General features: G+C 72.7%; 54 protein-coding genes and 3 tRNA genes. 20 read left to right on the top strand and 37 right to left on the bottom strand.

All coding sequences use genetic code 11. The features are described 5' to 3' along the window. Positions 1-571 precede the first annotated feature (571 nt). On the top strand, positions 572-1147 hold the full coding sequence (locus tag ACIQLL_RS15390) for a type IV toxin-antitoxin system AbiEi family antitoxin domain-containing protein (RefSeq protein WP_402468961.1): 576 nt from the start codon (positions 572-574) through the stop codon (positions 1145-1147). Further along, entirely contained in the window at positions 1144-2049 is a 906-nt protein-coding gene (locus ACIQLL_RS15385; RefSeq protein WP_402468958.1) for a nucleotidyl transferase AbiEii/AbiGii toxin family protein, read from the top strand. Before ACIQLL_RS15390 ends, ACIQLL_RS15385 begins: the two co-directional genes overlap by 4 nt. Before the next feature lie 125 nt (positions 2050-2174). Here ACIQLL_RS15385 and lpdA read toward each other — a convergent pair whose 3' ends face one another. Together lpdA and rnhA are read right to left on the bottom strand one after the other, a co-directional pair. Further along, the gene (lpdA, locus tag ACIQLL_RS15380) at positions 2175-3578 is read right to left on the bottom strand and encodes a dihydrolipoyl dehydrogenase (protein ID WP_402468955.1); all 1404 of its coding nucleotides are present in this window, start codon (positions 3576-3578) and stop codon (positions 2175-2177) included. 79 nt (positions 3579-3657) lie between these two features. Continuing rightward, on the bottom strand, positions 3658-4101 hold the full coding sequence (rnhA, locus tag ACIQLL_RS15375; protein WP_402468952.1) for a ribonuclease HI: 444 nt from the start codon (positions 4099-4101) through the stop codon (positions 3658-3660). Positions 4102-4134: 33 nt separating this feature from the next. Between rnhA and ACIQLL_RS15370 the strand changes: the two genes are divergently transcribed. After that, positions 4135-5070, top strand: a complete 936-nt coding sequence (locus ACIQLL_RS15370; RefSeq protein ID WP_402468949.1) for an LLM class flavin-dependent oxidoreductase — start codon at positions 4135-4137, stop codon at positions 5068-5070. Positions 5071-5115: 45 nt separating this feature from the next. Here ACIQLL_RS15370 and leuD read toward each other — a convergent pair whose 3' ends face one another. Both leuD and leuC read right to left on the bottom strand, forming a co-directional pair. Continuing rightward, on the bottom strand, positions 5116-5754 hold the full coding sequence (gene leuD / locus ACIQLL_RS15365; RefSeq protein ID WP_402468946.1) for a 3-isopropylmalate dehydratase small subunit: 639 nt from the start codon (positions 5752-5754) through the stop codon (positions 5116-5118). Positions 5755-5779: 25 nt separating this feature from the next. After that, entirely contained in the window at positions 5780-7255 is a 1476-nt protein-coding gene (leuC, locus tag ACIQLL_RS15360; RefSeq protein ID WP_402468943.1) for a 3-isopropylmalate dehydratase large subunit, read from the bottom strand. Between the two features lie 130 nt (positions 7256-7385). Between leuC and ACIQLL_RS15355 the strand changes: the two genes are divergently transcribed. From ACIQLL_RS15355 to ACIQLL_RS15345, 3 genes are all read left to right on the top strand, one after another. Beyond that, a complete protein-coding gene (locus ACIQLL_RS15355) occupies positions 7386-8105 on the top strand; it encodes an IclR family transcriptional regulator (RefSeq protein WP_402468940.1) in 720 nt (239 codons plus the stop codon). 100 nt (positions 8106-8205) lie between these two features. Further along, on the top strand, positions 8206-8373 hold the full coding sequence (locus tag ACIQLL_RS15350; protein ID WP_402468937.1) for a hypothetical protein: 168 nt from the start codon (positions 8206-8208) through the stop codon (positions 8371-8373). A gap of 2 nt (positions 8374-8375) precedes the next feature. Then, the gene (locus tag ACIQLL_RS15345; protein ID WP_402468934.1) at positions 8376-9266 is read left to right on the top strand and encodes a PH domain-containing protein; all 891 of its coding nucleotides are present in this window, start codon (positions 8376-8378) and stop codon (positions 9264-9266) included. Between the two features lie 112 nt (positions 9267-9378). Here ACIQLL_RS15345 and ACIQLL_RS15340 read toward each other — a convergent pair. From ACIQLL_RS15340 to ACIQLL_RS15330, 3 genes are all read right to left on the bottom strand, one after another. Further along, positions 9379-9451, bottom strand: a tRNA-Glu gene (locus tag ACIQLL_RS15340). Between the two features lie 54 nt (positions 9452-9505). Continuing rightward, positions 9506-9578: transfer RNA gene (locus ACIQLL_RS15335), tRNA-Glu, on the bottom strand. Between the two features lie 98 nt (positions 9579-9676). Further along, positions 9677-9748 (bottom strand) — tRNA-Gln (locus tag ACIQLL_RS15330). Between the two features lie 172 nt (positions 9749-9920). Between ACIQLL_RS15330 and ACIQLL_RS15325 the strand changes: the two genes are divergently transcribed. Next, a complete protein-coding gene (locus tag ACIQLL_RS15325) occupies positions 9921-10688 on the top strand; it encodes a class I SAM-dependent methyltransferase (RefSeq protein WP_402468932.1) in 768 nt (255 codons plus the stop codon). Here ACIQLL_RS15325 and ACIQLL_RS15320 read toward each other — a convergent pair. Next, complete coding sequence (locus tag ACIQLL_RS15320) at positions 10657-11556, bottom strand: LysR family transcriptional regulator (RefSeq protein WP_402468929.1); 900 nt, start codon at positions 11554-11556, stop codon at positions 10657-10659. The genes ACIQLL_RS15325 and ACIQLL_RS15320 overlap by 32 nt on opposite strands. Before the next feature lie 69 nt (positions 11557-11625). Between ACIQLL_RS15320 and ACIQLL_RS15315 the strand changes: the two genes are divergently transcribed. From ACIQLL_RS15315 to ACIQLL_RS15305, 3 genes are all read left to right on the top strand, one after another. Then, positions 11626-12840 (top strand): YeiH family protein, encoded by a 1215-nt coding sequence (locus ACIQLL_RS15315; RefSeq protein WP_402468926.1) that lies wholly within the window; start codon positions 11626-11628, stop codon positions 12838-12840. Positions 12841-12915: 75 nt separating this feature from the next. After that, the gene (locus ACIQLL_RS15310; RefSeq protein WP_402468924.1) at positions 12916-13350 is read left to right on the top strand and encodes a hypothetical protein; all 435 of its coding nucleotides are present in this window, start codon (positions 12916-12918) and stop codon (positions 13348-13350) included. Next, the gene (locus tag ACIQLL_RS15305) at positions 13347-13760 is read left to right on the top strand and encodes a MerR family transcriptional regulator (protein WP_402468921.1); all 414 of its coding nucleotides are present in this window, start codon (positions 13347-13349) and stop codon (positions 13758-13760) included. Before ACIQLL_RS15310 ends, ACIQLL_RS15305 begins: the two co-directional genes overlap by 4 nt. A gap of 6 nt (positions 13761-13766) precedes the next feature. Here ACIQLL_RS15305 and ACIQLL_RS15300 read toward each other — a convergent pair whose 3' ends face one another. The 6 genes from ACIQLL_RS15300 to ACIQLL_RS15275 form a co-directional block, all read right to left on the bottom strand. Next, positions 13767-14516 carry an HAD family hydrolase gene (locus ACIQLL_RS15300; protein WP_402468918.1) on the bottom strand — a complete coding sequence of 250 codons (750 nt, stop codon included), beginning with the start codon at positions 14514-14516 and terminating at the stop codon, positions 13767-13769. Beyond that, the gene (gene gltX, locus ACIQLL_RS15295; RefSeq protein WP_402468915.1) at positions 14513-15964 is read right to left on the bottom strand and encodes a glutamate--tRNA ligase; all 1452 of its coding nucleotides are present in this window, start codon (positions 15962-15964) and stop codon (positions 14513-14515) included. Before gltX ends, ACIQLL_RS15300 begins: the two co-directional genes overlap by 4 nt. A gap of 68 nt (positions 15965-16032) precedes the next feature. After that, on the bottom strand, positions 16033-16671 hold the full coding sequence (locus ACIQLL_RS15290; protein WP_402468913.1) for a class I SAM-dependent methyltransferase: 639 nt from the start codon (positions 16669-16671) through the stop codon (positions 16033-16035). Then, positions 16668-17168: a hypothetical protein gene (locus ACIQLL_RS15285; protein ID WP_402468911.1), complete on the bottom strand. Its 501-nt coding sequence runs from the start codon at positions 17166-17168 to the stop codon at positions 16668-16670. Before ACIQLL_RS15285 ends, ACIQLL_RS15290 begins: the two co-directional genes overlap by 4 nt. Before the next feature lie 5 nt (positions 17169-17173). Continuing rightward, positions 17174-17959 (bottom strand): fumarylacetoacetate hydrolase family protein, encoded by a 786-nt coding sequence (locus ACIQLL_RS15280; RefSeq protein ID WP_402468909.1) that lies wholly within the window; start codon positions 17957-17959, stop codon positions 17174-17176. An 87-nt stretch (positions 17960-18046) separates the two neighbouring features. Continuing rightward, on the bottom strand, positions 18047-18865 hold the full coding sequence (locus ACIQLL_RS15275) for a class I SAM-dependent methyltransferase (protein WP_402469475.1): 819 nt from the start codon (positions 18863-18865) through the stop codon (positions 18047-18049). A gap of 225 nt (positions 18866-19090) precedes the next feature. Here ACIQLL_RS15275 and ACIQLL_RS15270 point away from each other — a divergent pair, with 225 nt between their 5' ends. Then, complete coding sequence (locus tag ACIQLL_RS15270; RefSeq protein WP_402468906.1) at positions 19091-20224, top strand: heparan-alpha-glucosaminide N-acetyltransferase domain-containing protein; 1134 nt, start codon at positions 19091-19093, stop codon at positions 20222-20224. Between the two features lie 41 nt (positions 20225-20265). Here ACIQLL_RS15270 and ACIQLL_RS15265 read toward each other — a convergent pair whose 3' ends face one another. Then, positions 20266-21105: a PhzF family phenazine biosynthesis protein gene (locus tag ACIQLL_RS15265; RefSeq protein ID WP_402468904.1), complete on the bottom strand. Its 840-nt coding sequence runs from the start codon at positions 21103-21105 to the stop codon at positions 20266-20268. Positions 21106-21181: 76 nt separating this feature from the next. Here ACIQLL_RS15265 and ACIQLL_RS15260 point away from each other — a divergent pair, with 76 nt between their 5' ends. Further along, a complete protein-coding gene (locus tag ACIQLL_RS15260; RefSeq protein WP_402469473.1) occupies positions 21182-22087 on the top strand; it encodes a 3-methyladenine DNA glycosylase in 906 nt (301 codons plus the stop codon). A gap of 6 nt (positions 22088-22093) precedes the next feature. On the opposite strand, the gene ACIQLL_RS15255 is transcribed toward ACIQLL_RS15260, so the two are convergent. After that, entirely contained in the window at positions 22094-22633 is a 540-nt protein-coding gene (locus ACIQLL_RS15255) for a CGNR zinc finger domain-containing protein (RefSeq protein ID WP_402468902.1), read from the bottom strand. A gap of 39 nt (positions 22634-22672) precedes the next feature. Here ACIQLL_RS15255 and ACIQLL_RS15250 point away from each other — a divergent pair, with 39 nt between their 5' ends. From ACIQLL_RS15250 to ACIQLL_RS15235, 4 genes are all read left to right on the top strand, one after another. Further along, entirely contained in the window at positions 22673-23653 is a 981-nt protein-coding gene (locus tag ACIQLL_RS15250; RefSeq protein WP_402468900.1) for an EamA family transporter, read from the top strand. Between the two features lie 19 nt (positions 23654-23672). After that, entirely contained in the window at positions 23673-24437 is a 765-nt protein-coding gene (locus tag ACIQLL_RS15245; RefSeq protein WP_402468897.1) for a phosphotransferase, read from the top strand. A 136-nt stretch (positions 24438-24573) separates the two neighbouring features. After that, on the top strand, positions 24574-25299 hold the full coding sequence (locus ACIQLL_RS15240; RefSeq protein WP_402468894.1) for a lytic polysaccharide monooxygenase: 726 nt from the start codon (positions 24574-24576) through the stop codon (positions 25297-25299). A gap of 109 nt (positions 25300-25408) precedes the next feature. After that, positions 25409-28156: a DEAD/DEAH box helicase gene (locus ACIQLL_RS15235; RefSeq protein WP_402468891.1), complete on the top strand. Its 2748-nt coding sequence runs from the start codon at positions 25409-25411 to the stop codon at positions 28154-28156. A 24-nt stretch (positions 28157-28180) separates the two neighbouring features. Here the strand turns inward: ACIQLL_RS15235 and ACIQLL_RS15230 are convergent, their stop codons facing one another. Then, the gene (locus tag ACIQLL_RS15230) at positions 28181-28936 is read right to left on the bottom strand and encodes a TSUP family transporter (protein WP_402468889.1); all 756 of its coding nucleotides are present in this window, start codon (positions 28934-28936) and stop codon (positions 28181-28183) included. Between the two features lie 67 nt (positions 28937-29003). Between ACIQLL_RS15230 and ybaK the strand changes: the two genes are divergently transcribed. Next, positions 29004-29507: a Cys-tRNA(Pro) deacylase gene (gene ybaK, locus ACIQLL_RS15225; protein WP_402468887.1), complete on the top strand. Its 504-nt coding sequence runs from the start codon at positions 29004-29006 to the stop codon at positions 29505-29507. A 9-nt stretch (positions 29508-29516) separates the two neighbouring features. Here the strand turns inward: ybaK and ACIQLL_RS15220 are convergent, their stop codons facing one another. After that, the gene (locus tag ACIQLL_RS15220) at positions 29517-29933 is read right to left on the bottom strand and encodes a YccF domain-containing protein (protein ID WP_402468883.1); all 417 of its coding nucleotides are present in this window, start codon (positions 29931-29933) and stop codon (positions 29517-29519) included. Between the two features lie 80 nt (positions 29934-30013). On the opposite strand from ACIQLL_RS15220, the gene ACIQLL_RS15215 reads away from it, so the two are divergent. Further along, on the top strand, positions 30014-30760 hold the full coding sequence (locus ACIQLL_RS15215; RefSeq protein WP_402468881.1) for a YggS family pyridoxal phosphate-dependent enzyme: 747 nt from the start codon (positions 30014-30016) through the stop codon (positions 30758-30760). A 25-nt stretch (positions 30761-30785) separates the two neighbouring features. Here ACIQLL_RS15215 and ACIQLL_RS15210 read toward each other — a convergent pair whose 3' ends face one another. Next, positions 30786-31862, bottom strand: a complete 1077-nt coding sequence (locus tag ACIQLL_RS15210) for a lipoate--protein ligase family protein (protein WP_402468880.1) — start codon at positions 31860-31862, stop codon at positions 30786-30788. A gap of 20 nt (positions 31863-31882) precedes the next feature. After that, positions 31883-33541, bottom strand: a complete 1659-nt coding sequence (gene cimA, locus ACIQLL_RS15205) for a citramalate synthase (RefSeq protein ID WP_402468877.1) — start codon at positions 33539-33541, stop codon at positions 31883-31885. A gap of 285 nt (positions 33542-33826) precedes the next feature. Here cimA and ACIQLL_RS15200 point away from each other — a divergent pair, with 285 nt between their 5' ends. Beyond that, positions 33827-34405 carry a hypothetical protein gene (locus tag ACIQLL_RS15200; protein ID WP_402468875.1) on the top strand — a complete coding sequence of 193 codons (579 nt, stop codon included), beginning with the start codon at positions 33827-33829 and terminating at the stop codon, positions 34403-34405. Between the two features lie 70 nt (positions 34406-34475). Here the strand turns inward: ACIQLL_RS15200 and ACIQLL_RS15195 are convergent, their stop codons facing one another. The 13 genes from ACIQLL_RS15195 to ACIQLL_RS15135 form a co-directional block, all read right to left on the bottom strand. Then, positions 34476-35606 carry a branched-chain amino acid aminotransferase gene (locus ACIQLL_RS15195; RefSeq protein ID WP_402468873.1) on the bottom strand — a complete coding sequence of 377 codons (1131 nt, stop codon included), beginning with the start codon at positions 35604-35606 and terminating at the stop codon, positions 34476-34478. Between the two features lie 156 nt (positions 35607-35762). Continuing rightward, positions 35763-36800, bottom strand: coding sequence for a 3-isopropylmalate dehydrogenase (locus ACIQLL_RS15190; protein WP_402468872.1), 1038 nt, complete (start codon positions 36798-36800; stop codon positions 35763-35765). 63 nt (positions 36801-36863) lie between these two features. Further along, on the bottom strand, positions 36864-37262 hold the full coding sequence (locus ACIQLL_RS15185; protein WP_402468869.1) for a VOC family protein: 399 nt from the start codon (positions 37260-37262) through the stop codon (positions 36864-36866). A gap of 29 nt (positions 37263-37291) precedes the next feature. Next, positions 37292-37879 (bottom strand): ASCH domain-containing protein, encoded by a 588-nt coding sequence (locus ACIQLL_RS15180; RefSeq protein WP_402468867.1) that lies wholly within the window; start codon positions 37877-37879, stop codon positions 37292-37294. A gap of 297 nt (positions 37880-38176) precedes the next feature. Continuing rightward, positions 38177-39205, bottom strand: a complete 1029-nt coding sequence (gene ilvC / locus ACIQLL_RS15175; protein ID WP_402468865.1) for a ketol-acid reductoisomerase — start codon at positions 39203-39205, stop codon at positions 38177-38179. 78 nt (positions 39206-39283) lie between these two features. Beyond that, complete coding sequence (gene ilvN, locus ACIQLL_RS15170; protein ID WP_402468862.1) at positions 39284-39805, bottom strand: acetolactate synthase small subunit; 522 nt, start codon at positions 39803-39805, stop codon at positions 39284-39286. A gap of 48 nt (positions 39806-39853) precedes the next feature. Next, positions 39854-41677: an acetolactate synthase large subunit gene (locus ACIQLL_RS15165; RefSeq protein WP_402468860.1), complete on the bottom strand. Its 1824-nt coding sequence runs from the start codon at positions 41675-41677 to the stop codon at positions 39854-39856. Between the two features lie 241 nt (positions 41678-41918). Next, a complete protein-coding gene (locus ACIQLL_RS15160) occupies positions 41919-43001 on the bottom strand; it encodes an ABC transporter permease subunit (protein ID WP_402468858.1) in 1083 nt (360 codons plus the stop codon). After that, on the bottom strand, positions 42998-44035 hold the full coding sequence (locus ACIQLL_RS15155; RefSeq protein ID WP_402468855.1) for an ABC transporter ATP-binding protein: 1038 nt from the start codon (positions 44033-44035) through the stop codon (positions 42998-43000). The genes ACIQLL_RS15160 and ACIQLL_RS15155 overlap by 4 nt, the downstream gene beginning before the upstream one ends. Positions 44036-44178: 143 nt before the next feature. Further along, entirely contained in the window at positions 44179-44493 is a 315-nt protein-coding gene (locus tag ACIQLL_RS15150; protein ID WP_402468852.1) for a 4a-hydroxytetrahydrobiopterin dehydratase, read from the bottom strand. An 82-nt stretch (positions 44494-44575) separates the two neighbouring features. Beyond that, positions 44576-46291, bottom strand: coding sequence for a dihydroxy-acid dehydratase (ilvD, locus tag ACIQLL_RS15145; RefSeq protein ID WP_402468850.1), 1716 nt, complete (start codon positions 46289-46291; stop codon positions 44576-44578). Positions 46292-46330: 39 nt separating this feature from the next. Beyond that, entirely contained in the window at positions 46331-48193 is a 1863-nt protein-coding gene (ilvD, locus tag ACIQLL_RS15140; RefSeq protein ID WP_402468848.1) for a dihydroxy-acid dehydratase, read from the bottom strand. A 150-nt stretch (positions 48194-48343) separates the two neighbouring features. Next, complete coding sequence (locus ACIQLL_RS15135) at positions 48344-49864, bottom strand: peptide MFS transporter (protein WP_402468846.1); 1521 nt, start codon at positions 49862-49864, stop codon at positions 48344-48346. A gap of 113 nt (positions 49865-49977) precedes the next feature. Between ACIQLL_RS15135 and ACIQLL_RS15130 the strand changes: the two genes are divergently transcribed. Beyond that, positions 49978-51354, top strand: coding sequence for a cryptochrome/photolyase family protein (locus tag ACIQLL_RS15130; protein WP_402468843.1), 1377 nt, complete (start codon positions 49978-49980; stop codon positions 51352-51354). A 57-nt stretch (positions 51355-51411) separates the two neighbouring features. Here ACIQLL_RS15130 and ACIQLL_RS15125 read toward each other — a convergent pair whose 3' ends face one another. Genes ACIQLL_RS15125 through gatC form a run of 4 tightly spaced genes read right to left on the bottom strand, consistent with a single transcriptional unit; the run spans position 51412 to position 55327 of the window. Continuing rightward, the gene (locus tag ACIQLL_RS15125; RefSeq protein ID WP_402468841.1) at positions 51412-51993 is read right to left on the bottom strand and encodes a GNAT family N-acetyltransferase; all 582 of its coding nucleotides are present in this window, start codon (positions 51991-51993) and stop codon (positions 51412-51414) included. Beyond that, the gene (gene gatB / locus ACIQLL_RS15120; protein WP_402468839.1) at positions 51990-53492 is read right to left on the bottom strand and encodes an Asp-tRNA(Asn)/Glu-tRNA(Gln) amidotransferase subunit GatB; all 1503 of its coding nucleotides are present in this window, start codon (positions 53490-53492) and stop codon (positions 51990-51992) included. The genes ACIQLL_RS15125 and gatB overlap by 4 nt, the downstream gene beginning before the upstream one ends. Positions 53493-53508: 16 nt before the next feature. After that, the gene (gene gatA / locus ACIQLL_RS15115) at positions 53509-55029 is read right to left on the bottom strand and encodes an Asp-tRNA(Asn)/Glu-tRNA(Gln) amidotransferase subunit GatA (RefSeq protein ID WP_402468836.1); all 1521 of its coding nucleotides are present in this window, start codon (positions 55027-55029) and stop codon (positions 53509-53511) included. 1 nt (position 55030) lies between these two features. Continuing rightward, entirely contained in the window at positions 55031-55327 is a 297-nt protein-coding gene (gene gatC, locus ACIQLL_RS15110) for an Asp-tRNA(Asn)/Glu-tRNA(Gln) amidotransferase subunit GatC (protein WP_402468834.1), read from the bottom strand. Positions 55328-55572 lie beyond the last annotated feature (245 nt).

Raw genomic sequence — 55572 nt, 5'->3', positions numbered from 1 at the left:
GATCGCCCGGCGCGGCGCCGCACACACCGCCGGAAGCGGCGACCAGGGATCCCCCCCCCCGCCGCCGGCGTGCTGCTGCACCTCGCCGACCACCCCGGCACGACGATCGGCGAGGACACGGCCGCGCTGCAGGCCTCCACGCAGGCGCCAGCGGCCTGCTCGCCCGCATGGAGCGCGCCGACCTTATGCACCGTCGCATCGACCCCGACGACCGACGCGCCAGGGTGTCGAGCCGCCCGCCGACGACGAAGAGCGCATAGAAGATGTCGTTCCACACGACAGAAGCCGCTACGTCTCTGTTTCGCCCCGTGGAAAGCAGGCCTTGTCGAAGGCATCGAGCGTGCTGGGGACGACGGCGCGGGCCGCGCGCCGATGGACGTAGGGAAACCTTGACAGCAGCTCGAGTGCTGTCAAGGTTTCCCTACGCGGCGGCTGACCCGACCGAACGAGCGCGCCCATCAACGCGCGAGGGCGCGGGGAACTTGCCCAACCGACCAGACCTCGACTCGCCGCAGGAAAACCTTTACAGTCAATGTGTTGGTGTAGAGGTTCTCCTACGGAGGTGGTTGTCGTGTCCGCAGACCTGCTCACCGCCCTACCGTCGACGTTCCGCTACTCCCGCGCCCGGGAGCTCTTCAACGAACGGCAGTTCCGAAAGCTTGTCGACGAGGGAGAGATCGTCGCGATCGCCCGCGGTCTGTACCGCAAGCGCGGCCTCGCGGGCGACGACGATCTCATCGAGATCACGTCCCGCACCCCCGATGCGACCCTCTGCTTGCGTTCGGCCCTGGCCCGCCACAACCTCATCGACGACATCCCCGCCCAGATCGACATCGCGATCCCTCGCGGTGCATGGACCCCGAGCACCGAGACACCGGTTCGCTGGCGACACTTCGATACCAAGACATTCCCCATCGGCAGGAGCCTGCTGGACATCGGGGACATGGCGACCATCGGGCTGTACTCGGCCGAGCGCAGCATCATCGACGCTTTTCGGATGCGGTCCCTCGAGGGCCCCGAGCTCGCCAACGAGTCTCTGAAGCGGTGGCTGCGGAGCGGCGGCCAACCGTCGGAGCTGCTCCGCATGGCTCGCGACTTTCCACGCGCCTTGACCCCTCTGCGACAAACCATGGAGATCCTGCTGTGACCCGACCGACGCACGGCACGCCCGCGGGAGATGCCTACCTGGATCTGCAGAACCAAGCGCGCCGCTCCAAGCGGCCCACACAGGAACTGCACCAGATGTACGTGCTCGAGGGTTTCCTGGCCCGACTCGCGGCGAGTTCCGAGCGCGACCACTTCGTCCTCAAGGGTGGCGTGCTGCTGGCTGCCTTCGGGTCGCGCCGCCCCACCAAGGACATCGACCTCGCAGCGCTCGAGACCGCCAACGATGTCGACGCCGTCAGCGCGCTCGTGACCGAAGTCGCCGCGACCGTGCTACCGGACGACGACGGCATCGAGTTCCTACCGGAAACCGCGCGAGCGAAGACAATCCGCGAGGACGACGAGTACCAAGGCGTGCGCGTGCACGTTGACGCACGCTTGGCCACGGCCCGCCTTCCGATCCACGTGGACGTCAACGTCGGCGACCCGATCTGGCCCGCGCCGTCTGACGTCGCCGTCCCACGCCTTCGCGGCGGCGAGGCGATCACCCTGAGGGGCTACCCGATCCACATGGTCTACGCCGAGAAGATCGTCACCGCCGTCCAGCGCGGCCTGGCCAACACTCGATGGCGCGATTTCGGTGATGTGTGGAGCCTGTCCAGGAACCACGCTGTCAACGCCGACGACGTCATTCGCGCCGTCGGGGAAGTTGCGCGTCACCGCAGGGCGACGCTGCGCCCGCTGGCCGACGTGCTCGATGGATTCGCTCCGCTCGTCCAGACGCGTTGGTCCCGTTGGCTGCGCGGCTCGGGATCACCTCACATGCCCGCCGATATCGTGACCGTGCTCGACGACGTCGTAGCGTTCGCCGACCCCGTGCTGACCGGCCGGGCCGCCGGTCTCACGTGGGACCCGGCCGAGTCCATCTGGCATGGGCCTCGGTAGTTCCTCGGCCGACCCCCGTCGTCCACCAGGATCAGACACAGAGAAAGGCCCGGACCTGCGACGACTCGCAGGTCCGGGCCTCTGTGCGCGACGGCAGCACCACCGTCGGGCGGCGGCGCCGGTGATCAGAGGTTGATCATGTGCCCCGCGAGCCCGTGGATGGCCTCCTGGACGGACTCGGACAGCGTCGGGTGCGTGTGCACGTTGCGCGCGACCTCGTCGGCGGTGAGGTCCCACTTCTGCGCGAGCGTGAGCTCGGGCAGCAGCTCGGAGACGTCGGGGCCGATCATGTGCGCGCCGAGCAGCTCGTTGTACGTGGCGTCGGCCACCAGCTTGACGAAGCCGGTGGGGTCGCCGAGCCCGTGGGCCTTGCCGTTGGCCATGAACGGGAAGTTCGAGACCTTGACGTCGTAGCCCTCGGCCTTGGCCTGCTCCTCGGTGAGGCCGAACGAGGCGACCTGCGGCTGGCAGAACGTGGCTCGCGGCATCATGCGGTAGTCGCCGAGCGTCATCGTCTCGGCATCGCCGATCGTCTCGGCGGCGACGACGCCCTGCGCCTCGGCGACGTGGGCGAGCATGAGCTTGGCCGTGACGTCACCGATGGCGAACAGGTGCGGCACGTTGGTCCGCATGTGGTCGTCGATGGCGATGGCGCCGCGCTCGTCGAGCTGCACGCCGGTGTTCTCCAGGCCGAAGCCCTCGACGGCCGGGGCGAAGCCGACGGCCATGAGGACCTTGTCGACCTCGAGCGAGCCGGGCTTGTCGTCCTTGACGCCCTTGTACTCGACCTTCACGGACGAGCCGTTGTCCTGGACGGACTGCACGGCGGTGGAGGTCAGGATCTTCACGCCGAGCTTCTTGTACTGCTTGGCGATCTCCTTGGAGACGGCCGCGTCCTCGTTCGGCAGCGCACGGTCGAGGAACTCGACGATGGTGACGTCCACGCCGTAGTTCTTCAGGACGTAGGCGAACTCCATGCCGATGGCGCCGGCGCCGACGATGGCGATCGACTTCGGCAGGTCGCGCGTCATGATCTGCTTCTCGTAGGTCACGACGTTCTCGGAGAGCTCGACGCCCGGCAGCAGCTTGACGCGCGAGCCGGTCGCGATGATCGCGTTGTCGAAGGTCACCGTCTCGGTGCCGCCGGCGTTCAGCGCCACCTCGATCGTGTTCGCGTCGCGGAACGTTCCGCGTCCGTCGTACTCGGTGATCTTGTTCTTCTTCATGAGGAAGTGGACGCCCTTGGTCCGCCCGTCCGCCACCTCGCGGGACCGGTCGAACGCCTTGCCGAAGTCGAACGTCACGTCGCCCGACATGCCGAAGAAGTCGGCCTGGTGGGTGAACAGGTGCGCGAGCTCCGCGTTGCGCAGGAGGGCCTTGGAGGGGATGCAGCCCACGTTGAGGCACACACCACCCCAGTACTTCTCCTCGATGATGGCGACGGACTTGCCGAGCTGTGCCGCACGGATCGCGGCGACGTAGCCGCCGGGGCCAGCTCCGAGGAGGACGACGTCGTAGTGGGAAGCCATGAGGCCACCCTATGAGGTGTCGTGGCATGGTGCGGCGTGACGTGCGTCGCACCGGCACGAGGGCGGGGCTGCGCGGGTCTCAGCGCACGGAGTCGACGCCGTCGTTGGCGAGCTGGTCGGCACGCTCGTTGCCCGGGTCGCCGGCGTGCCCCTTGACCCAGATCCAGCGCACCTCGTGCCGGGCGACCTCGGCGTCCAGGGCCTGCCACAGGTCGACGTTCTTGACGGGCTTCTTGGCCGACGTCTGCCAGCCGTTGCGCTTCCAACCCGCGATCCACGTCTTCATGCCGTTCATCACGTAGGACGAGTCGGTGTGCACGGTGACGGCGCTGGGTCCCTTGAGCGCGCGCAGCGCCTCGACGACGGCGGTGAGCTCCATGCGGTTGTTGGTGGTGACCTTCTCGCCGCCGAACAGCTCCTTGGCGTGCCCGCCGGACTTCAGCAGCGCACCCCATCCCCCGAGCCCGGGGTTGCCCTTGCAGGCACCGTCGGTCCAGATCTCCACTGCCGGCTTGTCGTCCACGCGGGCCACCCTATGCGGCGAGACGAGTTGTCGGTGGACCGGCGTAGCCTCGGACTCACCGCGCGCAAGGAGGGGACGACGGCGGCACGCATCCCGGGAGGCATCGTGAGGTTCGGGTTCATCGGCAGCTTCGGCACACCCCTGGAGCAGGTGCGGCTCGCCCGGGAGTGCGAGGAGCACGGCTGGGACGGGTTCTTCACCTGGGACGGCGTGGACATCGGCGCCGAGGGGTTCGACGCGCACCCCACCTGGGACCCGTTCGGCATCCTGGCCGCGGTCGCGACGGCCACGGAGCGGCTCACGCTCGGCGCGGTCGTGCTCGCGCTCCCCCGCCGTCGGCCGTGGGAGCTCGCCCAGCAGGTGCTCACGGTGGACCATCTCTCCGGCGGGCGCCTCGTGCTGCCCGTCGGACTCGGCGTGCCCGTGGACCACGCGTTCTCGTCCGTGGCGGGCCAGCCCACGGCGCTGCGCGACCGCGCTCGCGCTCTCGACGAGGTGCTCGACTGGCTGGAGCGCTCGTGGTCCGGCGAGTCGTTCGAGCACGACGGTGCCTGGACGGCCACGGGGCCGTTCCGCTTCCCGCAGCCACCGGTCCGCGGCCGGGTCCCGGTGTGGCCCGTCGGGGTCTGGGACGCCCGGCGGCCGCCCCGCCGCAGCCTGGACCGTGCGCTGCGGTGGGACGGCATCGTGCCCCAGGTGCGCGGCGACTCCCCCGAGGACGCCGAGGCGGGACCGGAGCAGGTCAGGGAGCTGGTCAACTGGCTCGCCGAGCACCGTGCCGTCGACGCCGGGCCGTTCGACGTGGTCGTCCAGGGCCGCCTCGACGCCGACCCGGGGACGGCCGCTCGGCAGGCGCGCGCGATGGCGGACGCCGGGGCGACCTGGTGGATGGAGTCCTGGTGGGACCCGACCACCACGACGCACGAGTTCCTGCTGGACCGAGCCCGCCAGGGCCCGCCCGTCCTGTGACGGCTCCGGGGCCGCGCGACCCCGGAGCACGCGACACGAGCCGCGTCAGGACACGGGCCGCGCCGGCTCGATCTCGACCTTCGGCAGGTGCTTGGCCGGCAGCGTCCTCGGGCGCCAGGCGGCCCGCTGCTCCTCGAACGCGGTGATGTCGGCCTCGTTCTGCAGGGTCAGGCCGATGTCGTCCAGGCCCTCCATGAGGCGCCAGCGCGTGTAGTCGTCGATCTGGAACGGCACGGTGACGTCGTCGGCGTGCGCGGTGCGCGTCTCCAGGTCGACGGTGACCTCGGTGCCGGGCTTGGCCTCGAGGATCTTCCAGAGCAGCTCGATGTCCTCCTGGGCGACGATGCCGGCCACGAGACCCTGCTTGCCGGAGTTGCCGCGGAAGATGTCGGCGAACCGGGAGGCCAGCACGACGCGGAACCCGTAGTCCTTGAGCGCCCAGACGGCGTGCTCGCGCGACGAGCCGGTGCCGAAGTCGGGTCCGGCCACGAGCACCGAGCCGGAGGAGTACGCCTCCTGGTTGAGCACGAACTCCGGGTCGCCGCGCCAGGCGGCGAACAGCGCGTCCTCGAAACCGGTACGCGTGACCCGCTTGAGGTAGACGGCCGGGATGATCTGGTCGGTGTCGACGTTGCTGCGGCGCAGCGGCACCCCGACGCCGGTGTGGGTGGTGATCTTCTCCATGGTGACTCCTAGAAGCGCGGGGGGCTCAGACGAACGAGGGGGCGGACAGCGGCGCCAGCGGCGTGCCGTCGAACGTGGTCAGGTCGACGTCGGCGTCCAGCTCCAGGTCGGACAGCGACGAGAGCGTGCCGCGGATGGCCGTGGCGGCGGCGACGAGCGGCGAGACCAGGTGGGTGCGGCCGCCCTTGCCCTGCCGGCCCTCGAAGTTGCGGTTGGACGTGGACGCCGCCCGCTCGCCGGGGGCGAGCTGGTCGGGGTTCATGCCCAGGCACATGGAGCACCCGGCGTTGCGCCACTCGGCGCCGAACTCCTTGAAGATGACGTCCAGGCCCTCGGCCTCGGCCTGCAGGCGGACACGGGCCGACGCCGGGACCACCAGCACGCGCACGTCCTCGGCCTTGTGGCGGCCCTGGAGGACCTTGGCCACCGACCGGAGGTCCTCGATGCGGCCGTTGGTGCACGAACCGATGAACACGGTGTCCACCGTGACGTCGCGCAGCGGCATGCCGGGCTCGAGCCCCATGTACTCGAGCGCACGCTCGGCGCTGACCCGCTCGCCCTCGTCGGCGATCTCCGCGGGGACGGGCACGTTCGCGCTCAGCGGCAGGCCCTGGCCGGGGTTGGTCCCCCAGGTGACGAACGGCTCGAGGTCGGCGGCCTCGAGGACGACCTCCGCGTCGAAGGTGGCGTCGTCGTCGGAGCGCAGCGTCTTCCAGTACTCGACGGCCTCGTCCCAGTCCGCGCCCTCGGGAGCGTGCGGACGGCCCTTCAGGTACTCGAACGTGGTCTCGTCGGGGGCGATCATGCCGGCGCGGGCGCCGGCCTCGATGGACATGTTGCAGATCGTCATCCGCGCCTCCATCGAGAGCTTGCGGATGGCCTCGCCGCGGTACTCGAGGACGTAGCCCTGACCGCCGCCGGTGCCGATCTTGGCGATGATCGCCAGGATGATGTCCTTGGAGGTGGCGCCGGGGGGCAGCTCCCCGTCGACCGTGATCGCCATCGTCTTGAACGGCGTCAGCGGCAGGGTCTGGGTGGCGAGCACGTGCTCGACCTCGGAGGTGCCGATGCCGAAGGCGAGCGCGCCGAACGCGCCGTGGGTGGAGGTGTGGGAGTCGCCGCACACCACCGTCAGGCCCGGCATCGTCAGCCCGAGCTGCGGGCCCACCTGGTGGACGATGCCCTGGTCGGCGTCGCCCAGGGAGTGGATGCGGACGCCGAACTCGGCGGCGTTGTTGCGCAGCGTGTCGATCTGCGTGCGGCTCGTGAGGTCCGCGATCGGCAGGTCGATGTCGAGCGTCGGGGTGTTGTGGTCCTCCGTGGCGAGCGTGAGGTCGGGACGCCGCACGGGTCGACCGGCCAGCCGCAGCCCCTCGAACGCCTGCGGGCTGGTGACCTCGTGCACGAGGTGGAGGTCGATGTAGAGCAGGTCGGGTGCTCCGTCGACTCCCCGACGCACCAGGTGCGCCCCCCAGACCTTCTCTGCCAGCGTGCCGGCCATCACGAGCTCCTCGTCCGCCGCCTCGTGGGCGGCTGTCGTCCTTCAGTGTGTGCGAAGCCGACGTGCCCGTTCGCGTCCTCGTTCTACGTAGGACTTGCAATCTCACCAAGCGAGACGTCAGTATCGACCTATGGACGATACTAGCGGAGTCGGCGTACTGGACAAGGCCGCGTCCGTACTCGGTGCACTCGAGGCCGGCCCGGCCACCCTGGCGCAGCTCGTCTCCTCGACCGGACTGGCCCGCCCGACGGCGCACCGGCTCGCCGTCGCGCTCGAGCACCACCGGTTCGTGGCCCGGGACATGCAGGGCCGCTTCGTGCTCGGACCGCGCCTCAACGAGCTCGCGACGGCCGCCGGGGAGGACCGCCTCCTGGCAGCCGCCAACCCGGTGCTCACGGCGCTGCGCGACCACACGGGCGAGAGCGCGCAGCTCTACCGCCGCCAGGGCGACCACCGGGTGTGCGTCGCCGCCGCCGAGCGTCCGGTCGGCCTGCGGGACTCGATCCCCGTCGGCGCCACGCTGACGATGCACGCCGGGTCGGCCGCGCAGATCCTGCTCGCCTGGGAGGAGCCGGACCGCCTGCACCGCGGCCTGCGCGAGGCGGTCTTCACCGCCACCATCCTGTCGGGCGTCCGACGGCGCGGCTGGGCCCAGTCGGTCTCGGAGCGCGAGCTCGGGGTCGCCTCCGTCTCGGCGCCCGTGCGCGGGCCGTCCGGTCGCGTGGTCGCGGCCGTCTCGGTCTCCGGGCCGGTCGAGCGCCTGACCCGGCAGCCGGGACGCCTGCACTCGGCGTCGGTCGTGGCCACGGCCAACCGCCTCACGGAGGTCCTGCAGCGCGCCGGTGAGTGACGGCACGCCGACCGGATTGCTGCGCTGACCTGGACAAGGTCAGTAGGCTCCTGGCCAGCGAGGCGATTCCGTCCCGTCAACCGAGAGGCTTGAGGACCCGATGCCGGCCAAGGCCAAGACCATCCTGATCTGGCTCGTGGTGATCTTCGTGATCTTCGCGATCTACAACAGCCCGGACCGCGCGTCCGAGGTCGTCTCCGCGATCTGGGACGTGATCGTCAACGCGGTGGCTGCGTTCGGCGAGTTCTTGGGCGGGCTGCTGAACTGACCGTGGAGCCGCCCGACGAGGCCGTCCGCACGCACCGCCACCTGCGCCGGTACCTCCTGACCGGCGAGACGGTGACCGTCGCGACCCGTCTGCACTGGGCCAAGATCCTCGAGCCGATCGCCACGGCGCTCGCCGTCACCGTGCTGGTCGCCTGGCTGCACAGCACCACCGGCACCGGCTGGGTCTGGCTGCTGTGGGCGGTCGCGGCCGGGCGCTTCCTGTTCCGCTGGGCCGAGTGGAACTACGAGTGGTTCGTGGCCACCGACAAGCGCCTGATCCTCACCTACGGGTTCATCATCCACAAGGTGGCGATGATGCCGCTGGTGAAGGTCACCGACATGGGGTACTCGCGCACGCCGACGGGCCAGGTGCTCGGCTACGGACGGTTCGTCATGGAGTCGGCCGGTCAGGACCAGGCGCTGCGTCAGGTCGACTACGTGCCGAACCCGGACCACACCTACCGGACGCTGTGCGACACGATCTTCATGCCGCGCACCCAGCCCGGACAGGGCCAGCCACGACGCAGCGAGGGTCCGCCCCCGTCGGTCGTGCCCTCCGGTCGCCGTGAACCCCGGCCGACGACGGCGGAGCTGCCGATCGTCCCGCCTCCCGGCCGGGGAGCCGCGCACCCCGCCGAGAGCCGGAGCCCCGCTCCGCAGGACGCGTCCCGTCCGGCACCGGGGGCACCGACCTGGCAGGCGACGGGCGGGGTCACCGTGCCGCAACCGTTCGACTCTTCCGAGGTGGCCGGGCCGTCCGGACGCACCCGGCCGCGCCAGGGCCGTCCGGCGTCGTCCCGGCGCCCGGCGCGCAGCCGTGGCAGCGAACGCTCACCGTACGACCCGCCGTCGAGCGACGGACCCGGGACCACGGTGCCCGACCCGTTCCTCTGAGCCGTGCCGATCCAGCGTGCCGGGGGAAGGTCCCGCGGTCCGCGACTGGCTGCCGGCAGCCTGTCCGCACACGACGAAGGCCCGGTCCCCTGGGACCGGGCCTCGCACTGTGTACCCCCAACGGGATTTGAACCCGTGTTACCGCCGTGAGAGGGCGGCGTCCTAGGCCGCTAGACGATGGGGGCCGGACGTGGTTCCGTCTCCGGAACCTGCACGTCACCCGAGCTCGGGTGGATGCGTACCCCCAACGGGATTTGAACCCGTGTTACCGCCGTGAGAGGGCGGCGTCCTAGGCCGCTAGACGATGGGGGCCTGTGGATCATCGGCCGCGAGGACCGATGTGCCGAGAGAACCTTAGCGCACGCCCTGGGACCGATCGTGGTCCGTCAACGGAGCGCCGAGGTGCTGCGCTGGGGTACCAGGACTCGAACCTAGACTAAGAGAATCAGAATCTCTCGTGCTGCCAATTACACCATACCCCATGGTATGTGAACATCCCCGGGCAAAACCGACACCGTGGACCGGCGCCGATCGGACCTGCCCGAAGAGGCCCAACGACCCAGAACATTACCGGACACCACCGGCGGATTCCAAACGCGGACCCCGGTGCCCTTCGTCACGTCACGACCGCCCCGGACGTGGCACGCTGCCACCATGCCGACGACGCCGGACCCCGCCTCCCGCACTGACCGCGCCGCCTCCTTCGCGCAGGGCGCGGACGTCTACGCCCACGTGCGTCCCACCTACCCGGCCGAGGCCGTCGCGTGGATGCTCCCCGACGGCGCCACACGTGTGCTGGACCTCGGCGCCGGCACCGGGCTGCTGACCCGGCGCCTGGTCGAGCACGGCTGCCTCGAGGTGGTCGCGGTCGACCCGTCCGAGCCGATGCTCGCCCACCTGCGCGACACGTTCCCCCAGGTCGAGGCCCAGGTCGGCACCGCCGAGGAGATCCCGGTGCCCGACGCCTCCGTCGACGCGGTCACGGTCGGCCAGGCGTGGCACTGGTTCGATCCCGCACGCGCCGCGGCCGAGATCGCCCGCGTGCTGCGCCCGGGTGGACACCTCGGCATCGTGTGGAACGACCGCGACGAGCGCATCGAGTGGGTCGCCCGCCTGGGCGAGATCCTGCACCGCGGGGACCGGCTGGAGCCGGACGGCGCCCACAGCGTCCGCGCCCCGGAGCTCGGCGAGGCCTTCGACGGCGCGGAGCGCACCGAGCACCCCTGGGGGCACCGGATGGCCACCTCCGACCTGCGGCTGCTGGCGGCCTCGCGGAGCTACTTCCTGACTCTGCCCGACGCGGAACGCGAACCGCTCCTGCAACAGGTGGACGACCTGGTGGTCACCCACCCCGACCTGGCCGGCACCACCGAGATCGCCCTGCCCTACGTCACGACGGCGTACCGCGCGCGACGGCGCTGAGCCGCCGGGCGGCGGCGGACGGCGTGACCCCGTCGCGCCAGACGACGCGGAGCCGCCGGGACAGGTCGACCCCTGCGACGCCGAGGGCGACCAGCCGCCCGGAGTCGACGTCGTCGGCCACCGTCAGGGCCGACAGCACCGCCACCTGCCCACCGTGCCGGACGGCGGCCTTCAGTGCCGCCGTCGAGCCCAGGGTCGGCAGGTGCGGCGGCAGTGCCCGCCCGACGCCGGCGAGCGCCCGCTCGAGGATCTGCCGGGTCCCGGAGCCGGCCTCGCGCAGCACGAGCCGCTGATCCAGCAGCTCGTCGGGCCGCACGGACCGACGCCGGGCCCACGCGTGCGACGGCGCGACGACGGCGACCAGCTCGTCGCGCGCGACGGTCCGGCTGCGCAGCCCCCGGCGCACGTCGGGACTCTCCACGAACCCGAGGTCGGCCTCGTCGGCCAGCACGAGGTCCATGACGTCGCTGGAGTTGCGCACCACCAGCTCGACCTCGGCGCCGTCACCCCGTGCTGCGAGCAGCGCGAGCCACCGGGGCACGAGGTACTCGGCGACCGTCAGGCTCGCCGCCACCCGCAGCGCCGTCGACGGCCCGGAGCGCAGGCCCGCCACCGAGGCCTCGAAGCGGTCGGAGGCCGTCACCACCTCCCGGGCCCAGCCGGCCACGGCCCGCCCGGTCGGTGTCAGCGCGGTGCCGCGGGCACCCCGGGCGACGAGCTCCAGCCCCAGGCGCCGCTCGACCCGGCGCAGCCCCGCGGACGCGGTGGGCTGCGCGATCCCGAGAGCGCGCGCCGCCGCGCTGATGGACCCGTGGGTGTCGACGGCCACGAGCAGCTCGAACGCGGCGAGCGAGGTGCGGTCTGCCATAGGGCGAGTCTATGGATGGATCACCAGGTCGGCCTTCCGGAGCGCCGGGGCCTCCGCGAGGGTGGAGCCATGACCCGCCTCGTCCCCGGCCTCGGGATCGCCGCCGGCGCCACCGCGCTCCTGCTCGCGCTCGCCCCCGCGCTCGCGCAGGTGGCCCCGGCACTGTCCCCGCTGGTGCTGGCGCTGCTGGTGGGCGCGGCCACGGGATCGGTGCTCGGCGCCGCGGCGCGCCGGGACGCCGAGCGGCGGGTCAGCGGCCGGCGGTCCACGGCCCCCGGTCGTCGGCCTCTCGCCGCGCAGGTCCTGGACGCCGTCGGCCCCGGGACCGCCTGGACCGCCCGGTACGTGCTGCGCGCCGGGGTGGTGCTGCTGGGTCTGCAGCTCTCGCTCGGCGACGTGCTCGGGCTCGGGTGGCGCGGCGTCGCCGTCGTCGCCCTCACCGTGACGGTCACGTTCACCGCCACGCTCGCGATCGGCCGCCGGCTCGGCGTCGGGCGGGACGCCACGCTGCTGGTGGCCACCGGCTTCTCGATCTGCGGTGCGGCCGCCGTGTCGGCGATGACCGGCGTCCTCGACCGCGTCCCGGCGCGCCGGTCCCCCGCCACCGACGGGACGCCCGCCCCACCGCCGCCCGGCGACGACCCGCGCGGCGACGACGGGCCCGGCGCCGCCGCCGCCGTCGCGCTCGCGCTGGTCGCGCTCTACGGGACCGCCGCCGTCGTCGCCCTGCCCTGGCTCGCCGGCCTCCTGGGACTCACGGCGACCCAGTCCGGGCTGTGGATCGGCGCGAGCGTGCAGGAGGTCGCCCAGGTCGTCGCCGCTGCGGGCGCTGTCCCGGCGGCGGCCGCGCTCGCGACGGCCACCGTGGCCAAGCTCGCCCGGGTGGTGCTGCTCGCCCCCGTGGTGGCCACCGCGGGGGCCGTGCGCGCCCGGCGGGCAGCGCTCGCGGCACCGCGCACCGGCACCGGCTCGCACCTCCTCGCGGGGGGCGACGGCGGGGCCTCCGCCGACGGCGGCACACGGCCCGCACTCGTCCCCGGCTTCGTGCTGGGCTTCCTCGGCGCGGTGGTGCTGCGCAGCCTCGGTGTCGTCCCGCCGCTCGTGCTCGACGGCGCCGCCCACGCCACGACGGCGCTGTTCGTGGCCGCCATGTTCGCCCTCGGGCTCGGCGTCGACGTCCCCCGGCTGATCCGCACCGGACGGCGACCGCTGCTCCTCGGGGCGTGCGCCGCCGTCGTCGTCACCACGACGGCCCTCGCCGCGGTCCTGCTCCTGGCACCCTGAACCGCGAACGGACCGCGTCGCCCGGCTTCGGGACCGCTTGACCCTGCACCGGGGTGCAGGGTGCACGGTCGCTCCATGCACACCTCTACCGCACTGCGCGTCGTGAGGGCCTCGGCCGTCTACGACCTCGTCGCCACCGGCGGCTTCGCCCTGCCCTGGACGGCCGCCGTCGCCGTCGACCTGCTGGTCCGCCTCCACGGGGCGGCCGGGCTGTCCGGCACGGTCCCGCCCGCGGACGACCCGCTGACCGTGCTCTTCGCCAACCTCATGGGTGCCGTCGTCGTCGTGTGGTCCGTGGTGCGCCTGCGGCGTCCCACGCTCGCGCTCGGCGCCGCCGACACCGTCGCCCGCGCGCTGTTCAGCCTCGGCATGGTGGTCGCCCTGACCCAGGGGGCGACGGCGATCGTCGCCGCGTTCCTGGTGGTCGAGGTCGGGTGGTTCGCCGTCCAGGGCGGCGCCGTCCTGGCGGCGGTACGTACCGCGGCGGCGTCGCCTACGCTCGCGGCATGACCATCTCCGAGCTCGCCCGCCGGGCAGGCGTCAAGGTCTCCACGGTGCGGTTCTACGAGCGCCGCGGGGTGCTGCCGCCGCCGGAGCGCTCCGGGAACGGGTACCGCACCTACTCCCCGCAGGACGTGGCCCGGGTGCGGTTCCTCCGGCGCGGTCAGGAGCTCGGGTTCACCCTCGCCGAGCTCGCGGAGCTCGCCGCGCTGGCCGGCGGGGGCCGCCACGACGTCGTCGCGGCCGAGGTGCAGGAGGTCGGCACGGCCAAGCTGGCCGAGATCGACGCGCGGCTCGACGACCTGCGTCGGGTCCGCACGGCCCTCCAGGAACTCCTGGACGACCCGTGCGCCGGTCCGCGCACACCGTGCCCGGTCGTGGCCGCGCTGGCCGGCGACGCCGCCGTGCCCGTCGGCTGACCCGGCTCAGAGACCGAGCCCGGTCGCCACCTCCGCGAGGTTCGTCCCGACGACGATCCCGGCGGCGCGCATCGCTGCGGCGTCGGTGTCCTGCTCGTCGAGACGGCGCGCACCCGGCCGGTCGACCCAGACGCCCACCAGGCCGGCGTCGTGCGCGGCCGTGGCGTCGACGCGCGGCTCGTCGCCGACGTACGCCGTCCGCTCCGGCAGCGTCCCGAGCAGCCGCGCGCCCTCGAGGAACACGTCCGGGTGCGGCTTGCCGTAGCCGAGCGTGTCGACGCCGACCAGGACGGGCAGGTCGAGGCCGACGGCGGCCAGCTTGCGCTCCTGCAGGGCCACGGCGGCGTTCGTCACCACGCCCAGGGCGAGCCCCGCGGTCCGCAGGCGCGCGAGGAACGCCGCGGCGTCGTCGAACGCCCGCCACGAACGCTCGAACGTGCCCCAGAACAGCTCGTCCCAGGCGTCGAACGCGTCCTCGCCCACCGGCGCGCCACCGAAGGTGCGGTGCAGCAGGTCGGCGCGCAGCCGCCGCTGGGTGCGGTGGTCGGTCTCACCACGGGTGTAGGACCCGTAGTGGCCCGCAGGGTCCGCGCGCCAGTGGTCCAGCACCGCCGCGTGGTCGACGTCGCCGGGCAGATGGGCGTCGGCCACGGCCGCGAGCGCCGCCGCGAAGGCCCCCCGCGTGTCCACGAGCGTGTCGTCGACGTCCAGCAGGACGCCGTCGACCCGCGCGGTGACGGCACCGAGGGCGGTCACTGGACGGGGGCCTGCGGCGGGTTCTCGGCCAGGCGTGCCAGGGCGGCGTCGATGCGGCCGAGGGTGCGCTCGCGCCCGAGCACCTCGAGCGACTCGAAGAGCGGCAGGCCGATCGTGCGGCCCGTGACCGCGACACGCACCGGGGCCTGCGCCTTGCCGAGCTTGAGACCGTGCTGCTCCCCCGTGGTCGCCACGGCGTCCTTCAGCGCGTCGGCGGCCCAGGGCTCGAGCCCTGCCAGCACGCCGCGCACGTCGGCGAGCAGCTCGACGGCGCCCGGCTTCATCGCCTTGGTCCACGACCTCTCGTCCTCGACCGGGGCGTCCAGGAAGAGGAAGTCGACGTTGTCGGTGATGTCGCTCAGGAGGGCGACCCGGGACTGGGCCAGCGGCGCCACGGCGGCGAACGCCGCGGCGTCGAACTGCTCCTCCGCCCACGGGGCGTGCGGGGCGCGCAACCACGGCCCGACGGCGGCGATGAACTCGTCCACGCTCAGCGCCCGAATGTACTCGCCGTTGAACGCCGCGAGCTTCCTGAGGTCGAAGAACGCGGAGGCGGAGTTGACGTCCTCGATGCGGAACCGCGAGATCATCTCGGAGAACGGCAGGATCTCCTCGTCGTTGCCCGGCGCCCAGCCCAGCAGCATGAGGTAGTTGACCATCGCGGCGGGCAGGTAGCCCTCGGCGAGGTAGTCCTCGAGCGCCACCTTGTCGCGCCGCTTGGACAGCTTCTGGCGTTTCTCGTTGACGATCACCGGCAGGTGCGCCCACACGGGCGGCTCGGCGCCCAGCGCGGCCCAGAGCAGCTGCTGCTTGGGCGTGTTCGACAGGTGCTCCTCGCCCCTGATGACGTGGGTGATGCCCTCGTCCAGGTCGTCGACGACGTTGGCGAGCAGGAAGACCGGCGACCCGTCACCACGGGCGACGACGAAGTCCTCCATCGCGTCGTTCGGGAAGACGGGGTTGCCGCGGATCAGGTCGACCACCTGCGTCTCACCGGTGTCCGGGGTGCGGAACCGCAGGGCACGCCCCGGGGCCTCGTCCAGCCCGCGGTCGCGGCAGTGACCGTCGTAGCCGGAGTGCTGGTTGCCGGTGCGCGCGAGCACGTCGTCCCGGGTGCAGTCGCAGAAGTAGGCGCTGCCGGCCTCCCGCAGGCGCCGGGCGGCCTCCTGGTGCTTGCCGCGGTTCTCGGACTGGTAGTACGGCCCCTCGAACGTCGGGTCGTCGGCGTGCATGCCGAGCGCCGCGTGGGCGGCGAGGATGCCGTCCACCCACTCGGGCTTGTTGCGCGAGGCGTCGGTGTCCTCGATGCGCAGCACGAACCTCCCCCCGGTCTGCTTGGCGACGGCCCAGTTGAACAGCGCCGAGCGGGCGCCGCCCACGTGGAACATGCCGGTCGGCGACGGGGCGAAGCGGACACGGACGTCGGAAGAACCAGGTGCGGGGATCACGGGCACAGCCTAGTTGCCCGACACCGGTGCACCCGGTGGGCCGGGCGGCCGACGTCGCGGCGGTGCCGTCAGCGCGCGAGCACCAGGTGGTGGTCGAACGCGAACCGTTCGCTGCGCACCTGCCGCAGCCCGGCAGCGGTGGCCGCCCGGACGACGTCGACCGGGCGGTGCACGCGGAACCGCCACTCGCTGGCCCGCAGCACGGGGTAGACGTTGAGCGCGGCACCGGCGGCGCGCATCCACCACGTGCGCCGTGGGAACGCGACGACGAGGTACTCCCGCGTCCGGTCGGCCGCCGCGGTGACGAGCGCCCGCACGTCCGGGTAGCAGCACACCACCGAGTGCAGCGCGACGACGTCGGCGGGCCCGGCCAGGTCCGGGTGCGCCGCGAGGTCCCCGGTGCGCCGGTCCACGCGGTCCGCCAGGCCCGCCTCGACCAGGAGACGGTCGGCCACGCCGTCGTACCCGGTGGACATGTCCACGCAGGTGGCACGTTCGACGCCGGCCCGGAGCATCTCCACGGTGAAGTCGCCGATGCCTCCGCCGACCTCCAGCAGCGTCCGCCCGCCGACGACGCCGGAGCGGTACAGCTCGACCGTCCGCCGCGGGAGCGTGGTCAGGCCGGACCGGGCGTACCGGGCCGCGGCGCGGCGCGCCTCGCGCGCGTCGAAGACCTTCTCGTAGCCCTGCGGCTCGCAGCAGCTCACGGCTTCACCTCGGCCGACCGGCTCCGCCACTCGGTCGACCGGCTCCGCCACCACCGGGATCCGGCGGTGACGGAGGAGTCCGCGAGCGCCAGCGCGCACCACGCCGGCACGAGGGTCGCGGCGGCGACGAGCGCGACGACCCCCGGGGAGACGCCCGGGACGAGATCGCGCCGCACGTCGAGCACCACGAGCGCCAGCGGTCCCGTCCCGGCGGCGGCGGCGCTCACGACGAGCGTCCGCACGATGCGCCCGCGGCCCAGGAGCGCCCCCACCAGCGTCGCCAGTCCCGTCCACAGCACGGCGACGAGCCCGGTCACCGCACCGATCACCACGAGCAGCGGACCCGCGAGCGGCCCTCCGGCGTCGGCGCCGGTGACGAGGGCCAGCACCAGCAGACCGGCGTAGAGCAGCGCACCCAGCGCGAGGTAGCCCAGCCACACGGCGCCGCCCGCGGCCGCCCCGGCTACGACGCGGGCCGACGAGGTGACGGGATCCACCGTGCTCAGTCCTCGCGCCGCACCACGGGGTTGGCCAGCACGCCGATGCCCTCGACCTCGCACTCGACACGGTCGCCGGCGTCGATGCGCCCCACGCCCGCAGGCGTCCCTGTCAGCAGCACGTCACCCGGCAGCAGCGTCATCGCCTTCGACGCGTAGGAGACCAGGTAGGGGACGTCGAAGATCATCTGCGCCGTGCGGCCGTCCTGCTTGAGCTCGCCGTTGACACGCGAGCGCACCCCGACGTCCTCGGCGTCCAGGTCGGTCTCGATCCACGGCCCGAGCGGGCAGGCGGAGTCGAACCCCTTGGCCCGCGCCCACTGGTCGTCGGTGCGCTGGGCGTCGCGGGCGGTGACGTCGTTGGCCACCGTGTAGCCGAGCACGTAGGCGCGGGCGTTCTCCGGCTCGACGTCCTTGCACAGCTTGGAGATCACGACGGCGAGCTCGGCCTCGTAGGAGACCTCGCTGGTCCACTCCGGCAGGACGACGGGATCGTCCGGTCCGACGACGGAGGTGTTCGGCTTGAGGAACAGCAGCGGGGCGACCGGCGGCTCGCCGCCCATCTCCTGGACGTGGTCCAGGTAGTTGCGCCCGACGGCGACCACCTTGGAGCGCGGGATCACCGGGGCGAGCAGCCGGACGCCGTCGCCGAGCTCGATCCGCTCCCCCGTCGGCATGGCCGGCATGTACAGCGGGTCACCGCTGAGCACCGCCAGGTAGGTGGAGTCCCCCTCGGACTGGACGAAGGCGAATCGGGGGTCGTCGCCGGTGGTGAATCTCGCGATACGCACGTGACCAGGCTAACCGTCCGCGCCGGCTCTGCCACGCGCACGCCCGAGCCACCCCGCGGAACGGCCACGCGCCGTCGCGCCGCGCCGTCACACCCGGGCGAGGACCTCGCCGTGCAGGATGGCGAACCAGCCGTCGGGCGCCTGCGCCCAGGCGAGCCAGTCGTGGGCGAGCTGCTCGAGGGCGACGTCGTCGGCCAGGTTCGACTCGACGGCCTGCCGCGCGAAGTTCGACTCCACGCACCGCTCGGCCCAGACCTGCCCCCACCACTCACGGTCCGTGGGGGTGGCGTAGCACCAGGAGGACGCGCTGGGCACGGTGCCCGCGACGTCGAACCCCGCCTGCAGCACCCAGGAGAACAGGCGGCGCCCGGCGTCGGGCTCGAACCCGTAGGCGTGCGTCACCTCGTGGTAGAGCGTGTTCCACTCGGTCAGGCCGGCGGACTCCGGGTACCACGCCATCGCGGCGTAGTCGGCGTCGCGGACGGCGACCAGACCGCCCGGCCTGGCGACCCGCTTCATCTCCCGCAGCGCGGCCACGGGGTCGGACAGGTGCTGCAGGAGCTGGTGGGCGAAGACCACGTCGAACGTGTCGTCGTCGAACGGCAGCTCGTAGGCGTTGGCCTGCTCGAACCGCACGTTGTGCGCCCCGAGGGCGTCGGCGTGCGAGCGGGCGGCCTCGAGCACCGTCTCGGAGGCGTCGACGCCGACGACCTGCCCGCCGGCGAGGATCCGCGCCAGGTCCGTGGTGACCGTGCCCGGCCCGCAGCCCACGTCCAGCAGGTGCAGGTCGTCCTTCAGGTGCGGCAGCAGGAAGCCCGCGGAGTTGGGCGCGGTGCGCGCACGGTGGGCGCGCAGGACCGACTCGTGGTGCCCGTGGGTGTACGACTCGGACTCCTGGCTCGGCACCGTCTGGTGGCTGCTCGGCGCCTCGATGGCGTCCGACAGCGCTGCCCCCGACGGCTCGTCGGCCGCGCTCCCGTTCGGCCCGTCGGCCGGGCTGCCGAGGCTCGGCGGCTCCGGGAAGTCCGGCTCGGGGTCCATCGATCGATCGCTCATGACCCCAACCTAGTGAACGTCCGCCCACGGGACACTCCGTTTCTCACGGGCCGGGACGGCTGGCAGGATCGGCGCATGCCCACGCTGCGCGAGCGTCTGACCGGCGGACCGGGCCGCGTCGTCGGCCTGGACGTGGCCCGTGGCCTGGCGGTGCTCGGCATGTTCATCGCGCACGTCGGCGTCGTCGAGGGCTCCACCACCTGGTTCGTCGTCGCCGACGGGCGCTCGTCCGCGCTGTTCGCCCTCGTCGCCGGGGTGTCGCTCGCGCTGGTCACGGGCGGGTCTCGCCCCCTGGCGGGCGACGCCCTCGTCCACGCCCGGACCCGGCTGCTGGTGCGCGCGGCGCTGCTGCTGGCGCTGGTCGCGCTGCTCGACCTGCTCGGCACCCGGGTGCTGCTGATCCTCGGCTTCTACGCCGCCTACTTCGTGCTCGCGCTGCCGTTCCTGAGGTGGGGCCCCCGCCGGCTCGCGGCCGCCGCGCTGGTGGTGGCGCTGCTCGGGCCCCCTGTCGCCCTGTGGGGTCCGGTCGCCCTGGTCCGTGCCGGGCTGCACCTGCCCGACGACGGGTCGGGGGCCGTGACGGACTTCCTCCTGACGGGCCACTACCCCGCCGTGGTGTGGATGGCGTACGTCTTCGCCGGCATGGCCGTCGGTCGTTGCGACCTCACCGACGCCCGGCTGCGGGCGGGGCTCATGGTCGGCGGCCTGGCCGCCACGGTGCTCGGCTACGGCGCGTCGCTGTCGTTCCTGGGCGGGAGCGACGGCGTGACCGCCGTCGAGGAACAGGTCCTGGCGACCTCGGGCAGCGGGGGGTGGGTCGACCCGTGGCCGACGCCGCTCTACCTCGCCCTGCCCGGCCCGCACCACGAGAGCTGGCTGGACGTGCTGGGTACGGGTGGCTTCGCGCTCGCCGTCCTGGGCTTCTGCCTGGCGGCGGCGGGCAGCCGGTTCGGCGCGGCCGTGCTCGCGCCGCTCGCCGCGGTCGGTGCTCTGGCCCTGACGGTCTACTCGCTGCAGATCGTGGCGATCTGGCGGTGGGACCTGGTCGACGCCACGACGAACGGCCCGCTGCTGGCCCTCGTCCTGGTCTCGCTGGCAGCGGCCACCACCTGGCGCGCACTGGTCGGTTCCGGGCCGCTGGAACGGCTGTTCGCCGGCGTCGCCCGCCGCACGGCTCCCCCGCCCACCGCGGACCGCCCGGCCTCCTAGCCCGAACGCCTGGATCGACACTCCGCGCCGTCGGGCGCGACTCAGGGCGTGACCTCACCCACCACGGTGGTGCGCGTCGCCCCGCCGACCCACACCGCGCCGTCGTCGGTGCGGCGCACGTGCACACGGCCGCGGCGTCCGAGCACGGTGCCCTGGGAGGCGACGTACCGCGCGGGCAGCACCGTGCCCGCGAGCCACTGCCCGAACCCGGCGTTGAGGGAGCCGGTGACCGGGTCCTCCGGGACGCCGATCCCGGGGACGAACGCCCGCACCTCGACGTCGGCGTCCTCGACCCCGGCCGCGTACGGCCCGATCACCCCGATGGGGGTCCCGCCGAACGCCGAGAAGTCGGGTTCGAGCGAGAGCACCGCGCCGGCGTCGGCCAGCCGCACGCCCACCCAGCCGGGCCCGTTGTCCACCCAGGCGGCGTCCACGACGTCGGAGTGCGCGAGCCGCAGCGCACGCACGATGCGGTCCAGGTCCGCCGCGGCGACCGGCCCGGACCGCATCAGGGGCGGACCGGCGAACGCGAGCCGGCCGCCGGAGCGGTCCACCTCCACCAGGCCCACGCCGCACTCCTGGACGACGGCGTCCTCGCGTGCCGGTCGACCACCGGCCTCCAACCAGGCGTGCGCCGTGCCGAGCGTGGGATGGCCCGCGAACGGCAGCTCGCCGCCCGGCGTCCAGATCCGCACCCGGTAGTCCGCCCCGGCTGCGGTGGGCGGCAGCAGGAACGTCGTCTCGGACAGGTTGGTCCACCGGGCGAACGCGGCCATCTGCTCCTCGCTCCACGCGCCGGCGTCGTGGACCACCGCCACGGGGTTGCCGGCGAGCGGACCTGCGCCGAACACGTCGACCTGGCGGAAGGGGGACGTCGTCATGCCTGGCAGCCTAGGATGAGCGGCGCCCCTCGGCGCGTCACGCGCCGCCTACCCTGGACGGGTGCCTTCCTCCCCCGTGACCGCGACCGGCCGTCCCGCCGTCCCGCAGGGCTCCGTCGTCGGCGGCTGGCGGCGGCGTGCGGACGCGCACGCCGCACGCGCGGACGCGCTGACCGCCGTCTGGCGGGACGCCCGGGACCGCGGCCGCAAGCACGCGATCGAGGACTTCCTGTTCACCTACTACCCCACGCGCGTGGCCCACCTGCGCCGGTGGCACCCCGGTGCCGGCGTCGTCCTGCCGGGCGCGGCCGAGCACTCGTCCTGGCGCTGGTACCGCGACGTCACGCTGCCCGACGGTGGCACGGGCGCCACGCTCGACGTCGCGGCGTTCCTCGCCGAGCGCGGCGGCACCGTGCGCTACGTCCGCTCGTTGGTCGGGGCGACGGCGGGGCGTCCCGGCACGTTCGGCTGCTTCGGGCTGCACGAGTGGGCCATGGTCTACCGCGACCGTGAGGCCGGGCGGGACCACCGCCACCCGCTGCCGCTGCGGCTCGGCACCGCGGGCACCGACGACGTGGTCGAGTCCCACCGCATCGGGTGCTCGCACATCGACGCCTTTCGGTTCTTCACGCCGGAGGCGCGGGAGCGCAACACCCTGCGGCCCACCCGCGAGCGCCAGGTCGCGATGGAGCAGCCGGGATGCCTCCACGCGAACATGGACCTGTACAAGTGGTGCCAGAAGCTCGGACCCGCGGTGCCGGGCGAGTTGCCGCTGGACGCCTTCGAGCTCGCCCGCGACATCCGGTACACCGACATGGCGGCCTCGCCGTACGACGTCGCGGGCTACGGCGTCGAGCCGGTCGCGATCGAGACGGCGTCCGGCAAGGCGGAGTACGTGCGCCGACAGCGGGCCTTCGCCGAGCGGGCGCAGGTCCTGCGCGGACGGCTGCTGGAGGTCTGCGACGCGCTGCTCGCCGTCTGAGAGCCGCTACGCCCGGCCGACGGCGCGGGCGCGGTGCGCCGCCTGGGCGTTGCGGTTGGTGCAGGCGGTCGAGCAGTAGCGCCGCGACCGGTTGCGCGAGAGGTCGAGCACGACGCCGGCGCAGTCGTGGTCCGCGCACACGGCGAGGCGTGAGTGCTCGTCGCCGCGGACGACGTCGACCATGGCCATCGCGGTCTCGGCGACGATGCGGTCGGCGAGCGGTGCGGCGTCGTCGACGGCGTGCAGGTGCCAGTCCTCGTGCTCGTGCCGGACGAGCCGCGGCACGGCACCGACCTCGGCGAGCATCGTGTTGACGAGCGGGGCGACGTCGTCGCGGTCGGCGAGGAGGAGGGCGCGCAGTCGCGGGGCGAGACGGAGCACCCGGTCCCGCTCGTCCTCGGTGCCGTCGTGGCGACCGGTGTAGCCGTGACGCCGGAAGAAGTCGTCCAGGTCGGCCACGGTCGCCAGGGTGGCGGGGGGTTCCACGGCGTTGACGAGCTCGACGGCGGACCGCAGCGCAGCCGCGGCGTCAGGAGCAATGGGCACGTTGACACATTATCACTCCTCCACGTAGCGTCATGAGTCATGAAAGCAGTTGCACCTGACGACGTGGCCACGCCGTGGTCCGGCCGCCGGGCCGGGATCGCTCTGGCCGTGATCTCGGCGGTGAGCTTCAGCCTGTCCGGACCGTTGGCCGGCAGCCTCTTCACCACCGGCTGGAGCCCCGGCGCCGTCGTCCTGGTGCGCGTCGCGATCGGCGCCCTGGTCGTGCTCCCCCTCGGCATCGTCGCGCTGCGCGGCCGATGGCACCTCGTGCGCCGCAACCTGCGGCTGATCGCCCTCTACGGCGCGCTCGGCGTGGCGGCCACCCAGTTCTGCTACTTCGCCGCCGTGCAGCACATGCAGGTCGGCCCGGCGCTGCTCATCGAGTACTCGGCCCCCGCCGCCGTCGTCGTCTGGCTCTGGCTGCGCCACGGGCAACGCCCGACCCGGGCCACGATCGGCGGCATCGCGCTCGCCGCCGTCGGCCTGCTGCTGGTCCTCGACCTCACCGGCGCCAGCGTGAACCTCGCGGGGGCCGCCTGGGCGCTCGGCGCGATGGTGGGAGCCGCGGCCTACTTCCTCATCAACGCCCGCCTCGACACGGGGCTGCCCCCGCTGACCCTGGCCGCCGGCGGTCTCGCAGTAGGAACCCTCCTGCTCGGCACGCTCGCCGCGGTCGGCCTGCTCCCGGTCTCGGCGTCGGCCGACCCGGTCACGCTGGCCGGGGCCGCGATGCCGTGGTGGGCCGTGCTCGGAGTGCTCGGGCTCGTGACCGCCGGTGTCGCCTACGTCACCGGTGTGGCCGCGGGCCGCCGGCTCGGTGCCCGCGCCGCCGCGTTCGCGGGTCTGCTCGAGGTCGTCAGCGCCGTGCTCCTCGCCTGGCTGCTGCTCGACGAACTCCCCGGCCCCGTCCAGATGGTCGGCGGAGCGCTGGTGCTGGCCGGCGTCGTCGTGGTCCAGCAGGCGGAGGCCGCCACGGCGCGGCGGCTCACGGCGGAGGCGGCCTCGCACCGGGCGTCCTGAGTCTGTGATGATGCGGGGCGTGAGAACCCCGACGCTGGCCTGTGTCCCGGAAGGGCCCGTCGCCGTGCCGGACGCCGTGCGGCGACTGGCAGGCGACGACGCCGTGACCCCGGTGTGGCGCAACGTCCTCGGCGGGCTGACGTTCCGGATCTCCGGCCCGGCTGCCGGCTCCGGGCAGGAGGCGGAGCGCTTCGTCAAGTGGGTCACCGCCGGCACCTCGGGCCTGGACCTCGACGGCGAGGCGGAGCGGCTCGCGTGGGCGGGGGCCTACGTCACCGTCCCGACCGTGCTGGAGCGCGGCCGGGACGCCACCGGCACCTGGCTGGCCACGCGTGCGCTGCCGGGCCGCTCCGCCGTGGACCCGGTGTGGGTGGCGCGGCCCGCTGCCGCCGCCCGAGCGGTCGGAGCCGGCCTCCGTGCCCTCCACGACGCCCTGCCCGTCGCCGACTGCCCGTTCACGTGGGGTGCGGCCGAGCGATCGGCCCGGCTCTCCGCCGCCGGCCGCAGGGACCTCGGCGAGGTGCCCGCGATCGACCGGCTGGTCGTGTGCCACGGGGACGCGTGCGCACCGAACACCCTGATCGACGACGACGGCACCTGGTCCGGGCACGTGGACCTCGCGGCCCTGGGGATCGCGGACCGGTGGGCCGACCTGGCCGTGGCGAGCATGAGCCTGGGCTGGAACTACGGCGACGGGTACGAGGCGGAGTTCTTCGACGCCTACGGCATCACCCCGGACGCCGAGCGGATCGCCTTCTACCGCCGGCTGTTCCAGCTGGACTGATCGGCTCCTGGGTACGGGTGACCCCGTAGCGCCGCGGCGAGGATCCCGGCGAGGATACGCGGTTCACCCGATGTGCCGACGCCGGCACCCGCCTAGCGTCGAGCGCGCCCAGATCCCTGACGACAGGAGAGACCCGATGCGATGGCGCTCCACGCTGGTCGCCGCCGTGACCGGCGCGCTGGCCCTCATGACCCCCCTGGCCCTGGCCCCGGCAGCCTCCGCCCACGGGTGGATCACCGACCCGCCCAGCCGCGCGGACCACTGCGCGCAGGGCACCGTGACGTTCGACTGCGGCGGGCTGCAGTACGAGCCGCAGAGCGTCGAGGCGCCCAAGGGCTCGATGCAGTGCTCCGGCGGCAGCGGGTTCGAGGTGCTCGACGACGAGTCCCTGCCCTGGCCGCGCACCTCGGTCGGTTCCACCGTGACGATGAAGTGGCAGCTGACCGCACGCCACTCCACCAGCACCTGGGAGTACTTCGTGGACGGGGTGCTGCACCGCACCTTCGACGACGGCGGCGCCCAGCCGGGTGCCGTCGTCGAGCACACGCTCGACTCGCTGCCGGCCGGCGACCACACCATCCTGGCGCGCTGGAACGTCGCCGACACCGCGATGGCGTTCTACTCCTGCGTCGACGTCACCGTCGGCGGCGGCAGCCCCGACCCGACACCCACCCCCGACCCGACCGACCCGACGGACCCCGGTGACTGCGAGGCTCCGGCCTGGGACTCCGCCGCCGTCTACCTCGGCGGCGACCAGGTGTCGGTCGACGGCCGCACCTACCAGGCCCAGTGGTGGACCCGCGGTGAGGACCCGACCGCGTCCGGCCAGTGGGGCGTGTGGAACGACCTCGGCACCTGCTGACCCTCCCGGACGCATCGAGCGTGCCGGGTTGTTCCTCACCCGCTGCCGGTGAGGAACAACCCGGCACGCTCGATGCGCCGTCGGGGAGGGCTGACACAATGACCGCACGATGACTGCCACCGACGCCTCCTCCCCCACCACGACCACGGCGACCCCCCGACCGGCCGGCACCCTGCTGCCGCACCTGCCCGCACCGACGGGCTCGGCGCCGGACCCGGACGCGCTGTTCGAGGGGTTCGGCGAGTGGGCGGCGGCGTCCGGGCGCCCGCTGTACCCCCACCAGGAAGAAGCGCTGCTGGAGCTCATGACGGGCTCGCACGTCGTCCTGGCCACCCCGACCGGGTCGGGCAAGTCGATGGTGGCCATGGGTGCGCAGTTCGCCGCCCTGGCCGGCCGACGGGCGGGGAGGGGCGGGCGCACCTACTACACGGCACCGCTCAAGGCGCTGGTCAGCGAGAAGTTCTTCGACCTCGTGGCGGCGTTCGGGTCGCGCAACGTCGGCATGATGACCGGCGACAGCGCGGTGAACGCCGACGCCCCCATCATCTGCTGCACCGCGGAGATCCTGGCGAACCTCGCCCTGCGCAACGGCGCCGGGACGCCGGGCGACGACGACTTCATCGGTCAGGTCGTCATGGACGAGTTCCACTACTACGGCGACCCGCAGCGCGGTTGGGCCTGGCAGGTACCGCTGCTCGAGCTGCCGCACACCCAGTTCCTGCTCATGTCCGGCACGCTCGGCGACACCACCCGCCTGCGCGAGGACCTCGCCGAACGCACCGGTCGCGACGTCGCCGAGGTCACGGGCGCCGAGCGCCCCGTGCCGCTGACCTTCACCTACGTCACCGACCCCCTGCCCGAGGTGATCGAGGAGCTCGTCACCACCCACCGGGCGCCGGTCTACGTGGTCCACTTCACCCAGAAGGACGCCGTCGACCGCGCCCAAGCGCTGCTGAGCACCAAGCTGGCCTCCAAGGAGGAGAAGCAGGCGATCATCGACGAGATCGGGGCGTTCCGGTTCGGCACCGGGTTCGGCAAGATCCTGTCCAAGTACCTGCGCGCCGGTGTGGGCGTGCACCACGCCGGGATGCTGCCCAAGTACCGCCGGCTGGTGGAACGCCTCACGCAGAAGGGCCTGCTGAAGGTCGTCTGCGGCACCGACACGCTCGGCGTCGGCATCAACGTGCCGATCCGCACCGTCCTCATGACGTCTCTGGTGAAGTTCGACGGCGAGCGGATGCGCCACCTCACGGCGCGGGAGTTCCACCAGATCTCGGGACGGGCGGGCCGCGCCGGGTTCGACACCCTCGGCGAGGTCCTGGTCATGGCCCCCGAGCACGTCATCGAGAACCGCAAGGCGGTGGCCAAGGCGGGCGACGACCCGAAGAAGCTCAAGAAGCTGGTCCGCAAGAAGGCGCCGTCGGGATCGGTCAACTGGACGGACTCCACCTTCGAGCGGCTGCGCGACGCCCCGCCGGAACCGCTGGCCAGCCAGTTCCACGTCACCCACGCGATGGTCCTCAACGTGCTGGCCCGCACGCGCGACGACGGCGCCCGGTCGGCGGCCGAGGGGCACGACGGCGGTGCCGTCGACCCCGTGGAGGCGATGCGGCACCTGCTCACCACCAATCACGACACCCCCGCGCAGCAGGCCCAGCACGTGCGCCAGGCGCTGCGCATCTACCGCTCCCTGCGGGTGGCAGGGGTCGTCGAGCGCGTGCGCGTCCCCGACCCGGCGCGACCGGCCGGCTACCGGCCCAGCGTCCGCCTGGAGGTCGACCTGCCCCGCGACTTCGCGCTCAACGCCCCGCTGTCGCCGTTCGCGCTCGCTGCCATGGACCTGCTCGACGTCGACTCCGCCACGCACGCGCTCGACGTCGTCTCGGTCATCGAGGCCACCCTGGACGACCCGCGGCAGATCCTGTTCGGTCAGCAGAAGAAGGCCCGCGGCGAGGCCGTCGCGGCGATGAAGGCCGAGGGCATCGAGTACGACGAACGCATGGAGCTGTTGGAGGAGGTCACCTGGCCACGGCCGCTCGCCGACCTGCTGGAGCCCGCCTTCGCGCAGTACAAGCAGACCAACCCGTGGGTCGCCGGTGCCGAGCTCGCGCCGAAGTCCGTGGTGCGCGACATGCTCGAGCAGGCGATGACGTTCGCCGAGCTCGTGAGCGTCTACGGCCTCGAGCGCACCGAGGGCGTGGTGCTGCGCTACCTCGCCGACGCGTTCCGCGCCGTGCGCCAGGTGGTGCCCGACGAGCACCGCACCGAGGACGTCCACGAGGTCATCGAGTGGCTCGGCGAGCTGGTGCGCGGGGTCGACTCCTCGCTGCTGGACGAGTGGGAGCGGCTGCAGAACCCCGTCGACGACGACGCCGACGAGGTGGTGCAGGGCGAGCTGGCCGAGGCGGGGGCCGAGGCCCCGGCCCGCCCCGTCACCGGCAACCCCCGGTCCTTCCGCCGCCTGGTGCGCAACGCCATGTTCCGCCGGGTCGAGCTCGCCGCTCGGGAGGACTACGACGCCCTGGAGGCGCTCGACAAGGCCTCCGGCTGGGACGGGGACGCCTGGGCCGACGCCCTGGAGGACCTGTTCGAGTCCCAGGGCGACGACGCGATCGGGTTCGGTGCGGACGCCCGCGCCACGTCGCTGCTGACCCTGCTGGAACCGGGCGCCGCGCTGCCGGCCGGGGCCGCGCCGTCGGACCTCACGACCGTGCCCGCGGGCACGTGGTGGGTACGCCAGGTGCTCGACGACGCGCACGGCGACCGCGACTGGACGATCACGGCGCTGGTGGACCTGCCGGCCTCGGACGAGGCGGGCGCGCCGGTGGTGCAGGTGGTGGCCGTCGGGCGGATCTGATCGACCGGGGCCCGCCCACCGGCGTCAGACGACGCCCGACAGCCCGCGGGCCAGCGTCGCCACCCCGCCCACGTAGGCCAGCGCGATGAGCACACGTCGCATCGCGACGGCGGAGACCCGCGGCGCGAGCGCGTCGCCCACGGCCAGCCCGCCCACGATCGCCGCCATGAGCAGCGCCCACTCCCACCCGGTCAGGGCCGGGAACGAGGCGTCCGCCAGGACGAGCTTGGCCACGAGCGCCGCCAGGGCGTTGGCGGCGAAGAACGGCTGCGCCGTCGCCGCGAACTTCTTGGGGTCCCAGCCGCTCAGCACCGCGTAGACCGCCACCGGCGGACCACCGATCCCCGCGGCCACGGACCCGAACCCGCTGGCGACACCGGTCGTGGCCAGCGGCCACCGCGCCGCCCGCGGGAGCGGGTGGGCCCCCTCGCGCCGCAGCCGCGAGGTGACGACGGCGAGCGTCATCGCCGCGATCACCACCGCCCCGACGGTGATCTCGAGGGCCGAGGAGCTCGCGTCACGCAGCAGCAGCGCCGCCGGCACCGTGACGACGATCGACGACGACGCCAGCCAGGCGAACGTGCGCCACTCCACGTCCCGCACCACCCGGCCGAGGATGATCGTCGAGGCGATGGCACCGGACAGGTTGACGAAGAGCACGCCCTCCAGCGGTCCCACGATGAGCACGATGAACGGCCCGGCGACCAGCCCGAACCCCATGCCCGACACCCGCTGCAGGATCCCGCCGACGAGGATGGCCAGGACGAGGAGGGCGAGCACGGGCTCCACCGTACGCCCGCGGCACCCCGCCCGACGGCGGCACGCGCGCCGCGCCGTCGGGCACACTGTGTCCGTGTCGAGGAAGAAGAAGCCGGCGAGCGGATCCACCCCGGCCGTCCTCGCGCTGGAGCAGGCGGGGGTGGCGCACTCGCTGCACCCGTACCACCACGACCCCTCCGGCGACCTCGGCTACGGGCTGGAGGCCGCCGCCGCGATCGGCGTGCCGGCCGCGCAGGTCTTCAAGACGCTCCTGGCCGACGTCGACGGCGCGCTCGTCGTCGCCGTCGTGCCGGTGACCGGGTCGCTGGACCTCAAGGCGCTGGCACGTGCCGTCGGCGGCAAGCGCGCCGCGATGGCCGACGTCACGCGGGCCGAGCGCGCCACCGGGTACGTGGCCGGGGGCATCGCGCCGCTCGGGCAGCGCACGGCGCACCCGACCGTCGTCGACACCGCGGCCCTCGCGTTCGAGGCGGTCTACGTCTCCGGCGGGCGGCGTGGGCTGGACGTCTCGCTGGCGCCCGCCGACCTGGTGTCGCTGACGGGTGCGGTGACGGCGCCGATCGGCCGCTGAGAACCGGCGTCAGGAACGCTGCGGCGGGGCCGGCTGGTACGCCGGGTACGGGGCGTCGCTGGGCACGATGTCCTTGCCCAGCGGCAGCAGCGAGACCGGGATCAGCTTGAGGTTCGCGATCGCGAGGGGGATCCCGATGATCGTGACCGCCTGGAGGACCGCGGTGACGACGTGGCTCAGCGCGATCCACCAGCCGGCGAAGACGATCCACACGATGTTGCCCAGCACCGACCAGCCGCCCGCACCGGGCTTGTCCACCACGGTCCGCCCGAAGGGCCACAGCGCGTAGCCGGCGATCCGGAAGGAGGCGATCCCCCAGGGGATCGTCACGATGAGGACGCAGCAGACGAGGCCCACCAGGGCGTACTCGAGCGCCAGCACCAGGCCGCCGAACACCAGCCAGATCACGTTGAGGATCGCCTTCATCCCCCGATTGTCCCGCGCCGCCGACGCACCGGCATCGGGGACGTCCCGGAGAACGACCCCCCGTTCCTACACTGGGCGTCATGCCCTCGCTCCACGACCGCGTCCTGGCCGTCCGGACCCGCCTGGACGACGCCGCCACCGCCGCCGGACGGGACCCCCGGGACGTGCGGCTGCTGCTGGCCACCAAGACCCAGGACGCCACGACCGTGCTGGACGCCGTGCTCGCCGCCACCGAGGTCGCGGCCGACCGGGGCGACGACGGTCCCGTGCTCGTCGGGGAGAACCGGGTGCAGGAGCTCGTGGCCAAGGCGCCGGCACTGACCGACCTGGTCACCGCCGGGCGCGTCGAGGTGCACATGATCGGTGCGCTGCAGCGCAACAAGATCAACCAGATGCTGCCCACGGTGACCGGCCTGGCGACCGTCGACCGGTGGTCGCTGGCCGAGGCCGTGGCACAGCGCTGCGTGCGGGACGGCCGCGTCCTGGACGTCATGGTGCAGGTCAACGTCTCCGGGGAGCCCTCGAAGGGCGGGGCGGACCCGTCGGGTGCCGCCGAGCTGGCCACGCGGGTCGCCGCCCTGGACGGGCTGCGGCTCGTCGGGTTCATGACCATCGGGGCGAACACCCCCGACGAGGCCGAGGTCCGGTCCGGGTTCGCGCGCCTGCGGGAGATCCGCGACGAGGTGGTGGCCTCCGGCGCACCCGGCACCGGCGACGCCCGCGAGCTCTCGATGGGGATGTCCACCGATCTGGAGCTCGCCGTCGCCGAGGGCGCCACGATCGTGCGCGTCGGCACCGCGATCTTCGGGCAGCGCCCACCGGTCTGACCTGCTCGGGATCCGCGCCGGGCGCTCAGGGGACCCGGTGGATCCAGGCCTCGGTGTCGAACTTGGTCCGCACCAGGTGCTCGGCCCGCTCCAGCTCCTCGGGCAGCAGCGCGGAGTCCTTGGTGCGGTGGTGGTCCGCGAAGTAGCGGGCGAAGGAGTCGATGACGTCCTCGCGGGCCATCCCTGTCTGGGAGCGCAGCGGGTCGACACGCTTGTTCGCGCTGCGGGTGCCCTTGTCCGACATCTTCTCGCGCCCGATGCGCAGCACCTGCAGCATCTTGTCCGCGTCGATGTCGTAGGCCATCGTCATGTGGTGCAGCACCGCTCCCCCGGCCAGCCGCTTCTGGGCGGAGCCCGCGATCTTGCCCGCCGGGGAGGCGACGTCGTTCATCCCCGCGAACCGCGCCTCCACCCCCAGCTCGGCGAGCGCCCCGAGCACCCAGGCGTCGAGGAAGGCGTAGGACTGCTCGAAGCTCATCCCGTCGACGAGCGAGGCAGGCACCACCAGGGAGAACGTCACGCAGTTCCCGGCCTCCATGAACATCGCCCCGCCGCCGGAGATCCGCCGGACCACGGTGACGTCGTGCGCCGCGACGCCGTCGTCGTCGATCTCGTTGCGGTACGACTGGAAGGAACCGATGAACACCGCCCGCTCGTCCCACTCCCAGAACCGCAGCGTCGGGCCGCGCATCCCCTCGGCGAGCTCCTCGGTGAGGACCTGGTCCAGTGCCGCGAGGGTACGCGGCGGCAGCGGTCCGGGACGCAGCACCTCGATCGTGTGGTCCTGCCAGGTGGTGGCCAGCCCGACGGCGCGCCGCACCGCGACCGCGACCGCGCGCGCGTCGAACCCCACCATCGCGACGGGCCCCGCCAGGGCGCCGGTGCGCTCGGCCTCCTCCAACGCCTCGGTGACCACGCGGGTCAGCTCGCCCGTCGGGGTCGACGCCGGCACCCCGGTCAGGGCGCGGTCGATCACCTCGAGGGCGTCGTCGGGTTCGAGGAAGAAGTCCCCGGAAAGCCGGACGCGGGCCAGCCGGTCGTCGTCGACCACCAGGTCGACCGCCACGAGCTTGCCACCGGGAACCTTGAACTCACCGTGCACGGGTCCACGGTAGTCGAGCCTCAGAGCGGTTCGACGCCGGCGTGCAGCAGCCCGTAGACGTGGGCGTCGATGAGCGCCTCCCAGGCGGCCTCGATGATGTTCGGCCCGACCCCCACGGTGGACCAGGTGTGCTGCCCGTCGGTGGTCTCCACCAGCACCCGCGTGGTGGCGTCGGTGCCGTGCTGGGCGTCCATGATCCGGACCTTGAAGTCGACCAGGTCGAACTGCTCGATGTCGGGGTAGACCCGGGTCAGCGCGTGGCGCAGCGCCTGGTCGAGCGCGTTGACCGGTCCGTTGCCCTCCCCCGTGACCACGATCCGGTCGCCACCGGCGTGCAGCTTCACGGTGGCCTCGGCGAGTGCCTCGGCGTCCCGCCGGTCGGCGTCGGGACCGTCGGTCCCCCGTGTCCCGCCCGTGGTCTCGACGATCGCCCGCCACGACTCGACCCGGAAGAAGTGCGGTCGGGCGCCGGTGAGCTCCTCGCGCAGGATCAGCTCGAACGAGGCGTCGGCGGCGTCGAACGTGTAGCCCTGGGCCTCGGCGTCCTTGACCCGGTTCGTCACCCGGGTCAGGAGCTCCCCCTGCCCGGCCAGGTCGAAGCCGAGCTCGCGACCCTTGAGCTCGATGGACGCGCGGCCCGCCATGTCGGACACGAGCATGCGCATGTCGTTGCCCACCGCCGTCGGGTCGACGTGCTGGTACAGGTCCGGGTCGACCTTGATGGCGCTGGCGTGCAGGCCCGCCTTGTGCGCGAACGCGCTGGCGCCCACGTAGGGCTGGCGGGCGTAGGGGGCGATGTTCGTGATCTCGGCCACGGCGTGCGCGATCCGCGTGGCGTCGGCCAGGCCGTCGCCGGCGAGGGTGTCGAGGTCGTACTTGAGCGCGAGGTTGGCCACGACCGTCACCAGGTCGACGTTGCCGGTGCGCTCGCCGTAGCCGTTGACGGTGCCCTGCACGTGGGCGCAGCCGGCCTCGACGGCGGCCAGCGTGTTGGCGACGGCGCAGCCGGAGTCGTTGTGGGCGTGCATCCCGAGCAGGCCGTCACCCGGCAGGGCGTCCCGGCCGTGGGACATCCCGAGGGTCGCACGCAGCTCGCCGACGATGTCCAGGACCCCGGTGGGCAGCATGCCGCCGTTGGTGTCGCACAGGGCGACCACCTCGGCCCCCGCCTCGAACGCCGTCCGCACCGCCGCCGTCGTGAAGGCCGGGTCGAAGCGGTAGCCGTCGAAGAAGTGCTCGGCGTCGACCACGACACGCCGCCCCTCGCCCACGAGGAACTCCACGGTGTCGCGGATCATCGCCAGCCCCTCGTCCGGCGTGGTGCGCAGCGCCCGCTCGACGTGGCGCACGTCCGACTTGGCGACGAGCGTGACGACGGGCGCCTCGGAGTCCACCAGCGCCCTGACCTGCGGGTCGTCCCACGCACGGGTGCTCGCCCGACGTGTCGATCCGAACGCCGCCAGGACGGCGTTCTTCAGCTCGAGCTCCTTGGCGGCGCGACGGAAGAACTCGGTGTCCTTGGGGATCGCCCCCGGCCAGCCGCCCTCGATGAACCCCACGCCCAGCTCGTCGAGCAGGGGCGCGATCGCGATCTTGTCCGCGACGGAGAGGTTCATCCCCTCCTGCTGCGCGCCGTCGCGCAGGGTGGTGTCGTACACGTGGAACGGGGCCGTGGCCATGGGGGGCTCCCCTGGGTGAGCGATCAGGACAACAAAAAAGACCCTCCGGGTACGGAAGGTCTGCGCGTCCGGTCGATGAACCGGACGCGCTAGCTAATCAGGCAACGCTGGTGAGCGCGAGTCATACTTCAGATGGTGCCACACGCCACACCGTGCCGTCACCGGTGTCCGAGGGACGGACCGGTGCGAACCGCTGTTCTGCGGTGGCGGCCGGGGTGGTGCGTGGTGGCGGAGCCCCATCTGTGGTCCGCTAGGGCGACCATGACGACGGCGAGGAGAACGACCGTGAGCGACCCCCGACAGCCCTACGGCCCGGACGACCCGACACAGCGCTACCAGCGCGCTCCCGGCCCGGACGAGCAGCCGCCCGGGGTCGTCCCCACGCCCGAGCCCGCCTGGGAGGCCGCGGGCGCACCGCCGTCGCAGCGTGCGCAGCTCGACGTCGGCCGGTACTGGGCCGGTGCGGCGGCCACGGTGCTGGTCTGCGCCCTGCTGGGGTTCGCCGCCTCCGTGATCTTCGACGAGGTCTTCGACATCGGCCTCTACGCCCCCGACGCGCTCGGCACCGGCGACGACGTCTCCTGGGCGGGGGCGGGCGCGCTCTTCGCCCTCATCGCGGCCGTCGTGCTTCAGCTGCTCGTGGTCGTGGCCCCCCGGGCGCGCATGTTCTTCGGGTGGCTGGTCGCGCTGACGACCGTCATCCTCGCCGTCCTGCCGTTCACCGGCGACCCGGACCCGCTGGCCGGCACGATGACGGCCCTGGTGTGGCTCGTCCTCGGCATCGCGGTGTACTCGATGCTCAGCGGGGTCCTCGGCCGCACCCTCGTGCGCCCGACGGCACCCCCCGTGCCTCCGGTGCGCTGAGACGCCAGGACGGCCCGTGGACCCGCTCGACGCGGGTCCACGGGCCGTCCTGTTGTCCGGGTGCGGTCCCTCAGGCCAGGCGACGCATCCAGCCGTGCTTGTCCTCCGCGCGGCCGTACTGGATGTCGGTGAGCTCGGTGCGCACGGCCATGGTCAGCTCGCCGGGCTCGCCGTCGGCCACCGGGTGGTCGAACGTGCTGCCGGCGAGGCGGCCCACCGGCGTGACCACGGCGGCCGTGCCGCAGGCGAAGAACTCGCGCACGCTGCCGTCGGCGAGGCCGGAGACGATCTCCTCCAGCGGGATCCTGCGCTCGACGACGTCGTAGCCCCGATCGGCCACCAGGCGCAGGATCGACGACCGGGTCACGCCCTCGAGGATGGACCCGGTCAGCTCGGGCGTGTGCACGCTGCCGTCGTCCTTGACGACGAACACGTTCATGCCCCCGAGCTCCTCGAGGTAGGTGTTCGTCGTGGTGTCGAGGAAGCACACCTGGTCGCACCCGTGCTGCTGGGCCTCGGTCTGCGGCAGGAGGCTGGCGGCGTAGTTGCCGCCGCACTTGGCGTCGCCCGTGCCGCCGGGGCCCGCGCGGTGATAGTCCTCGGAGACCCAGATGGACACGGGCTTGACCCCACCGGCGAAGTACGGACCCACCGGGGAGGCGATGCACAGGTACTCGACCTGGGCGGCCGGTCGCACCCCGAGGAACGCCTCCGAGGCGAACATGAACGGGCGCAGGTACAGGCTGGAGTCGGCGCCCGAGGGCACCCAGGCCTCGTCGGTGCGCACGAGCGCCGCGATGGAACCGATGAAGTCGTCGACCGTCAGGGGCGGCAGGGCGAGCCGGTGGGCGGACCGGGCGAACCGCGCGGCGTTCGCGTCGGGACGGAACGTCCACACCGACCCGTCCTCGTGCCGGTAGGCCTTCATGCCCTCGAAGATCTCCTGCGCGTAGTGCAGGACGGCGGTGGCCGGGTCGAGCTGCAGCGGACCGTACTTCTCGATGCGTCGGTCGAGCCACCCCGAGTCGTGGCGCCAGGAGATCCGGGCCATGTGATCCGTGAAGACGGTGCCGAAACGGGGGGCGGCGAGCGCCGCTTCGCGCTCGTCGTCGGGCGTCGGCGTGTCGGTGCCGCGGACGTCGAAGAGGGCGACGAGGTCTTCGAGCTCCTCGGGGAGCACGTTGTGCGAGGTCGTGGTCATGAGGGGGCCTTTCACCGGGTGACCCCTGTAGTTTTCCACGTCTCGCGGCCCCTTGGGCACCACGCCGGCGCGACGACCACAACGGTCACCCCGGACGGGAGGTCAGGGGGACGTCGGTGGTGGACGACCGGGCCGGCGACGGCGCTGGTGGCGCCGTCAGACGCGGGCTGCGAGCTCGCGACCGACCTCGGCCGTCGAGCGTACTCGGGTACCCCGTTCGGCGAGGTCCGCGGCGACGGCGGCCTCGACGCGGGCGGCCTCGTCGGTCAGGCCGAGGTGGTCCAGCAGGAGCGAGACGGACAGGACGGTCGCCGTCGGGTCCGCCTTGCCCTGCCCCGCGATGTCCGGCGCGGAACCGTGCACGGGCTCGAACATCGAGGGGGCCGTGCGGTCCGGGTTGATGTTGGCCGAGGCCGCCAGCCCGATGCCGCCGGTGATCGCCGCGGCCTGGTCGGTGAGGATGTCACCGAACAGGTTGTCCGTGACGATGACGTCGAACCGTGACGGGTTCGTCGTGAGGAAGATCGTGGCGGCGTCCACGTGCAGGTAGTCGGTGGTGACGTCGGGGAACTCCGCGTTGACGGCCTCCACCGTGCGGCGCCACAGGTGACCGGCGTGCACCAGCACGTTGTGCTTGTGCACGAGCGTGAGGTGCTGGCGCGGACGGGCCTGCGCGCGGGCGAACGCGTCGCGGACCACCCGCTCGACGCCGAACGCGGTGTTGACGGAGACCTCGGTGGCGATCTCGTGCGGGGTCCCGGTGCGCACCGAGCCGCCGTTGCCCACGTAGGGGCCCTCGGTGCCCTCACGGACCACGACGAAGTCGACCTCGCCCGGGTCCGCCAGCGGGCTCGTCACGCCGCGGTAGAGCTTGCCGGGTCGCAGGTTCACGTAGTGGTCGAGCGCGAAGCGCAGCTTGAGCAGCAGGCCCCGCTCGAGCACGCCGGACGGGACGGACGGGTCGCCGATCGCGCCGAGCAGGATCGCGTCGTGGGACCGGATCCGCTCCAGGTCGCTGTCGGTGAGGGTCTCGCCGGTGGCGTGCCAGCGACGCGCGCCCAGGTCGAACTCGGTGGTCGAGACCTTGACGTCCGAGCCGGCCAGCACGGCGTCGAGCACGGCGAGGCCCTGCTCGACGACCTCCGTACCGATGCCGTCGCCTGCCACCACTGCGAGGTCGATGTTGCGCGTCATGGGCCGAGCCTACGCCGTCGTCCGCCATGATACGGACGGCCGTCTCACCATGCGGTCGCGGCGTCAGTGCTCGCGTGCGGAGAGCACGCAGAACTCGTTGCCGTCCGGGTCCGCGAGCACCGTCCACGACGCCGTCGCGGGCTGCCCGACGTCGATCACCGTGGCGCCGAGCCCGACGAGCCGCGCGATCTCCGCGTCGCGGTGGTCGCTCGTGTGCGGCGCGAAGTCCCAGTGCAGACGGTTCTTCGAGGTCTTCTCGTGCTCCACGCGCACGAACACCAGCCCCGGAGGCACCTGGTGGAACGGGAGGCGTTCGTCGAGCTCGCGGGCCCAGGGCGGGACGAGCACGCACTCCTCGTCGGAGGCGTAGGCGAGCTCCCAGCCCAGCGCCTCGGCCCACCAGCCCGCCAGGCGGCGCGGGTCCGTGGTCTCCGCGACCGTCGAGTACCAGCGCAACGTCATCGTCGGCTCCTTCTGCCGGGCGTCCCGGATCACTCGGAGTAGAGAACCTCGAAGCGTTCGCAGAGGACCTCCAGGGAGGGGTCGAACTCGTGCGCCGTGCCGGCCAGGGTCCGGCGCCAGTAGCGCTCGTGCCCCTCGCGCCAGGACCCCAGCGTGCGGTCGTCCTCGCCCTCGAGGTAGGCGAACTCCTCGGTCACCTCGGAGAACGGCACCACGTCGACCTGCGTGGTGCGGATCAGGGCACGTGGCTCCCCCGACCCGTCGAGCAGGATCGACAGGTCGCCCTTGCGCGGCTGCGGCTCGTCGGCCTGGGCGTACTCGACGACGAGCGAGGCCGTCGCCGTCTTCGTGCCCGACAGCACCAGGCCGAGCAGCTCGTCCGCCAGCTCCGGGTTGTCCCCGAAGGCCCAGGCAGGGGGCGGCACCACGTTCTCGGAGCGCTCGCCCACCGCTCCCCCGTGGCTCGTGCGCCCCGCCTTGGGCCGCGCGGCGTCCCAGAAGGCGGTGATGCGCTCGGCCTGCTCGGTGTCGTCGAGGCCCGTCGCCGACGTCGGGGTCGCGTCGGGTGTGGAGGCGTCGTGGCCGGTGGTGGAGCCGTCGTCCGTCATGGTCGTCATCCTGCCACCAACCTCCCCGCGGCGTAGGCCGCGAACTGCCGAGGTAGGCAACGAACGCACGAGGTAGGCAACACCACCGCGAGATAGCGCTCCGGCCCGCGGGGTAGGCACAGGTACGACGACGTAGGCGACCCGACGCGACCTACCCTCGCGGGATTGTTGCCTACCTCGCGGGCCGTCGCGCTACCCCGCGGGATTGTTGCCTACCTCGCGGGACGTTCGGGCCGGACGCACGCGCGGCCGCCACCCCCGGGTCGGGGTGGCGGCCGCGCGCGTCGCTGGCTGACGAGGGGTGTGTCAGCGAGCGGCGCTGCCCTCCTGGTAGTCGGAGTCAGCGGGCTTGATCCACGCGAACATCTTGCGCAGCTCGCGGCCGGTGGTCTCGATCGGGTGCTGCTCGCCCTTGGCGCGCAGCTCCTTGAACTCCGGGGCGCCGGCGTCCTGGTCGGCGATGAAGCGCTCGGCGAAGGCACCCGACTGGATGTCCGCGAGCACGGCCTTCATGTTCTCCTTGACGTCCGGGGAGATGACGCGCGGCCCGGAGACGTAGTCGCCGTACTCGGCGGTGTCGGAGATCGACCACCGCTGCTTGGCGAGCCCGCCCTCGACCATGAGGTCGACGATGAGCTTGAGCTCGTGCAGCACCTCGAAGTAGGCGACCTCGGGCTGGTAGCCGGCCTCGGTCAGCGTCTCGAACCCGTACTGGACGAGCTGCGACGTCCCGCCGCAGAGCACGGCCTGCTCGCCGAACAGGTCCGTCTCGGTCTCCTCGGTGAAGGTGGTCTTGATGCCACCGGCGCGCAGGCCGCCGATGCCCGCGGCGTAGGACAGCGCGAGGTCCCAGGCGGAGCCGGAGGCGTCCTGCTCGACCGCGACGATGACCGGCACGCCACGACCGTCGACGTACTCGCGGCGCACGAGGTGGCCCGGGCCCTTGGGGGCGACCATGAGGACGTCGTGGCCGGCCTCGGGCTTGATGTAGCCGAAGCGGATGTTGAAGCCGTGCCCGAAGACGAGCGCCGAGCCCTCGGTGAGGTTCGGGGCGATCTCCTCGCGGTACAGGTCACGCTGGACCTGGTCCGGCGCGAGGATCACGACGACGTCGGCCTCCTTCACGGCGTCGGCGACAGGCAGGACCTTCAGCCCGGCGTCCTCGGCCTTGGCGACGGAGGACGAGCCGGCGCGCAGGCCGACGCGGACGTCGACGCCGGAGTCGCGCAGGTTGAGCGCGTGGGCGTGGCCCTGGCTGCCGTAGCCGATGACGGCGACCTTGCGCTGCTGGATGATGGACAGGTCGGCGGCGTCCTCGTAGAACATCTCAGCCACGGTGGTGCTCCTTAGATCTTCGGGTGATTCGCGTCGGGTGGATTCTGCCAGGCGCCGGCAGGTGGCGGTGCAGGCGTCTCAGGCGCTGCGCACGCGCTCCAGCGCCCGGTCGGTGATGGATCGCGACCCACGCCCCACGGCGAGGGTCCCGGACTTGACGATCTCGCGGATGCCGAACGGCTCGAGCGCCGTCAGCAGGGCGTCCAGCTTGCTGTCGGTCCCGGTCGCCTCGATGACGACCGTGTCGGGCACGACGTCGACGACCTTCGCGCGGAAGAGCTGGACGACCTCGAGCACGCCGGACCGGGTGGCGGTGTCCGCCTTGACCTTGACGAGCAGCAGCTCGCGCTGCACCGACGCCTCGGCGTCGAGCTCCACGATCTTGATGACGTTGACCAGCTTGTTGAGCTGCTTGGTCACCTGCTCGAGCGGATGGTCCTCGACGTCGACGACGACGGTGATGCGCGAGATCTCCTCGTGCTCCGTCGGTCCGACGGCCAGGGAGTGGATGTTGAAGGCGCGCCGGGCGAACAGGCCGGCGACACGCGTCAGGACGCCCGGCTTGTTCTCGACGAGCACGGACAGGGTGTGGCGGCTCATCGGCTCAGTCCTCTCGGGTCGTGCGGTCGGATCGAGGTGTCATGCGGCTCAGTCCTCCCTGTCCCAGGCGGGCGAGATGCCGCGCGCGTACTGGATGTCGTCGTTGCTGACGCCGGCGGCGACCATCGGCCAGACCATGGCGTCGCGGGAGACGGTGAAGTCGACGACGACGGGACGGTCGTCGATCTCGTTCGCGCGCTTGATCGCGTCCTCCACCTCCGAGGCGTGCTCCACGCGGATGCCCACGCAGCCGTACGCCTCGGCGAGCTTGACGAAGTCCGGGATCCGCACCGTGCCGTGCCCCGTGTGCAGGTCGGTGTTGGAGTAGCGCTCGTTGTAGAAGAGCGTCTGCCACTGCCTGACCATGCCCAGCGAGCTGTTGTTGATCAGCGCGACCTTGATCGGGATGTCGTTGATCGCGCAGGTGGCCAGCTCCTGGTTGGTCATCTGGAAGCAGCCGTCGCCGTCGATCGCCCACACGTCTCGGTCGGGCTCGCCGACCTTCGCGCCCATCGCGGCCGGGATCGAGTAGCCCATGGTGCCCAGGCCGCCCGAGTTGATCCAGGTGTTGGGGCGCTCGTACCGGATGAACTGCGCCGCCCACATCTGGTGCTGGCCCACACCGGCGACGTAGATCGCGTCCGGGCCGGCGATCTCACCGAGCTTCGAGATGACGTGCTGCGGGGCGAGGTGGCCGTCGGCGGTCGAGGTGAAGCCCAGCGGGTACGTCTCGCGCCAGGTGTCGATCTGGTGCCACCAGGCCTCGACGTCGGGCTTGCCGACGCGCTCCTGCTCGGCCTCGAGCGCGGGGACCAGGTCCCCGACGACCTCGCGCAGGTCTCCGACGATCGGGACGTCGACGGCGCGGTTCTTGCCGATCTCCGCGGGGTCGATGTCGGCATGGATGACCGCGGCGTGCGGGGCGAAGCTCGACAGCTTGCCCGTCACCCGGTCGTCGAACCGGGCGCCGAGCGCGACGACGAGGTCGGCCTTCTGCAGGGCCGCCACCGCCGGCACGGTGCCGTGCATGCCGGGCATGCCCAGGTGCTGCGGGTGCGAGTCGGGCACGGAGCCGCGTGCCATGAGCGTCGTCACCACGGCGGCGCCGGAGACGTCGACGAGCCGCCGCAGCTCCGCCGACGCTCCGGAGCGGATGACGCCGCCGCCGACGTAGAGCACCGGGCGTCGGGCGGACGCCATCAGCCGGGCCGCCTCGCGGATCTGCTTGGAGTGCGGCTTGGTCACCGGGTGGTAGCCCGGCAGCGCCAGGTCCTGCGGCCAGGAGAACGTGGTGGTCGCCTGCATCGCGGACTTCGCGATGTCGACCAGCACGGGTCCGGGACGGCCGGTGGAGGCGATGTGGAACGCCTCGGCGACGGTGCGCGGGATGTCGTCCGGGTCGGTGACCAGGTAGGAGTGCTTCGTGACCGGCATCGTGATGCCGACGATGTCGGCCTCCTGGAAGGCGTCGGTGCCGATCGCGGGTGCCGCGACCTGCCCGGTGATCGCCACCATCGGGATCGAGTCCATGTTGGCGTCGGCCAGCGGGGTCACCAGGTTGGTGGCTCCGGGTCCGGAGGTCGCCATGGTCACGCCGACCTTGCCCGTGGCGTGCGCGTACCCGGAGGCCGCGTGCCCGCCGCCCTGCTCGTGCCGGACGAGGATGTGGCGCAGCTTCTCGGAGTCCATCAGGGGGTCGTAGGTGGGCAGGATGGCGCCGCCCGGGATGCCGAACACGGTGTCGACCCCGACGGCCTCGAGCGACCGGACGATCGACTGCGCGCCCGTGACCTGCTCGCCTACCGAGCGCTCGACGCTGCGCGGTGTGGCACGCGCGGCCACCTGTGCTGGTGTCGGGTTCGGCTGGCCCATGGGGTCTCTCCTGCCGCTCGATCGGGTGGTTTCAAGGAAGTCCGTGCAATGAAAAACCCCTCGGTCCCGGTGCTCCAGGGACTGTCGAGGGGTGAGCGCGCTGACGAAGCCTGTGGCGTGGCCTCAGCCGGCGCGCTCAGGAAGTACTACGAGGAGGATCGTCTGCACGTGAGGCACGTTACGCCGTCGGCACCGGGATGTCACGTCCTGGTAGCCCCGTCCCGCATCGTGGACAGGTGGCTCAGCTCACGTCGCGACGACGGAACACCACCACGGCCAGCACGGTGATCACCACGGCGACGCCGAGCAGGTAGAGCCCGCCCTGGCCGGTGCTCACGGCCCGTTCCACCCACTCCTCGGTGAAGGTGCCGTCCTCGAGGCGGACGGGCACGCCGTACCCGTAGGTGGCGCCGCCCCGCAGCCAGGCGTCCAGGTTCAGACCCGGGAGCCACCGCTGGGACGCACCGAGGGAGTACGAGAAGGCGCTGGCGGCCCACACGACCACCACCGGCACCCCGATCGCCGCCGCGGCGTTGCGCAGGAGCACCGCGAGCGCCGCACCGACGCCGGCGAGCAGCATCCCGGCCAGCGCGAGCCGGCCCGTGAACGTCGCCACCTCGACCCATGCCTCCGCCGTCGGGTCGCCGACGGTGCCGAACACCGCGTACAGCGCGACCAGGCCGCCGACCAGCAGCGCCCAGCCACCGACCACGACCGGCAGCGTGCCCAGGGCTGCCGCGACGGCCTTCGACCAGTACACCCGCCGGCGCCGCGGCTCGAACGTGAGCCACATGCCCAGCGATCCGGAGCTCTGTTCCGCGGTGACGAAGCTGACACCGACGACGAACGCGAGCATGAGGAAGAACAGGGCCGTGGTGGCGGCCGCGGGAAGACCCGACCACCCGTTCCAGAACGACTGCTGGACCTCGGCGACCGCGGGGTCGACGTCCTCGGCGGGCTCCCCCGCCAGGTCGCCCTGGGCCTCCCGCTCGGCCGCGTCCGGGAAGAGGACGACGGTGGGAGGCAGGAAGTACTCGAGGCGAGGCTCCATCTGGTCGCAGCCGTAGTCCGCGCCCGGGTCCGGGTCGGCCTCCTGGTCCTCCAGGCAGGTCGCCACCTGCTCCTCGCCGTCCTCCTCCCACCACTCCAGCTCGTCGGCGTACCACTGCTCCGCTTGGGCGGTCTCCGCCGCCGTCGGCGGACGGGCGTCCCCGACCTGCGCGGCCACGCCGAGCCCGACCGCGACGAGGGCCAGCAGACAGGCACCCCACGTGACCCGGCGAGCCCAGAGTCTGCGCAGCTCCACCCGCAGCAGTCGCCTCATGCCGACACCTCCGTCGCCTCGTCGGTACCGGTCGTCGCCGTGTGCGATCCGGCCGACCCGCCGCCCCACCGGCGTCGTCCACCGCGGTGGGTGCGTCCTCCGGGGGACTCGTGCTGGGTGAGCCCCAGGAACACGGACTCGAGGTCGGCCTGCAGCGGAGCCAGCTCGACCGCCCAGACGCCCTGCTCCCCGAGCATCCGGTTGACCTCGGCGGCACCGGCACCCTCGACGACCAGGGCATCCTGGTCCTGCCGCACGACCATGCCGCGCGAACCGAGCAGGCTGGCGGCGACCGCGGCGTCGTCCGGCGCGACCCGGATCCGGACGGCCGGTCCGCCCTGCCCGGACAGGAGGTCCGCGACGCGACCCGCGGCGACGAGGCGGCCGCCGGCCACGATGGAGACGGTGTCCGCGATCTGCTCGACCTCGGCCAGGATGTGGCTCGAGACGAGCACCGTCTTGCCGCGGTCGGCGAGGTCGCGCATGGTCTGGCGGATCTCCCGGATCCCGGCCGGGTCGAGGCCGTTGGTCGGCTCGTCGAAGATCAGCAGGTCGGGGTCCTTGAGCAGCGTGGCGGCGATGGCCAGACGCTGCTTCATGCCCAGCGAGTAGGTGCGGTAGCGGTCCTTCGCGCGGCCCGAGAGACCCACCTCGTCGATGACGGCGTCCACCCGCGCGCGGGGCGTGCCGATGCCGTCGGCGAGCAGCCGCAGGTTGCGACGGGCGCTGAACGCAGGGAAGAACTTGGGGCTCTCCACGATGGCGCCGACCCGTGCCACGACGTCGGGCAGCTCGCGGGGCACCTCGTGGCCGAAGATCTCGGCCGTCCCGCCGTCAGGCCGGACCAGACCCAGCAGCATACGGATCGTGGTCGTCTTGCCCGACCCGTTGGGCCCGAGGAAGCCGTGCACGCCCCCGGCGGGCACCTGCAGGTCGAGCCCCGCGACGCCGACGGACCGTCCGCGGACGCTCCGATAGGTCTTGCGCAGCGCTCGCGTCTCGATCGCGAGCTCCGCGTGCTCCGGTGCCGGCACCGTGACCTCCTCGTGGCCGCGTCGCGGCCGTCCCGTCGCCGACGGGGAGCGACGGCGCTGAGGGGAGGCTAGAGCACTCGGGCCGCCCGGCGAAAGTCCACGTCAGCGCGCCGCACCGACGCGGGACCCGACGTCGTCGACGATCAGCCGACGGCGTCCACCGGCACGTCCAGCTCGCGGGCCGCCTGCGAGACCCGTGCGGCGAGCGCCGCGTCGCGCTCGCTGAGCCCGCCGACGTCGTGCGAGGTCAGACGCACGGTGACCGTGCCGTACCGCAGGTCGACGTCGGGGTGGTGGTTCGCGGCCTCGGCGAGCTCGGCGATCGCCTCGACGAGCTGCACCCCGGTGGTGAAGCTCCCGGTGGCGAAGACGGCCTCCACCGTCCCGTCGGCGGTCACCCGCCAGTCCTGCGTGCCGTCCGCCGCGCGGAAGTCCGCCGCGCTGATCTGGTCGCTCATGCTGACACCTCCGCACCCCACGCTAGGGCCGGAACCTGGCCTACGCCGGACGGCGGCACGCGCGGGCCCGTGCGCGGCCGGCTCACCCGAGCACGGCCCCCTTCGAGGCGGACTGCACCAGCTTGCTGTACTTGGCCAGCACCCCGCGGGTGTACCCGTGCGGCACCGGCTGCCAGCCGTCGTCGTGCCGGGCGGCCAGCTCGTCGGGCTCGACGAGGAGGTCCAACGTCTTGGCGGCGACGTCGAGGCGGATGCGGTCGCCGTCGCGCACGAACGCGATCGGTCCGGCGTCGACGGCCTCGGGGGCGATGTGCCCGACGCACAGTCCGGTGGTCCCGCCGGAGAACCGGCCGTCGGTGATGAGCAGGACGTCCTTGCCGAGCCCGGCGCCCTTGATCGCCCCGGTGATCGCGAGCATCTCGCGCATGCCCGGGCCGCCCTTCGGGCCCTCGTAGCGGATGACGACGACGTCGCCGGCGGTGATGGTGCCGTCCTCGAGCGCGTCCAGCGCCCCGCGCTCCCGCTCGAACACACGGGCGGTGCCCTCGAAGACGTCCGAGTCGAACCCGGCGGACTTCACCACGGCGCCGTCGGGGGCGAGCGAGCCGTGCAGGATCGTGATGCCGCCGGTGGGGTGGATCGGCTGGTCGAGGGCGCGCAGGATCTTGCCGTCCGGGTCGGGCGGGGCGATGTCCGCGAGGTTCTCGGCGACGGTGCGCCCCGTGACCGTGAGGCAGTCGCCGTGCAGCAGCCCGGCGTCGAGCAGCGCCTTCATGATCACGGGCACGCCACCGATGCGGTCGACGTCGTTCATGACGTACCGGCCGAACGGCTTGAGATCGCCCAGGTGCGGCACCCGGCTCGCCACGCGGTCGAAGTCCTCGAGGGTCAGCTCGACCTCGGCCTCGTGGGCGATCGCCAACAGGTGCAGCACCGCGTTCGTGGAGCCGCCGAACGCCATGACGACGGCGATCGCGTTCTCGAACGCCTCCTTGGTCATGATGTCGCGGGCCGTGATCCCGCGGCGGAGCATCTCCACCACGGCCTCCCCGGAGGACTGCGCGAACATGTCGCGACGTCGGTCGGCCGACGGCGGCGCCGCGGACCCGGGCAGCGACATGCCCATCGCCTCGGCCGCCGACGCCATCGTGTTGGCGGTGTACATCCCGCCGCAGGCACCCTCGCCCGGGCAGATCGCCCGCTCGATCCGGTCCACGTCCTCACGCGACATCAGCCCTCGCGAGCACGCCCCGACGGCCTCGAACGCGTCGATGATCGTGACGTCCTTCTCGGTGCCGTCCGAGAGCTTCACCCAGCCCGGCATGATCGAGCCGGCGTAGAGGAACACGCTCGCCAGGTCCAGGCGGGCGGCCGCCATGAGCATGCCGGGCAGGGACTTGTCGCACCCCGCGAGGAGCACGGAGCCGTCGAGCCGCTCGGCCTGCATGACGGTCTCGACCGAGTCGGCGATGACGTCGCGGCTCACCAGCGAGAAGTGCATGCCCTCGTGGCCCATCGAGATGCCGTCGGAGACGGAGATGGTGCCGAACTCCAGCGGGTAGCCCCCGCCGGCGTGCACACCGTTCTTCACGGCACCCGCGAGCCGGTCCAGGGACAGATTGCAGGGCGTGATCTCGTTCCAGGAGCTCGCCACCCCGATCTGCGGCTTGGCGAAGTCGTCGTCCCCCAGGCCGACGGCCCGCAGCATGCCGCGGGCCGCCGTGGCCTCCAGGCCGTCGGTGACCTGGCGGGAACGCGGTTTGATGTCAGGCGTGGGACCGGCGTCGGTGCTCGTCATGCCCCCGAGCGTAGGGCGAAGCCCCCGGCCCTGCCCACCTCAGCGGCGCGTGACCAGCGAGACGTCGCGGACGGCGCCGCGGTCGGCGGACGTCGCCATCGCGGCGTACGCCTGCAGCGCCGGCGAGACGTACCGGTCACGGTCGGCGGGCTGCCACGGGTTCTCCGAGGCCTCCATCTTGGCGCGCCGCTCGGCGAGCACGGCGTCCGGCACGTTGAGCCGGATCGCCCGTGAGTCCACGTCGATCTCGATCTCGTCGCCGTCCTCCACCAGGCCGATGAGCCCGCCGGCGGCAGCCTCCGGGGAGACGTGCCCGATGGAGATGCCGCTCGACCCGCCGGAGAACCGGCCGTCGGTGATCAACGCGCAGACCTTGCCCAGTCCGCGCCCCTTGATGAAGGACGTCGGGTAGAGCATCTCCTGCATGCCGGGACCGCCGGCGGGTCCCTCGTAGCGCACGACGACGACGTGGCCCGGCTCCACCTGCTTGCTGAGGATCTTCTCCACGGCCTGCTCCTGCGACTCGCACACCAGGGCCTTGCCGACGAAGTGGAAGACGTCGGGATCCACCCCCGCCGTCTTGAACACGGCGCCGTCCTCGGCGAGGTTGCCGCGCAGCACCGCCAGACCGCCCTCGACGGTGTAGGCGTGCTCCAGGTCGCGGATGCAGCCGTCGGCGGCGTCGGTGTCCAGGGACTCCCACCGGTTCGACGTCGAGAACGCCTGGGTGGTGCGCACGCCGCCGGGTGCGGCGTGGAAGAGGTCGAGCGCGGTGTCCGTGGCCCGGCCGGAGCGGATGTCCCAGTCGTCCAGCCAGCTCTCCAGCGTCGGGGTGTGCACCGTGGTGACGTCGGTCCGCAGGAGTCCGGCGCGGCGCAGCTCGCCGAGCAGCGCCGGGATGCCCCCGGCCCGGTGGACGTCCTCCATGTGGTAGTCCGGGTGGTTGGGGGCCACCTTGCTCAGGCACGGCACCTGGCGGCTGATCTGCTCGATGTCGGCCAGGGTGAAGTCGACCTCGGCCTCCTGGGCCGCGGCGAGCACGTGCAGCACGGTGTTGGTCGAGCCGCCCATCGCGACGTCGAGCGCCATCGCGTTGTGGAAGGCGTCCTTGGTGGCGATGCCGCGCGGTGCCGCGGTGTCGTCCTCGCCGTCGTAGTACCGCGTCGCCAGCTCGACGACGGTGCGACCGGCCTCCAGGAAGAGCTCCTTGCGCGCGGCGTGGGTGGCCAGCGTGGAGCCGTTGCCCGGCAGGGACAGCCCGAGCGCCTCGGTGAGGCAGTTCATCGAGTTCGCGGTGAACATGCCCGAGCAGGAGCCGCAGGTGGGGCACGCCGCCTCCTCGACCTTCGCCAGGGCGTCGTCGGAGACGTTCTCGTCGGCCGAGTAGTTGATCGCGTTGATGAGGTTGAGGGATGTCTTGGCGACGCCGTCGGCCACGACGGCCTTGCCGGCCTCCATCGGCCCGCCGGAGACGAACACCACGGGGATGTTGAGCCGCAGCGCCGCGTTGAGCATGCCCGGGGTGATCTTGTCGCAGTTGGAGATGCACACCAGGGCGTCCGCGCAGTGCGCGTTGACCATGTACTCCACGGAGTCGGCGATGAGGTCGCGGCTGGGCAGGGAGTACAGCATGCCGCCGTGGCCCATCGCGATGCCGTCGTCCACGGCGATGGTGTTGAACTCCTTGGCGACGCCGCCGGCCTCCCGGATCGCGCCGGCCACGAGGTCGCCCATGTCCTTGAGGTGCACGTGCCCGGGGACGAACTGCGTGTACGAGTTCGCGATCGCCACGATCGGCTTGCCGAAGTCCTCCGAGCCCATGCCCGTCGCGCGCCACAGGGCGCGGGCGCCGGACATGTTGCGGCCGTGGGTGGACGTGCGGGAGCGCAGGGGGCGGCTCATCTCGGTGCTCCTTCGAAGGGCTCGGCGTGCGTGCCGCGAGCGGCACGTGACCGCACAGTACGCCGTCGTGCCCGACGACGGCACGGCCGTCCCGCGAGATGGTCGCCCGGGGCGCGGACGCGTCCCGCCGGTGGCCGGCCGCGACGCCGGTCAGGCGCCGGCGGTGTGCACACCCTCCGCGGCGTCGGCGGCCCGGATGTGCCGCATGACCCAGGGCGACAGCGCCCACATCAGCCCCGCGACGCCGAGCGCCACGATGCCGATCCAGCCGAAGTAGGCGGTGTCGGAGGCACCCGCGGTGGCCTGCACGAGCTGGGCGGTGATCGCCTGACCGGAGGCGTTGCCCAGGAACCACAGCGCCATCGCCTGACCGCGGAACGCCCGCGGCGCCAGCAGCGTCGTGGCCGCCAGGCCGACCGGGGACAGGCACAGCTCGCCGAGCGTCTGGATGACGTAGACGACGACCAGCACCCACGGCGGCGCGAGGCCGTCGCCGACGACGGCGGACGCCCCGGACAGGAACAGGAACGACAGCGCGGCCAGCGCCAGGCCCAGCGCGAACTTGTACGGCGTGGGCGGCCGGCCGTTCGTGCGCTGCCACAGCCACGCGAAGACCGGGGCGAGGATGATGATCGAGGCCGGGTTGATCGACTGGAAGAAGGCGGGGCTGATCTCGATGCCGAACAGGTCCAGGTCGGTGCGGGTGTCCGCGAACGTCGTCAGGGTCGTGGCGGCCTGCTCGAAGATCATCCAGAACAGCATGGCTGCGACGAACAGCGGGATGTAGGCCAGCAGCCGGGGACGTTCGGTGTCCAGGACCTTCGGGGAGCGGTACATCACCACGAAGTACACGACCGGGGTGATGAGCGCGACGTAGCTCAGCGCGTCGACGAACGTGCTGCCGCCCCATCCTCCCGCGACCAGCGCCGCGACGAGGTACACCAGGGCGACCCCGGCCAGGACCAGGGCGAGGATGCGGGCGATTCCCGCGCGCTCCTCGGGCCGGACCGGGTTCGGCACGGCGTCCCCGGCGCCGTGCAGGTACCGGCGGCCCTGGACGAAGAACACCAGGGCGATCGCCATCCCGACCGCGGCCACGGAGAAGCCCGCGTGGTAGCCCCAGAGGCGCTGCACGGAGCCGACCACGATCGGGGCGAAGAGCGAACCGAGGTTGATCCCCATGTAGAAGATGGAGAACCCGGCGTCGCGGCGCGGGTCCTCCCGCTCGTAGAGCTCGCCGACCATCGCGGACACGTTGGGCTTGAGCAACCCGGTGCCGAGCGCCACGAGGACCAGGCCGAGCCAGGTGAACCCCGCGGCGGGGATCGCCAGGGAGACGTGCCCGGCGGCGATGACGATGCCGCCGTACAGCACCGACCGGCGGGCCCCGATCATCCGGTCCGCGAGCCAGCCACCGACGATCGAGAGCAGGTACACGGCGCTGCCGTACACCGCGACGATGGCCTCGCCGGTGGCCTCGCCGAACCCGAGCCCGCCGTTCACCACGGAGTCGGTGATGTACAGCAGCAGGATGGCGCGCATCCCGTAGTAGCTGAACCGTTCCCACGCCTCGGTGGTGAACAGCGTCATCAGGCCCCGCGGGTGCGAGAAGAAGGTGCGCTCACCCCCGGGCGCGGGGCCGCTCGCGGGCGACGGTGCCGACTCGGTCATGGGGAAACTCTGACACCGGCCCTGCTGACCTGCGACCTGGCGTCGTGACGGCGCCCGGGCCCGGCAGGACGCTTCGCGGGGTGCCGACGCCGACGGCGCACTACCGTGGTCGGATGCCTTCGACCGTGATGTGGTTCCGCCGCGACCTGCGGCTCGCCGACAACCCGGCGCTGGTCGCCGCCGTGGAGTCCGCCCGCGCCGACGGCTCCGACGTCGTGGCCCTGTACGTCCTCGACGACGTGCTGTGGGAGCACGTGGGCGCGAACCGTCTGGCCTACCTGACCGACTCCCTGCGCGCGCTCGACGCCGCCTGCGACGGCGCCCTCGTGGTGCGACGCGGCGACGCGGCCGACGTCGTGCCGCAGGTGGCCCGTGAGGTCGCGGCCCGCGAGGTCCACGTCGCCGCCAGCCACGAGCCCTACGGCCGACGGCGGGACGACGGCGTCGAGCGCGCGCTGCAGGAGGCGGGTGCCGAGCTGGTCCGCACCGGTTCGGCCTACGCCGTCTCCCCCGGGCGGCTGCGCACCGGCGGCGGGACGCCGTACCAGGTCTTCACGCCGTTCCGGAACGCCTGGCTCGAGCACGGCTGGCGCGCACCGGCGGCCCGCCCGCGCAGCATCCCGTGGGCGTCGGTGCCGTCGGACGAGGTCCCCGCGGCGCCGGCCCCCACGGCGACGCTGCCTCGCGCCGGTGAGGAGGCGGCACGACGGCGGTGGCACGACTTCCTGCGCGACGGCCTGGCCGGGTACGGCGAGCGGCGCGACCGCCCGGACCTCGCCGGCACCTCCGCGATGTCGGTGCACCTGCGCTGGGGCGAGGTCCACCCGCGCACCCTGCTCGCCGACCTCGCGGCGGTCCAGCGTGACGGCGGCCCCGCCGACGACGCCGCGACGTTCCGCTCCGAGCTGGCCTGGCGGGAGTTCCACGCCGACGTGCTGCACCACCGGCCGGACGCCCGCACCCGGTCGCTGCGCGCCGTCGTGCCCGAGGACTCCTGGACCTCCGGGAACCGCGAGACCGAGTGGTTCGAGGCCTGGGCGCAGGGCCGCACCGGCTACCCGATCGTGGACGCCGGCATGCGCCAGCTCCTGGCCACCGGGTGGATGCACAACCGGGTGCGGATGGTCGTGGCGTCGTTCCTCGTCAAGGACCTGCACGTGCGCTGGCAGCGCGGCGCCGAGCACTTCATGGCGCACCTCGTGGACGGCGACGTGTCCCAGAACCAGCTCAACTGGCAGTGGGTGGCCGGCACCGGGCACGACGCCGCACCCTACTTCCGGATCTTCAACCCGGTCACCCAGGGCAAGAAGTTCGACCCGGAGGGCGCCTACGTGCGCCGCTGGGTGCCCGAGCTCCGAGCGGTCGAGGGCGCGCGCGTGCAGGAACCCTGGACGCTCGACGACCCGCCGGCGCAGTACCCGGCGCCGATCGTGGACCACGCGCACGAGCGCCGGGTCGCCCTCGACGACTTCGAGCAGGCGCGCCGGTAGACGACGCAGGACCGGCGGAGCGGGTGCTCGGCCGGTCCTGCGGTCGCCGCACCGGGGTCAGCGCTGGTGCTCGCGGAACTCGTCCTCGAGGATGCTCATCACAATCGCGTCGGACCACGTGTCGCCGTCGCGGTAGACGTCCCGCAGGCGCCCCTCCTCGACGAACCCGAGGGAGGCGTACAGCGCCTTGGCCCGCGGGTTGATGGTCAGCACGTCGAGCCCGACGCGGTGCAGCCGCGGACCGCCGTCCTCGCGCGCGGTGGCGAACGCGAAGCGCAGCACGTGCTCGATCGCCTCGCGGCCGTAGCCGCGACCACGGTAGTCGGGAAGCATCTGCAGGCGCAGGTTCGCGCTGCGGCTGACCGGGTCGATCTCGTTGAGCACGATCTCACCGATCAGCTCGTCGCTGACGAGCTCGCCGTCACGGACGGCCCCCGGTGTGATCGCCCAGTCGAACCGGCCGTCCCGGTCCGCGACGGTCGCCGTCCACTCGTCGATCTGCTCGCGGGTGAACGACGTCGTCGTCCCTGTCAGGCGCATGCCCTCCGGGTCGTGCAACGAGTCCCAGAGCCGGTCGGCGTCCCGGGCCTCGATCGGCCGCAGCCGCACCATCTCGCCGGGCAGGACGGGCGGCGTCACGCCCCGATCCTCTCCAGGATCAGCTCGCGGACCCGCTTGGCGTCCGCCTGCCCGCGCGTCGACTTCATCACGGCGCCGATGATCGCGCCCACGGGGCCCTGGTTGCCGCCGCGGACCTTCTCCACGACGTCGGGCTGGGCGGCCAGTGCCTCGTCGATGGCGGTCAGCAGGGCGCCGTCGTCCGAGACGACCTCGAGCCCCCGTGCGGAGACCACGGCCTCCGGGTCGCCCTCGCCGGCCAGCACGCCGTCCAGCACCTGCCGGGCGATCTTGTCGTTGATGCGACCGTCGTCCACCAGACGCTGCAGCCCACCGATCTGTGCCGGGGTGATCGGCAGCTCGGCCAGCTCGACGTCCTCCTGCTTGGCACGCCGGGCCAGCTCGCCCATCCACCACTTGCGCGCCGCGGCCGGGCTGCTGCCTGCCGCGACGGTGGCCTCGATCAGCTCGACGGCCCCGGCGTTGACGACGTCGCGCATCTCGGCGTCGGCGTAGCCCCACTCGCCCTGGAGTCGCCGACGGCGCGCCTGCGGCAGCTCGGGCAGGGTCGCGCGGATCTCCTCGACCCAGGCGCGGGACGGTTCCACGGGCACCAGGTCGGGCTCGGGGAAGTACCGGTAGTCCTCGGCGTCCGACTTCACGCGACCCGAGGTGGTGATCCCCGTGTCCTCGTGCCAGTGGCGGGTCTCCTGGACGATGGAGTCCCCCGCGTCGAGCGCACCCGCCTGGCGGGAGATCTCGTGGCGGACCACGCGCTCGACCGAACGGAACGAGTTGACGTTCTTGGTCTCCGTGCGGGTGCCGAGCGGGGACTCCGGCGTCGGGCGCAGCGAGACGTTGACGTCGGCGCGGACGTTGCCGCGCTCCATGCGGGCCTCGGAGACCTCCAGCGCGCGGAAGATGTCACGGAGTGCCTGCACGTACGCGCGGGCCACCTCGGGCGCCCGGTCGCCGGCTCCCGTGATGGGCTTGGTGACGATCTCCACCAGCGGGATACCCGCCCGGTTGTAGTCCACCAGCGAGTACTCCGCGCCGTGGATGCGCCCGGTGGCGCCGCCCACGTGGGTGTTCTTGCCGGCGTCCTCCTCCATGTGCGCGCGCTCGATCTCCACGCGGTGCACGGTGCCGTCCTCGAGCTCGACGTCGAGGAAGCCGTCGAACGCGATCGGCTCGTCGTACTGCGAGGTCTGGAAGTTCTTCGGCACGTCCGGGTAGAAGTAGTTCTTCCGGGCGAACCGGCACGACTCCGCGATCTGGCAGTTCAGGGCCAGGCCGATGCGGATCGCATACTCCACCGCCGTGCCGTTGACCACCGGCAGCGCTCCCGGCAGGCCGAGGCTGACCGGCGTCGTCTGCGTGTTGGGGTCGGCGCCGAAGCTGGCCTCGGCCGGGCAGAACATCTTGGTGCGGGTGCCGAGCTCGACGTGCACCTCGATGCCGAGCACCGGGTCGTACCGTCGGACCGCGTCGGCGTAGTCGACCATCTGGGTCACAGTCATCTCCTTCGTGGGTCCGTCAGCCGAGCTCGGGCGCGCGGTCCAGCAGCGGGCCGCCCCAGCGGGCCTCGAGCGCCGCCTCGAGGGCCGCGCCCACGCGGTAGAGGCGGTCGTCGGCCTTGGCCGGAGCGAGCACCTGGAAACCGGTCGGCAGCCCGTCGTCCTCGGTCGAGTCACCGGCCAGACCGCTCGGCACCGAGATACCCGGCACGCCGGCGAGGTTGGCCGGGATGGTCGCGACGTCGTTGAGATACATCGCCAGCGGGTCGTCGAGCTTCTCGCCGAGCTTGAACGCCGTCGTCGGGGCCGTCGGCGAGACGAGGACGTCGACCTGGGCGAACGCCTCGTCGAAGTCACGCTGGATCAGCGTGCGCACCTTCTGGGCGCTGCCGTAGTAGGCGTCGTAGTAGCCGGCGCTCAGGGCGTAGGTGCCCAGGATGATCCGGCGCTTGACCTCGTCGCCGAAGCCGGCGCCGCGGGTCGCCGCCATGACGCGCTCGGCCGTGACGGGGCCCTCGTCGGGCTCCACGCGCAGGCCGAAGCGCATGCCGTCGAACTTCGCGAGGTTGCTCGACGCCTCGGCCGGCAGGATCAGGTAGTACGCGGCCAGGGCGTACTCGAAGTGCGGGCAGGAGACCTCGACGATCTCCGCGCCGGCCTCGCGCAGGAGATCGAGCGACTCCTCGAACCGCGCCTGCACGCCCGGCTGGTAGCCCTCGCCCTGCAGCTGGGTGACGACACCGACCTTGAGGCCGGACAGGTCGCCCGAGGCTCCCTGCCGCGCCGCCTCGACGAGCGGGGGCAGCGGCTCGTCGATGGATGTCGAGTCGCGCGGGTCGTGCCCACCGATCAGCTCGTGCAGCAGCGCGGAGTCCATGACCGTGCGCGTCACCGGACCGGCCTGGTCGAGGCTGGAGGCGAGGGCGATCAGACCGTAGCGGGAGACGCTGCCATAGGTCGGCTTCACGCCCACGGTGCCGGTCACGGCACCCGGCTGGCGGATGGAGCCGCCGGTGTCGGTGCCGATCGCCAGCGGCGCCTCGAAGGCGGCCAGCGCTGCGGCCGAGCCCCCGCCGGAGCCGCCGGGGATCCGGTCCAGGTCCCACGGGTTGTGCGTGTTGCCGTAGGCGGAGTGCTCGGTGGAGGAGCCCATCGCGAACTCGTCCATGTTCGTCTTGCCGAGGATCGGCAGGCGCGCGGCACGGATCTTCTCGACCAGCGTGGCGTCGTACGGCGGGATCCACCCCTCGAGGATCTTCGAGCCGGCCGTCGACGGCAGGCCCTTGGTCACTACGACGTCCTTGACGGCGATGGGTACACCGGCCAGCGGGTGCAGGTCCTCGCCCGCGGCGCGCGCGACGTCGACGTCGCGGGCCGTGGCCAGCGCATCCTGGGCGCTCACGTGCAGGAAGGCGTGCACCGCGTCGTCGACGGCGGCGATGCGGTCCAGGAACGCCTGCGTCACCTGGACGCTGGTGACCTCGCGGGCGCGGAGCTTCTCCGCCAGGGTGGCGGCGGAGAGTCGGGTCAGGTCGGTCATCTCACTCCTCCCCGAGGATCTGCGGGACGGCGAACCGGCCGTCCTCGGCCGCGGGTGCCGCGGCGAGCACCGCGTCCACCGGCAGGCCGGCCTCGGGCTCGTCGGCACGGAACACGTTCGACAGGGGCAGCGGGTGGCTGGTCGCGGGCACGTCGGGGGTCGCGACCTCGCTCACCTTGGCGATGGACTCGACGATCACGTCGAGCTCGCCGGACAGGCGGTCCAGCTCGTCAGGGCGCAGGTCGATCCGCGCCAGCGCGGCGACACGCGCGACCTCGTCACGGGAGATGGTGGACATGGCGGCCAGTCTAGTGGCCCGAAGCCGTCCCCCGGGCTCCTCCGCGAGCCAACCCTGTGAACCGGGCCACGCCTCGCAGCACGTGCGGCCGCCACGACGTCACAATGACGTCCCTGGTGCCGTACCGGTGCGCTGCCCCCGGTGGGGGCGGTGCGAGTGGGTGGGGTGGGTGGGTGGGGGTGTGCAACAGGCCCCCCAACCGGTGGTTGGGGGGCCTGTTGTGAAGGGTGTCCGGCGGCGTCCTA

Source organism: Isoptericola aurantiacus, from assembly GCF_044769875.1.
Classification (GTDB): Bacteria; Actinomycetota; Actinomycetes; order Actinomycetales; family Cellulomonadaceae; genus Isoptericola; species Isoptericola aurantiacus.
Note: the sequence above shows the minus strand (reverse complement) of the source record. Positions and strands in the feature narration are given on the sequence as shown.

What these genes read in the sequence shown, in the direction of transcription:
- cimA (WP_402468877.1), bottom strand. Translation starts at nt 33,541, where the DNA reads ATGGCCACGGCCCCGTTCCACGTGTACGACACCACCCTGCGCGACGGC.
- leuD (WP_402468946.1), bottom strand. Translation starts at nt 5,754, where the DNA reads ATGGAGAAGATCACCACCCACACCGGCGTCGGGGTGCCGCTGCGCCGC.
- ACIQLL_RS15270 (WP_402468906.1), top strand. Translation starts at nt 19,091, where the DNA reads ATGCCCACGCTGCGCGAGCGTCTGACCGGCGGACCGGGCCGCGTCGTC.
- ACIQLL_RS15150 (WP_402468852.1), bottom strand. Translation starts at nt 44,493, where the DNA reads ATGAGCGACCAGATCAGCGCGGCGGACTTCCGCGCGGCGGACGGCACG.
- lpdA (WP_402468955.1), bottom strand. Translation starts at nt 3,578, where the DNA reads ATGGCTTCCCACTACGACGTCGTCCTCCTCGGAGCTGGCCCCGGCGGC.
- ilvD (WP_402468850.1), bottom strand. Translation starts at nt 46,291, where the DNA reads ATGACGAGCACCGACGCCGGTCCCACGCCTGACATCAAACCGCGTTCC.
- ACIQLL_RS15240 (WP_402468894.1), top strand. Translation starts at nt 24,574, where the DNA reads ATGCGATGGCGCTCCACGCTGGTCGCCGCCGTGACCGGCGCGCTGGCC.
- ACIQLL_RS15350 (WP_402468937.1), top strand. Translation starts at nt 8,206, where the DNA reads ATGCCGGCCAAGGCCAAGACCATCCTGATCTGGCTCGTGGTGATCTTC.
- ACIQLL_RS15265 (WP_402468904.1), bottom strand. Translation starts at nt 21,105, where the DNA reads ATGACGACGTCCCCCTTCCGCCAGGTCGACGTGTTCGGCGCAGGTCCG.
- gatC (WP_402468834.1), bottom strand. Translation starts at nt 55,327, where the DNA reads ATGTCCACCATCTCCCGTGACGAGGTCGCGCGTGTCGCCGCGCTGGCG.
- ACIQLL_RS15180 (WP_402468867.1), bottom strand. Translation starts at nt 37,879, where the DNA reads ATGACGACCATGACGGACGACGGCTCCACCACCGGCCACGACGCCTCC.
- ACIQLL_RS15130 (WP_402468843.1), top strand. Translation starts at nt 49,978, where the DNA reads ATGCCTTCGACCGTGATGTGGTTCCGCCGCGACCTGCGGCTCGCCGAC.
- gatA (WP_402468836.1), bottom strand. Translation starts at nt 55,029, where the DNA reads ATGACCGACCTGACCCGACTCTCCGCCGCCACCCTGGCGGAGAAGCTC.
- ilvN (WP_402468862.1), bottom strand. Translation starts at nt 39,805, where the DNA reads ATGAGCCGCCACACCCTGTCCGTGCTCGTCGAGAACAAGCCGGGCGTC.
- ACIQLL_RS15185 (WP_402468869.1), bottom strand. Translation starts at nt 37,262, where the DNA reads ATGACGTTGCGCTGGTACTCGACGGTCGCGGAGACCACGGACCCGCGC.
- ACIQLL_RS15195 (WP_402468873.1), bottom strand. Translation starts at nt 35,606, where the DNA reads ATGACCACGACCTCGCACAACGTGCTCCCCGAGGAGCTCGAAGACCTC.
- ACIQLL_RS15305 (WP_402468921.1), top strand. Translation starts at nt 13,347, where the DNA reads ATGACCATCTCCGAGCTCGCCCGCCGGGCAGGCGTCAAGGTCTCCACG.
- ACIQLL_RS15310 (WP_402468924.1), top strand. Translation starts at nt 12,916, where the DNA reads ATGCACACCTCTACCGCACTGCGCGTCGTGAGGGCCTCGGCCGTCTAC.
- leuC (WP_402468943.1), bottom strand. Translation starts at nt 7,255, where the DNA reads ATGGCCGGCACGCTGGCAGAGAAGGTCTGGGGGGCGCACCTGGTGCGT.
- ACIQLL_RS15250 (WP_402468900.1), top strand. Translation starts at nt 22,673, where the DNA reads ATGAAAGCAGTTGCACCTGACGACGTGGCCACGCCGTGGTCCGGCCGC.
- ACIQLL_RS15190 (WP_402468872.1), bottom strand. Translation starts at nt 36,800, where the DNA reads ATGACGCGCAACATCGACCTCGCAGTGGTGGCAGGCGACGGCATCGGT.
- ACIQLL_RS15355 (WP_402468940.1), top strand. Translation starts at nt 7,386, where the DNA reads ATGGACGATACTAGCGGAGTCGGCGTACTGGACAAGGCCGCGTCCGTA.
- ACIQLL_RS15215 (WP_402468881.1), top strand. Translation starts at nt 30,014, where the DNA reads ATGCCCTCGCTCCACGACCGCGTCCTGGCCGTCCGGACCCGCCTGGAC.
- ilvD (WP_402468848.1), bottom strand. Translation starts at nt 48,193, where the DNA reads ATGAGCCGCCCCCTGCGCTCCCGCACGTCCACCCACGGCCGCAACATG.
- ACIQLL_RS15320 (WP_402468929.1), bottom strand. Translation starts at nt 11,556, where the DNA reads ATGGCAGACCGCACCTCGCTCGCCGCGTTCGAGCTGCTCGTGGCCGTC.
- ACIQLL_RS15160 (WP_402468858.1), bottom strand. Translation starts at nt 43,001, where the DNA reads ATGAGGCGACTGCTGCGGGTGGAGCTGCGCAGACTCTGGGCTCGCCGG.
- ACIQLL_RS15315 (WP_402468926.1), top strand. Translation starts at nt 11,626, where the DNA reads ATGACCCGCCTCGTCCCCGGCCTCGGGATCGCCGCCGGCGCCACCGCG.
- ACIQLL_RS15325 (WP_402468932.1), top strand. Translation starts at nt 9,921, where the DNA reads ATGCCGACGACGCCGGACCCCGCCTCCCGCACTGACCGCGCCGCCTCC.
- ACIQLL_RS15165 (WP_402468860.1), bottom strand. Translation starts at nt 41,677, where the DNA reads ATGGGCCAGCCGAACCCGACACCAGCACAGGTGGCCGCGCGTGCCACA.
- ACIQLL_RS15235 (WP_402468891.1), top strand. Translation starts at nt 25,409, where the DNA reads ATGACTGCCACCGACGCCTCCTCCCCCACCACGACCACGGCGACCCCC.
- ACIQLL_RS15135 (WP_402468846.1), bottom strand. Translation starts at nt 49,864, where the DNA reads ATGACCGAGTCGGCACCGTCGCCCGCGAGCGGCCCCGCGCCCGGGGGT.
- gatB (WP_402468839.1), bottom strand. Translation starts at nt 53,492, where the DNA reads ATGACTGTGACCCAGATGGTCGACTACGCCGACGCGGTCCGACGGTAC.
- ACIQLL_RS15220 (WP_402468883.1), bottom strand. Translation starts at nt 29,933, where the DNA reads ATGAAGGCGATCCTCAACGTGATCTGGCTGGTGTTCGGCGGCCTGGTG.